The sequence below is a fragment of the Photobacterium makurazakiensis genome (assembly GCF_050336715.1).
Lineage (GTDB): Bacteria > Pseudomonadota > Gammaproteobacteria > Enterobacterales > Vibrionaceae > Photobacterium > Photobacterium makurazakiensis.
In genome coordinates this window covers 1-57,671 of sequence record NZ_JAKJSJ010000010.1, presented here as the reverse complement: position 1 = coordinate 57,671, position 57,671 = coordinate 1, and the positions used below count along the sequence as shown (strand labels likewise).

Here is a 57,671-nt window from a genome sequence, read left to right as displayed (position 1 = left end):
GATACGATTTTGGCATTTTTGACAATGTCTGCAGCACCAGCAGCTAAGGCATATGATTTGTCATCTACCTCACAGGCTGGGTCAACCAATACCAAATTGGTCAGCCCCATTACTTTCATTGCTCGAGCAGCCGAGCCAATATTGCCCGGATGAGAAGTACCAATTAGCACGACACTGATTTTATCTAACATAGACACGCATATTTCCGACGGTTTCAATAAAGCCGAAAGATTTTAGCACAGAGATTTTAAAAAAGGTGAAAACATGTAAAAACATTATACCAATTCTGCTATGGCTGACCTGAATGCCTGAAATGCATACAATGCCACCCCAGATTAAGCAACGGGCAAAAAATAACCACTTCCTTTTTGTTCCAGCTCTGATATACTCGCCGCCGCTTTTTAGTTCTTTAACATCCGTTGGGAAGATCCTATGCATCCGATGCTTAATATCGCCATTCGTGCTGCACGAAAGGCTGGTGACCATGTCATTAAATCTTTAGAAAAACCTCAATCTATTGAAGTAGAAAACAAAGGTAATGATGTTGTTACCAATATCGATCATGAAGCAGAAGCTATCATCATCGAGACAATTCTTAAGTCTTACCCTGAGCACTGCATCATTGCAGCAGAAAGCGGTACTAAAGAAAACCGTGACAAAGAATGTCAGTGGATCATCGACCCAGTGGATGGCACCAAAAACTTCGTTCGTGGTTACCCTCACTTTGCAATTTCTATCGCTCTGCGCATGCGCGGTCGTACAGAAGTTGCAGTGGTTTACGACCCTGCACGTAACGAGCTATTTACTGCGACACGCGGTTCAGGCGCTCAGCTTAACAGCCAACGTCTACGTGTATCACAGCCTCGTGACCTAACAGGTACTACGCTTGCAACAAGCCTTCCTTTTGCTGCTAAACAGCACGCTGAAAGCTACATGAAAATCCAGAACGCACTATTCCTTAGCTGTGAAGATATGCGTCAGTCTGGTTGTTCTGCTCTTGACCTATGTTACCTTGCTGCTGGCCGTGTTGATGGTCTATTCAAGCTTGGTCTTAAGCCATGGGAAATTGCAGCAGGCGAACTAATCGCACGCGAAGCTGGTGCTATCTGTACTGACTTTACAGGCAACACTAATCACCTGACTACAGGCAACATCGTTGCTGGTAACGCACGTGTTGTGAAGCCTATGCTAGCTAAAATCCGTGAACACGGTAGCGAAGCACTTGCTAAGTAATCTCTGATTACCCCGCTAAATTCAAAAACACCCCAGTGATTAATCACTGGGGTGTTTTTTTATGCCTATTATTTTAAAATGATAGGCATAAAAAAACGGAGCCTATCGGCTCCGCTTTCGATGACATCATTCAATACACCTGCCGTTAAGGCATTGCATCAAACTCTTCACCGTCTTTCTCAACCTGCGGTGGCATCAAGTGTTCACGTGCAATACCCAGCTTCATCGCCAATGCCGATGCGACATAGATAGAAGAGTATGTACCAACAGTGATACCAATCAGCAATGCTGCAGCAAAACCGTGAATCATCGTTCCGCCTTTAACAAACAGTGCGATAACTACAAACAGGGTTGTTGCCGATGTGATCAAGGTACGACTCAGTGTTTGTGTCACTGAGCTATTCATCACTTCAACCGCTTCACCTTTGCGCATCTTACGGAAGTTTTCACGGATCCGGTCAAACACAACAATGGTATCATTGAGCGAGTAACCAACAACCGTTAGCAGGGCTGCGACAATCGTCAGATCAATTTCAATCTGAGTGAATGAGAAAATACCAATGGTAATAATCACATCATGCGCCAATGCTAATACCGCACCTGCCGCTAAACGCCATTCGAATCGGATCGAGACATAAAGCAAGATACAAATCAGAGCAACAATAATGGCTAAGCCACCCGCTTCTGCCAGTTCATCACCCACGTTCGGGCCAACAAACTCAATACGGCGCATCTCAACAGTTTGGCCAGTACCATCTCTTAGCGCATCAATGATTTGGTTGCCTAATTTTTCACCCTTCGCATCTTCGCGAGGCTGAAGGCGAACCATCACATCACGTGCCGTACCAAAGTTCTGAACAATGGCGTCACCAAAACCTGACTCTTCTAGCGATTCACGGATCAAAGCGAGATCAGCTGGCTGCTCAAAGCCCACTTCAATCAGCGTTCCGCCTGTAAAGTCCAAACCCCAATTTAGCTTCTGGGTCGTTACAGTTGTGATCGCCGCAACAATCATTGCAATCGAAAGAACAAATGCGAACTTCGACCAACGCATAAAGTCGATCACTTTATCCGCTTTCATTATTTGAAACATGTCAGCGTCTCCTTAGATCGACAGTTTATCGACGCGCTTACCGCCATAAACTAGGTTAACCAACGCACGTGTACCCACAATCGCGGTAAACATTGAAGTCAAAATACCGATAGATAGTGTCACAGCAAAGCCTTTAATCGCGCCCGTACCCACAGCAAATAGAATAATCGCGGTGATCAATGTCGTGATGTTGGCATCGGCAATGGTACTAAAAGCGTTCGCATAACCCTGCTGAATAGCTTGCTGAGGACTGCGTCCTTCACGTAGCTCTTCACGGATACGTTCGAAAATAAGTACGTTTGCATCGACCGCCATACCGACAGTCAGAACAATACCGGCTATACCTGGTAGCGTCATGGTTGCCCCTGGGATCATCGACATAACACCGATAATCATCACAAGGTTCATCAACAACGCCATGTTGGCAAAAAGACCAAAGCGACGGTAGTAAATCAGCGTGAACAGCATGACCGCGACCATACCCCAAATCATTGCTTGAACACCCATATCGATGTTCTGCTGACCCATAGATGGGCCAATGGTACGCTCTTCAACGATTGAAATCGGTGCAATCAAAGCACCAGCACGAAGAAGTAGGGCAAGGTTATGTGCTTCAGCTTGTGAGTCAATTCCAGTGATACGGAAGTTACGGCCAAGCGCAGTTTGAATCGTTGCTTGGTTAATCACTTCTTCGTGTTTCTCAAGGATCACTTTACCGTCTTCGTCACGCTCGCCACTGTCTTTATATTCAGTGAAAACCGTTGCCATTAGCTTGCCCACGTTATTACGTGAGAATGCTGTCATCTTGCTACCACCTTCACTGTCTAGTGAGATGTTAACTTGAGGACGACCGTATTCATCAGCACTTGAGCTTGCATCGGTAATATGAGAGCCCGCAAGGATCACACGTTTTTTCACGACAGCTGGACGACCATCACGCGTCATTTTAACTTCGCTATCCGGTGGTACACGGCCTGATGCCGCAGCCGCCAAATCAGCAGAGCTATCAACTTCACGGAATTCTAGTGTTGCTGTTGCACCTAGAATCTCTTTTGCACGTGCCGTATCTTGAACACCTGGCAGCTCAACCACAATACGACTCGCGCCTTGACGCTGTACTAATGGCTCAGCAACACCGAGTTCATTTACACGGTTACGAAGAATAGTGATGTTCTGCTCAACCGCGTAGTTACGAATTTCTTGTAAACGCACATCAGTAAACTGAGCGCTTAATAGGAAATTCGTCGTGTTATCGCTAAACACCATGTCAGGGTGAAGTGCCGCTAGCTCACTCTTAGCCTGCGCTAATTGCTCAGCATTACGTAAACGAACCTGTACAGCTTCTTCCGTTTTACTGATAGCACGGTAACGAATTTTCGCTTCACGCAGTTCAGTACGGAATGTTTCTTCCTGCTGACCCAGCAATTTCTCCATTGCAGCGTCCATGTCGACTTCCATTAAGAAGTGGACACCACCGCGCAAATCAAGACCCAACTTCATTGGGGATGCGCCGATAGATTCAAGCCAGCTAGGAGTAGAAGCAGCAAGGTTTAGAGCAACAACAAAGTCATCGCCAAGCTGTTCATTAAGAATATCGCGAGCACTGATTTGGGTATCAGTGTCGTTAAAGCGGACCAATACAGTACCGTTTTCGAAAGCGACAGATTTATATGAGAGTTGATTTTGTTTTAAATCTTCGGTGACAGCATCCAGCGTAGACATATCTGCCGAGGCGCCACGCGCCCCGGAGATTTGAATTGCTGGATCTTCACCGTAAACATTGGGAAGTGCGTAAAGCAAACCGACAAGCAGTGTAAACACCACCATCAGATTCTTCCACAAGGGATAACGGTTTAACACTGCTGTGATCCTTTAGAGCAAATGTTTACAGAGATTTCATTGTGCCCTTAGGCAAAACAGCAGAAACGAAATCTTTCTTAATAGTCACTTCAGTTGTGTCGTTTAGTGCGATAACGATGTAGTCGTTTTCTTCAGACACTTTAGTGATTTTACCAAGCAGGCCGCCGTTAGTTAGCACTTCGTCCCCTTTGCCCATAGAAGACATTAGGTTCTTATGCTCTTTAACACGTTTCGCCTGTGGACGATAAATCATGAAGTAGAAAATTACAGCGAATAGGCCTAGCATGATGAAAAGTTGCATGCCGCCGCCTTGTGGCGCGCCTTCTGCTGCTGCGTGTGCTTGAGAAATCAGACTCATTTACTAACGTCCTCGATTATTGATTGTCATTTAATGGTGGAACTTCACGGTCACGACGCGCGTAGAATTCTTCTACAAATGCATCGAAACGATCTTCGTCAATCGCACTACGGATACTTTCCATCAAACGCTGGTAGTAACGCAAGTTGTGGATTGTGTTAAGGCGCGCACCTAGAATCTCATTACATTTGTCGAGATGGTACAGATACGCCTTTGAATAGTTGCGACAAGTGTAACAGTCACAATGCGGATCTAGCGCAGTTGTGTCTATTTTATGTTTCGCATTACGGATCTTGATCACACCGCCAGTCACAAATAGGTGACCATTACGGGCATTTCGGGTCGGCATTACGCAATCGAACATGTCGATACCGCGACGAACACCCTCAACCAAGTCTTCCGGTTTACCCACACCCATTAGGTAGCGAGGCTTATCTTCAGGCAATTTTGGACAAGTATGCTCAAGAATACGGTGCATGTCTTCTTTCGGCTCACCAACGGCAAGACCACCAACAGCATAACCGTCGTAGCCAATTTTAGTTAGGCCTTCAACAGAAACATCACGCAAGTCTTCATATACACCACCTTGAACAATACCAAAGAGTGCATTTGGGTTTTCTTGGCGATCAAATTCGTTACGGCTACGCTGTGCCCAACGTAACGACATTTCCATCGATTTTTTCGCTTCATCATGCGTTGCAGGATAAGGCGTACATTCATCAAAAATCATGACAACGTCAGAACCAAGATCATATTGGATTTGCATCGATTTCTCTGCATCCATAAAGATCTTGTCACCGTTTACAGGGTTACGGAAATGTACCCCTTCTTCAGTGATTTTACGCATTGCACCTAGGCTAAATACTTGGAAGCCACCTGAATCAGTCAGGATTGGACCCTGCCAGTTCATGAAGTCATGCAGATCACCGTGCATTTTCATCACTTCTTGACCTGGGCGTAGCCAAAGGTGGAAGGTATTACCTAGAAGGATTTGAGCACCGGTCTCTTTCACTTCTTCTGGTGTCATACCTTTAACTGTACCGTAAGTACCTACAGGCATGAATGCCGGAGTTTCTACCGTACCACGTTCAAACTGCAGGCGACCACGACGAGCACGTCCCTGAGTTTTATCTAATTCAAATTTCACAAAGCCTCCAAAAGCCAGAGAAACAATCTGACATCGCACCTCAGCTGCCAAACAGCTGGGTATACCCACACAAAAGGCCAGCTGCCTAATGTGCATATTGCCAAACGTACCAACACACGCAGCCGTTTGGTTTAGCCACTACGCATAAAGCCTAGTGGAATAATCTATTCGCGAGAAAAAAATCGCATTTGGCCTAAAAGGCCATAAATAAACCATATTGTCAGAAATGACAAAGGCTGCATTTTATCAAATGCAGCCTTAAGTGACACTGACTTAGTCAATCAAGTTCCGTTTATTTGTCTTTCTTTGTAATAAACATCGAATCACCATAACTAAAGAAGCGATATTTGTTCGCAACCGCTTGATGATAAGCATTGATTGTATGTTCGTAACCCGCAAACGCGCTAACCAGCATAATTAGCGTCGATTCTGGCAAATGGAAGTTAGTGATGAGCACATCCACCAGCTGAAATTCATAACCTGGGAAGATGAAAATATCAGTATCACCAAAGAAAGGCTTGAGCTCCGTACCTTGTTTAACCGCATCTTGTGCTGCACTTTCAAGGGAGCGAACCGACGTTGTACCGACAGCAATCACACGACCGCCATTAGCCTTCGTCTCATTGATGGCATTTACTACATCCTCTGGCACTTCTACGTATTCAGCGTGCATATGGTGATCATCAATGTTATCAACACGTACAGGTTGGAAAGTGCCGGCACCGACATGCAAAGTCACAAAGGCAAAACTTGCACCTTTAGCTTTAATCGCCTCTAACAATGCATCATCGAAATGAAGGCCAGCTGTTGGCGCTGCAACCGCACCGGGTTTAGCGTTGTAAACAGTCTGGTAACGCTCTTTATCAGAATCTTCATCAGGACGGTCAATATAAGGAGGAAGCGGCATGTGACCAACTTCTTCTAAAATTTCTAAAACCGTTTTGTCACTGTTAAAGCGGATTTCGAATAATGCATCATGACGGGCGATCATTTCAGCCTCATAATCATCATTCTCACCCAGTAATAATACATTGCCCGGCTTCGGAGACTTAGATGCACGAACATGAGCCAAAATAGTTTTATCGTCAAGCATACGCTCAACTAATATCTCTAACTTACCACCAGAGGCTTTACGACCAAATAAACGAGCAGGGATCACTCGGGTATTGTTAAACACCAGCAAGTCACCTGGCTCAACCAGATCCAGTACATCCTTAAAACCTTTATGCGCCAATTCACCTGTATTACCAGTAAGTTGCAGCAAACGGCTCGCAGTACGCTCAGGTTGTGGGTAACGAGCAATTAGCTCATCAGGTAGCTCAAAGTCAAAATCAGAAACTTGCATTATTAGGGCCCTAAATTACAGCAGGCAGCTAGTATAGGCCGCCAAACTGCAATATCAAGCAAAGATCACTCTTCACTTAGTGCCTTTTAAACCCATCAATACTGTTTTGCGGGCATCGCGGTTATTACGCCTTGCCCTAAGCAATGCTAGTAAGCCGAGCCCTAACAAATAGCTAAAAGCGATATTTCCGCCCCCACCACCACCAGAGCTCGATGAGGTATTGTTGACCACAATTCCCTCTCCAGCATTGCCATAATCAGACAAAAACGGGTTAATCGTAAATGTTGATGTAGCCTGACTGAATATGCCATTACCCAGCTCACTAGCGATCCAACTTCGGTAATTAGAAGCTTGTGTATACACACCGGGCAAGCGACCTGCACAACCTTCGCCAAAACTGACCAAACCGACTAACCGTAAACCAAAATCACTATCTGCTGCTGTTTGAGGGTTCTGCCATACCAAGGGGCCACCAGAGTCTCCAAAGCAGCTGTCACGGGCTAAATCAGGCGACGTCGAACCAGCACAAAGGTAAATGGAATAATCGCCAGTATTAATATTCGCCCCCCACATACCGTCACATGTTCTATCTGGCACACCAGATAACAGTGTTTGGCGAAGCTTTGTCGAACCAGAGCCTGAACTATTAGGGTCGGTACTTCCCCAGCCGGATACTAATAAATTAGCAACTCGATCCCCATTCGAGACCCAGCCGTTATCAAATTCATTATCGACACTTTGCTGCTCGCTATCAGAGGCAATTTTGATCGGCACAGCACTATCCGGTAGCGGGCTTGATAACACCAAAATGGCAATATCATTGGCAAAACGCGAGGAGCTGTATGACGGGTGAATAATAATTTCATTAACTGAAACCGCATTAAAACGATTGGCACTGAAAATACTGGTGATACCAGCCCACACATCGACATTTTCTGCCGCTGCAGTCGTTGAGCCATTGCGCATGCAATGAGCCGCCGTTAATACTGCTGTTGGGCTAATGACGACGCCACCACAAATAAACGTTTTCGTTCCATCGCCATCAGGGAAGCTCATATTCAAATATGCCTGCCAAGGCAATTCGTTATTTTCAGATTCGATTCCACCAATGATCTTCGGTGTAATGACAGGCGATTCACTGCTTGCCTCTATGGGGAAAATTGCAAACCAAGACAGCAAAATAAACAACAGCTTAGGCATTAATGTATTCCCCTATGACATGTCATTTATTGAGTATATTACACATTCTTATTTTTAACTCATGAGAAACATATGAGACACAACAACAAAACAATCAAACAACTTCTCATTTATTTGACGAACATCATAGGGAGGTTAAAAAGGATTCGCTACAGTCAAAAGGGAAGCAAAGAAAAATAACGAACCGTAAATTTGGAGGCTTTTATGTTTACTGTTGCTGATATGATGACTCCTCATCCCCACTCACTATCTGCTGAGCATACGCTTGCGGATGCGAAACGCTTAATGGAAAAGTTTCATATCCACCATGTTCCTGTTGTGGATAAAGACAATCACCTTGTCGGCTTGGTCAGCCAGCGAGATATACTGGCGGCGCAAGAATCCAGCTTTGAGTTACAAGCCAAAATTCCTTTCATTTCTGCCCTGGATATCCCTTTAGAACAAGCCATGCATCGCAACTTAATGAGTGTTAACCCTCAAGCGGGTCTCAAAGAGGCAGCAACATACATGCAAAAGCAACGTATTGGCTGTTTACCGATTCTCGACCACAATAAATTAGTTGGCATCATTACCGACACTGACTTTGTCGCGATTGCCATTAATCTATTAGAATTACAGGAAGAGGTTGAACCGCTTGAAAATGAAACGGAAAAGCTCTATTAGCAAGCAAGTCGTCATACTAAATTACGCCAGAAAACTGCCTGAACTACAATGAATTTTCTGGCGCATCTTCATATTGCAGAACAATGTAATAGCCATCTTGCCGGTAATTTACTGGCCGACTTTGTTAAAGGCGACCCTTATTTACAATACCCACGCAACGTTGCTGACGGGATAAAGCTTCACCGGTTTGTCGACAGCTTTATTGATGCGTTACCGGAAGTTCGGCAGTGTCGACAACTATTCTCTCCTGCGACTCGGCGAGTGAGCGGCATTGCGCTCGACATCACTTGGGATCATTTTCTTGCAAGGCATTGGGCACAATACCATGCAGAGTCACTTCCTAAGTTTATTCACTTCGCGCAGCATGAAGTTAGCCTATTCACCGACAATTTACCTGATGCTTATCAATTAACGATGGCTCGAATGTGGCAGCAAAACTGGTTATCACAATATCAATATCCCGAGACGATAAAGCAGGCACTAACCAGAATGGCGCAAAGACGTCCTAAATTACACCAGTTGGCTCACTGCCCTGACGATATCAACCTGCATTACAACGAACTCGAAGATCAATTTCACTGTATTTACCCACAAGTTGAGTTCGCCGCGCGCGAGTTCAGCTGCAAACTACACCGTTCATAAACAAAACACGAAAAACAAAAAAGGAGCGCACTAGGCGCTCCGAATATGATTAACGATTTACGTCGTTATTATTAGTATTCATTTACCGACTCACAATCAGAACTGATCTTCTTCTGTCGAGCCCGTCAATGCTGTAACAGATGAGTTACCGCCTTGAATCGTATTGGTCATCTTATCAAAGTAGCCCGTCCCCACTTCCTGCTGGTGCGCAACGAAGGTATATCCTTTATCTGCCGCTTCAAACTCAGGACGTTGCACTTTTTCGACATAATGGCGCATGCCTTCACCTTGTGCGTAAGCATGAGATAATTCAAACATGTTAAACCACATGTTATGGATACCGGCCAATGTAATAAACTGGTATTTATACCCCATGTCTGAAAGTTCTTGCTGGAACTTGGCAATGGTTTCTGCATCCAAGTTTTTCTCCCAGTTAAACGATGGCGAACAGTTATAAGCCAACAGCTGATCTGGGTATTGCGCATGAATCGCTTCTGCAAATTTACGCGCTTCTTCTAAGCATGGTTTAGCCGTTTCACACCAAATTAAATCAGCATATGGCGCATACGCCAACCCGCGAGAAATCGCTTGGTCAATACCGGCACGCACACGGTAGAAGCCTTCAGCCGTACGGTCACCGACGATAAAGTCATTATCGTAGCTGTCACAATCAGACGTTAATAAATCAGCCGCATTGGCATCGGTTCGAGCGATAACCAATGTTGTCGTGCCTGCTACATCAGCGGCAAGACGTGCCGCGACTAGCTTCTGGACTGCCTCTTGAGTTGGAACTAATACTTTCCCCCCCATGTGGCCACACTTTTTCACTGACGCCAGTTGATCTTCAAAGTGAACCCCTGCTGCCCCCGCATCAATCATATTACGCATCAACTCATAAGCATTCAGTACACCACCGAAACCCGCTTCTGCATCCGCAACAATAGGTAAGAAGTAATCAATACCTTCCTCTGGGTTGCTTCCACTCGACCATTGAATTTGATCCGCACGTCGGAATGCATTATTAATGCGGCTAACAACGGATGGCACAGAGTCAACCGGGTATAGAGACTGGTCGGGATACATTGTCGAAGCCGTATTATTATCAGCGGCAACCTGCCAACCTGAGAGATAAATAGCTTCAATACCTGCTTTTGCTTGCTGCACTGCTTGACCGCCCGTCAGTGCGCCAAGGCAGTTAACATAACCTTTCTTCGCATCACCGTTGACCAAATCCCATAACTTATCAGCACCACGCTGTGCGATAGTATTGGCTGGTGCAAATGAACCTCGTAGATTAATAACTTCTTCTGCAGTGTAGGTACGCTTTACATGTTTCCAACGTGGGTTTTCTGCCCAGTCTTTTTCCAAAGCTTCGATTTGTTGCTGGCGAGTCAGTGTCATAATGATGTCCCTCGTTTCATTTGGCGATAATCCGCGTCACATAGTCGTTATTGGTCAAGCTTTCAGTAAGGAAGCATCTACTTCCCACTTTTCTCTATTGATTAATTATTGTTATTGCAAGTATTCGTACCCTGACAAGGTCAGAAAATTCACCAACTCATCACTGGTGGTAAGTTGTGACATCATGACTGCGGCCTCATCGAAACGTCCGCGGTCAAAATGCTCATTCCCTAATTCTTGTCTAAGTACTGCCATTTCTTCTTGTAGCATTTTCTCAAATAAGGCTTTGGTGACGATCTGCCCATTGCTTAGCGCTTTACCGTGCTTTATCCACTGCCAAATAGAAGCGCGTGAAATCTCAGCAGTCGCGGCATCTTCCATTAAGCCGTAGATAGGCACGCACCCGTTACCAGAAATCCAAGACTCGATATACTGAACAGCAACTCGAATGTTGTGACGCATACCGTCTTCGGTTCGCTCACCGTCACAAGGAGCTAGCAGGTGTTCAGCCGTTATCGATGCATCTTCGCTTCGACTAACATCAAGCTGATTACTACGCTCTCCCAATACACCGTCAAACACCGCCCGAGCGGTACTTGCCAAGCCCGGATGAGCAACCCATGTCCCATCGTGCCCATTGTTTGCTTCTAAAGATTTATCTGTTTGGATTTTATTCAATACCCAAGCATTACGCTCAGGCTCTTTTGATGGAATAAATGCAGCCATTCCTCCCATTGCAAACGCTTCACGGCGGTGGCACGTTTTAACTAATAGTCGTGAATAGGCATTAAGAAACGGCTTTTCCATTGTTACAACTTGGCGATCTGGCAATATGCGGTCAGGGTGATTTCGTAAGGTTTTTATATAACTGAAAATGTAATCCCAACGACCACAGTTAAGGCCAACAATGTGTTCTTTCAAGCTGTATAAAATCTCATCCATCTCAAACACAGCTGGTAGCGTTTCAATTAACACCGTTGCCTTAATTGTCCCTCTTGGAAGTCCAAACTCATCTTCGGTAAAACTGAAGACGTCACTCCACCACGCAGCTTCTTGATACGCCTGTAATTTAGGTAAATAAAAATAGGGGCCGCTACCTTTTTCCAACAGCTGCTTGTAGTTATGGTAAAAGTACAGCGCAAAATCAAATAAACATCCTGGAATTGGTTCACCATCCCAAAGCAGGTGTTTTTCAGGTAGGTGTAAGCCTCGCACGCGACAGATAAGTACCGCCGGATCATCCCCTAGGTGATATTGTTTCCCCGACTCAGGGTGGGTATAGGAGATAGTGCCATTGACTGCATCACGTAGGTTACGCTGCCCATCTAATACTTCATCCCATGCGGGTGCAAAGGAGTCCTCGAAGTCGGCCATAAAAACTTTTGCATCGGCATTAAGCGCATTAATTACCATTTTACGCTCAACAGGGCCTGTAATTTCTACTCGGCGATCTTGCAGATCAGAAGGGATATTTTGAATGGACCAGTTACTTTCACGAATAGAAGCGGTTTCTGGTAAAAAATCAGGTAACGCGCCAGCATCAATCATATTCTGACGCTGCTCTCGTGTGGCAAGCAACTCTGGTACTCTAGAGGCAAACCGTTGAACTAAGTGCTCTACAAATTGAAGCGAGTCGCTATTTAATATCTCTGCTTGCTCATCGGTCAACACCGTTTGTAGTGATAACTTTACTTCATGATTAGGTGGAGTATGTCTATCCATTTTAACGCTCCCTTACACCTGTAACTTAATCACCATATTTATCAGTAGTGATTGATCCACAATTTTAATTAGACTTCGTCGCAACACCTTATTTACGGTGCCGTAACATATCAGCAATTGCAAGCCCCCTTATTTAAATGAACAAATACACAAACGAGTAAACCACATTAAATTCAATAAGTTAAATAAATTAGAGTTATAACTCAAAACACTAAATTGAAACAAATTGCAGGTAATTACTCGGTTTTTATTAGGATGAGTTCCTTAGTACGGTTTTGTAATTACTTACGTAATAAAATTACAAAAAAGCCACGTTCAAACAATTGTTCGAATTGACGTTTTAAACACTAGTAATTAAAGGGGGTAGTTATAAGCGATTAAAAAACATGCAATTAATAACTATTTATACGATTATTTAATACAACGAAGGGATAAAAACCCCATTAAGAGCAACTATTTATTTGCAGAGCGAAACATAATAAACCTACAAAATGGGCACAATTAGCCAAACTATGCACATAATGTAAATAATGCTTTGGCTTCATTTCTTAGAATAATGTGCTGAAAAATACGACTTTCTTCCAACACATCAATTATCAGGAGGGAGTTCGAGCTATAAAAGGTCTTTTACAATATCGGCAAGACAATGGAAGGTGCGCGTTCGGCTTGATGTCGGTCGCCATACTAAACCAATTTCTCTGTACGCCTCTTGCCCTGGCGGGTCAATAACGACAAGGTTTTGATTATGAAGCAAACCATGATCAATCGCCATTTGAGGAATAAAGGTTGTGCCTAATCCATTTGCCACCATCTGTACCAAAGTGTGGAGGCTTGTGGCGGTGAATGGGTTAATTTTCTCTTTGCTAGTGAGCTTACAAGCAGAAACTGCATGATCGGTTAAGCAATGCTCTTTCTCCAACAAAAAAACTGACTCATTCGGTAAGTCAGCATAGCGCAGTGGGACATTCACTTGACCTACTTGATCTTGGCTTATGACCATCTTAAAAGCATCTTTACCGACAACTTGGCTGTGCATACCGTTAATCTCAACCGGTAATGCCAAGATCAGCACGTCCATTTCACCATTACGTAACGCCGCTAATAAATTAGTGGTGGTATCTTCTCGCAGCAGTAAATTCAGACTAGGGTGAACCCGGTTAACTTCTTGCACTAAATCACATAATAAGAAAGGGGCTATAGTTGGAATGCAGCCAACACGCAACTGACCATCCATACCATCACCTTTGCAGTTTGATAACTCCATCAGATCTTGGCTACGGGCTAGCAGCTCACGACTCCTAATCACAACATCTTCACCGGTAGAGGTGAATACTAATGATTTATTGTCTCTTTCTATTAACTGACAACCAATCAGTTCTTCAAGGTTTTGCACCCCAGAACTTAACGTTGACTGGCTAACAAAACATTTCTTGGCGGCCTCACCAAAATGCCTCGTTTCAAAGAGAGTCACGAGGTAATGAAGCTGTTTTAAGGATGGAAATTTATTCATCGTATTTTTCGATTACATCAATCTATTTATTCCGCTTTTTTCAATCTAACAGTTTCGTTATAGTTTGTCTCGTCCAAACAAGGAGCCAACCGAAAGGTCGGCGACAAACCGAATATTTTAGGAGCACCAAAATGGTACTAGTAGGTCGTCAAGCACCAGATTTTACTGCTGCAGCTGTTCTAGGTAACGGCGAAATTGTTGATAGCTTCAACTTCGCAGAGTTCACTAAAGGTAAAAAAGCAGTAGTTTTCTTTTACCCACTAGACTTCACTTTTGTTTGCCCATCAGAGCTAATTGCTTTTGACAAGCGTTTTGAAGATTTCCAAGCGAAAGGCGTTGAAGTAATCGGTGTTTCAATCGATTCTCAATTCTCTCACAACGCATGGCGTAACACTGCTATTGAAGACGGCGGTATCGGTCAAGTTAAGTACCCACTAATCGCTGACGTTAAGCACGAAATCTGTAAAGCTTACGACGTTGAGCACCCAGAAGCAGGCGTTGCTTTCCGTGGTTCTTTCCTAATCGACGAAGATGGCCTAGTACGTCACCAAGTAGTTAACGACCTTCCTCTAGGCCGTAACATCGACGAAATGCTACGTATGGTTGATGCTCTAAACTTCCACCAGAAAAACGGTGAAGTTTGCCCAGCACAGTGGGAAGAAGGCAAAGCAGGTATGGACGCATCGCCAAAAGGTGTTGCTGACTACCTATCTGAGCACACTGCAGACCTAGCTAAGTAATTAGCAAATAGCACCACGCTCACGGTGCTATGGCAACAAACGCAATAGCGTAAAGCCAAAGTCAGCCAATAGGCAAAAATAGAATGAGGCCCGGACACACCGGGCCCTTTTTCGATCTGGCCTTTCTAAAAGGTAATCTCTCGCCTAATCGCTCTGTAATATTTTTTGATCTTATTCACCGTTCCATCCTACAATTTCCACTACACTGCACCTACCCTCGCTCACTCTGATTATAAAAATGCCTATTAACCATATCGAAGTTTGTATCGATAACATTGAATCACTGCACTATGCACAGCAAGGCGGTGCAACCCGTATAGAGCTTTGCTCTTCTCTTGCCCTTGGTGGATTAACACCAAACTTTGGCTTAATGAAACTTGCCGAAAAGCATGCCACCATTCCAGTTTATGCCATGATAAGACCTCGCCAAGGCGACTTCTTATTTGATGATCAAGATATTGAGATCATGCTAGCTGATATTCATGCAGCCAAGCAGGCCCAACTCCAAGGCGTCGTTGTTGGGGTATTAACCCAAGATGGCCATGTCGATAAAGACGTACTCAAAGCCCTTTGCCTTGAAGCTAAAGGACTTGGCATTACGTTTCACCGTGCAATCGACCAATGTGTAGATCCAATAGCGGCACTTGATACAGTGATGGAATTAGGCTGTGAGCGTGTGCTCACTTCAGGTCTAAAGGCCAATGCCTTCGATGGTATATCCATGCTAAAAAACATGGTGGCGCATAGCGGTAACCGTATTGCTATCATGGCGGGAGCTGGCGTTAATGCTTCCAATGTCGCAGAAATTGTACGACATACAGGTGTGCGTGAAGTTCACTTATCAGGAAAAAGCACACGAGCAAGTAAAATGACAGCCTTTACCACTGATGCGCATATGGGCAGTGCTGATCTTGATGACTTTGCAATACCTGTCACTGCCAGCGATAAAATAGCGGCGGTTATTAAGGCGCTTCAATAACCAAAGAAAACCTCCAAGTTTTGCAGAGAAGGTGACTTCTCTGCAAAACTGTAAGCGACGTCATTCTATTCACTCTTCGATTCGTCAAATCACCTATTACCGATTACTCTTTTGTTACTCAATATAAAGTAGGCGCTGTTATGGGTTACCAGTCATCAAAGAAAAAGCTCAACAAAAAAGACTACGAAACAGAGCTCATTAAACTTCAGATCGAATTAGTGAAACTGCAAGAGTGGATAAAACAAGAAGGGCTCAAGGTCGTCGTTCTCTTCGAAGGCCGAGATGCCGCAGGTAAAGGGGGAGTCATAAAACGGATCACCGAAAAGCTCAACCCCAGAATCAGCCGCATTGTCGCCCTGCCCCAGCCGACGGAAAAAGAAAAAACCCAGTGGTACTTTCAGCGCTATGTTGCCCACCTTCCTGCGGCGGGTGAAATGGTACTGTTTGACCGAAGCTGGTACAACCGTGCTGGCGTCGAGAAGGTGATGGGTTTTTGCACTGACGATGAATATGAAGAATTTTTACGTTCATGCCCAGAGTTCGAACGTATGCTTCTACGTTCAGGGATCATGCTTGTAAAGTACTGGTTTTCGGTCTCAGATGAAGAGCAAGAAAAACGCTTTCTTGAACGTATAAACACCCCTATCAAGCGCTGGAAGTTCAGCCCAATGGATCTTGAGTCTCGCAATCGCTGGGCGGCCTATTCTGCGGCGAAAGACCGGATGTTTGCCTATACCGACACCAAACAATGCCCGTGGTGGGTGGTCGATGCCGACAACAAAAAACGAGCACGGATCAATTGCATTTCACATCTACTATCACAAATTCCGTATGAAGATATCCACTACCCAGAGATAGAGCTACCGGAAGTGAATAAAGATGGCTATATGCGCTCCCCGCTAGAGAGTCAAAGCTTTGTTGCTGATCGGTTTAGCGATGATTAAGGTCATGGTGTTACATTATGACGCCATTTAATAACCAATAATTAACGAGTAATATATGGCTAAAGACTTATACGCCAGTCTCGATCTCAACTTACTACGTACCTTCGTGATCCTTTCGCAAGAACTTAATATGCGAAAAGCCTCTGAGCGACTTTTCGTTAGCCAGCCTGCAGTCAGCCAGGCATTACAAAAGTTGCGTAATCATTTTAGCGATGATCTCTTTGTTAAAACCCGACACGGGCTTAAACCAACCTGTTTTGGGGAAGAGTTAGCAGCCAATATCAGCCCGTTAATGGATGAACTCTCTGGTACTTTAAATGCTAGCCATGCTTTCAACCCTGCAAAACTTGAAGGCACACTTAAGCTGGCCATGTCACCTCACATTCTGACCTATATCTCAAGCTCACTGTTTCATAAAGTGCGCCAAGCTGCCCCGAATGTAAACCTACACCTATTAAATTGGTCACCAACGTCGCTCGATGAACTCAATAAAGGTGATGTCACGCTTGGGATCAATTTCGAAATTCATCATGCGCCAAAAGAACTGATACAACAAAAACTAACAGACGATACTTTTACGGTTTACGTCAGAAAAGATCATCCAATTCAAAAAGAAACCGTCAGCCCTAATGACTTAGATGGGTATGAAGCGGCTAGCATTATCATATCTGACTGGAATTCAAATATTCCACATGTAGAGCGAATAATGAAGAGCTACAACCTGAATGTTAGGGTTGGGTTTCGCTCTGAGCTACCAATGGCAATACTGGATATCATCAAACATACCGATATGTATTACCCAGCATCGTCTTACATTCGCAAAGAAGATCTAGATCATATTAGAGGGATTAAAGTTAACGTAAACAACAGCCACATTGTTAGCCCAATCATCGCTTATTATCACCAAAAGAACCGCCGAAACCCAATGACGCAATGGCTCTTTAATCTCATTCAAGACTTATTGAACCAATAACCGTTAGATACCGATACTTTGAGTCATAAGCATGAGTTATTAATGGATTAAGCACTCGTTATTTATTGTTTAATAAATAAACTGCTACTCTCTCTGTCCATAAATCAGGGGGGAATATCGTGATTAAATCCGTAACAAAAAGAGCGCACATAAGAATAAAAACAAAAGATATTTTAAAAAGGAATAAAAATAGTTTTCTCACACGCCACAAATTAGATAAGAACAAAAATACATCTATAAACAGCTAGTTGAAACAAAATATACAATTTAACATTTCCACTTTAAGCCATATCAATTTTATGTGTTAAATATAAATGTATATCTCGACTATTTCCCTTTTAATGGTAAGTGAATTCATAGTCGGTACACCTTTCATCACTAATAATAGTTAGAGGTGAAAGTAGTTATTAGTTATTAGTTATTAGTTATTAGTTATTAGTTATTAGTTATTAGTACTCAAATATAAATCCGTAACCAAGTGCACATGCTGCAAATGTAAACCTTACCAGTTTGGTACTCGCGCCCCTGCTTTTCCTCTTCTTTCAGGGGCTTTTTTTAATCATTTACAACTGAATGGTAAAACACTTCATCACTCTCTACCTTACTATGATATGTTTATAGCGATCGTCTGATATTAAAGGTACTTATGATGGCGAAGGACTTATCTGCCAATCTCGATTTGAATCTGCTTAAAACGTTCTTGGTTATCGCTCAAGAGCAAAACCTACGTAAAGCGTCTGAGCGGTTATTTGTTACGCAACCAGCAGTCAGTCACGCCCTTCAACGCCTACGCCAGCACTTTGATGATGAACTGTTCACCAAAACGCGAGCTGGATTAAAACCAACCCCCTATGCCGAACAACTTTACCGTGAATTATCCCCTGCACTAAATCAGCTCTACAAAGCGGTAAATAGCAGTCAAGAGTTTGCTCCCGAACAAATCACAGGGAAAATACGTATCGCCCTTGCACCACAATTTCTTTATGCATTTGGCAGCCGTCTCTACCTCCTGATTCAACAGCAAGCGCCAAACTGCCAAGTAGAAATTATTGAGTGGACCTCAACCACCTTCTCCGGCCTGCTTAACGGCAATATTCAAATTGCACTCAATTATGATGTATCAACCACCAGCAAAGAGTTTTGTCGTCGGGTGATCCCTGGCGATAAAGGCGTGGTAATTGTGCGACGGGAGCATCCTTACCAAAAGCCAACAATCGGTGTTCTGGATGCAAAAGATGCCTGTTGGGCCTGTTTAATCGTGCCTGAACGTAACGAGCTAATAACGGACGTTGAGCGTTACTATGAACGCTTTAACCTAAAACCCAACATCAGTTTTCGCTCTACCTCACCAGAGACCATATTACAAGTTATCAAACAAACCGACATGTTATTCCCTTGTCTTGATATTATGATCCCTGATGATCACCCCCTCTTTCGTAAAATTGAAGGAGATGTTGAAAATCACTACATAGACTTTCGCACTGTCTGTTTCTATCACCAAGCCAATAATCAAGACCCACTCACTCTGTGGCTTTTTGAACTGATAAAGTCATTATACCCACCTGATAATTCCGACTAATTACATAAATCAATCAAACTAATTAGATTGTCAGCAAAGCAATATTTAGTATGTGACTCGCTGGCAGGGATAGCACGGCATTACCCAATGACACTATCTTTGCAGCGAGCCTAATAATGAAAAAATCAACCTTTGTTTTATCCCTCATTACTTTATTTTCATCTTCCGCCTTTGCTAACAAACAAGGCTTTTATGTCGGCGCTGATATTGGCTCTAACTTTGTGGGGAGTATGTACCTCGATACAAATGTTGGATTAACTGCGGGCTATGACTACCAAGTATCCCCCAAAGTTGTGGTCGGTATTGAAGGTGAATACCGAAACTTGGGCCAAGATAATGCGGCCGCCAGTGCAGGCAACACTCATCTGAGTGCAGATATCAAGGCTTCATCTTTTGGACTGAATATCAAACCTAAATATTACTTTAGCGATCAATTTTATGGCGCTCTTATCATCGGGTTACACCGCTATACCTATGAAGAGTATTGGAAAATTGGTAATACAGAATTCGGAGGGAAAGATAAAGATAACGCTTTCTTGTTCGGGACCGAAGCCGGCTATGAAATAAAGAACAACGTTATTCTCCGCACAGGCATCAAAGCCGCAACCGCCGATCTCCTCGGTTATAAGACCGACTTAGGTACCGTCTATTTCGGTGTGGACTATAAATTCAACTAACCACCCACAATAATACACCGTGCAATAAATACCACTAATCAGTGAAATCAACCAAAGTAATTAGATAATGCACAGTGTTCATTTTAATATTCACCGCATAAAGTTGCCGCGACATCTGTGGCTGACAGTGAAAATTAACCAAATTCATCGGGTAAATTATGAAAAAGACAATCTTTGCTCTAACAATTGCTTCTCTACTATCAGCTCCAGCTCTTGCCTCAAAAGAAGGCTTTTACATCGGTGCCGATCTGGGTTCAAACCGCATAGAAGGTGAATCTTTTGATACTGGTTTCGGCCTTGTCGCGGGGTATGATTTCCACGTTGCACCACAAGTTGTTATCGGTGTCGAAGGTGAATACCGCCACTTAGGCAAAGAAAAAGGAATAGTTTTAGATGAGGGGTTGAAACCTCACAATGCAGAACTAAAAGCTCACTCTTTTGGTATCAATGTGAAACCAAAATACTATTTCAACGAGAACTTTTATGCAGGTGTTCAGTTAGGACTTCACAGCATCACAGAGAAAGTTGATGTCGAGGATTTTGGATCAGATAAAGATAGCGGCACTGGGGTGTCATATGGTTTAGAAGCGGGTTATGACTTCAACCGTAATGTAGCAATCAAAGGTGGCTACAAGGCAATGACAGCCAAGGTACATGGCTGGGATACTGATTACAGCACTTTATACATAGGTGCAAACTACAAGTTCTAAGTAAAAAGTACAATGGGCTGGCTACTGAGATTGAATCCTTCTCTTTAGCCGGCTCAACTCTCTTCCTATTGTATTTATGGCGACCCCTATGAAAAAGCCCTTACTAGCCTTGCTCATTACAGCGATGCTGCCTTTTGGTGCATCGGCGACACTCAATAAAGATACATTCTATTTGGGTGCAGATTTCGGTGCTACAGAATATCGTGACAAATCAACCTATCCAATAACCTATGCACTAATTGCAGGGTATAACTTTACATTAAATAGCGATTTTAGCTTAGCGGTTGAATTAGAGGGTCGTGAATTAGGTGATGGTCGATCATGGAAGGCCAAAGATAAAACAGAGTTTTATACCACAGCCTACAGCGCTAGCCTAAAGCCAAAATACCATTTTTATGTGCATGATCGCCCCGTTTATTTCGCAGCAAGCTTAGGTGTACAGCACATAAAAGAAACGATAAAGACTGCAGCACCATTTGATGGAAAGATCAGACAAAAAGACGAAGATACAATTATGGTCTCAGGGCTAGAGATCGGTTCAATGATGAATAAGAACTTAACCATGACTACTGGGATCAAATACAGTAAAGCCAATTTGTTCAATGAAGATAGACGATATATTACCTACACCTACGGCATTCACCTAAACTTCTAATATCAATATTCAAGCCGCCTGAATACGCATGACTCAGGCGGTTTACCCACTACTTTAAAATATTCACCAACTCTTCTTGGCTGGTATGACGAATATCTTTACCTTTCACAAAATAAATAATGTATTCGCAAATATTCTGACAGCGATCACCCACTCGCTCAATCGAACGTGCCGACCACATCACTTGCAAAACATTCGGAATAGAACGTGGATCTTCCATCATATAAGTCATCAACTGGCGGATGATCGCTTCATATTCACGGTCAATCCGATCGTCTTCCTTATACACTTCGATAGCCGCTTTAACATCCATTCGCGCAAAGGCATCAAGCACTTCATGTAACATTCGTACAGCATGTTGACCAAGCGCCTCAAGTGAGACTAATAGGTTATATTGCTTATTGGTAAAATTCTCGAGTGCTACTTTAGCAATGCTCTCGGCAACATCACCAATACGCTCAAGATCAGTGATGGTTTTAATAATCGCAATCACCAAACGCAAATCACTGGCAGTTGGCTGGCGTTTAGCAATAATCCGCGTACATGCTTCATCAATCGCAACTTCCATTGCGTTCACTTTGTGATCATCTTTAATCACTCTACGCGCCAATTCGGCATCTTGCTGATGCATGGCTTTAAGCGAATCAGCCAGCTGTTGCTCAACTAAGCCACCCATGGCTAAAACATGGGTGCGAATGCTTTCCAACTCTGCATTAAACTGGCCGGAAATATGTCGACCCAAACTAAGATTATCCAACATAATTTCTCTCCTTAACCGTATCGGCCAGTAATGTAATCTTCAGTGCGTTTTTCTTTCGGTGTGGTGAAAATATCATTGGTACTGGTGTACTCTACCAGCTCTCCCATATGCATAAAGGCGGTATTATCTGACACGCGAGCTGCCTGCTGCATATTATGAGTAACAATGATCACCGTGTATTTGTTTTTAAGATCGTTGATCAACTCTTCGATGGTCAAGGTTGAAATCGGATCCAGTGCCGAGGTCGGTTCATCAAGCAATAACACTTCCGGCTCTATCGCAATGGCACGAGCGATCACCAAACGTTGTTGCTGACCACCAGACAAACCAAATGCATTTTCATGGAGTCGATCTTTCACTTCATCCCACAATGCGGCACCGCGCAATGAGCTTTCAACCGCGTCATCCAGCACACGCCTGTCTTTTATACCTTGCAACCGTAAACCGTAAATCACGTTTTCATAAATGGATTTAGGAAAAGGATTTGGCCGCTGAAACACCATACCAACACGCCGGCGTAATGACGCTACATCGACTTTACTGCCATAGATGTTTTGCCCATGGAGTATGATTTTACCGTCGACACGGCACCCTTCAACCAACTCATTCATCCGGTTAATACAGCGAAGTAGTGTTGACTTACCACAGCCAGAAGGACCAATAAAAGAGGTAACCTGTCCTTTCTCAACACGCATATTGATATTAAACAGCGCTTGATGCGGTCCATAGTGCAGGTCTAGCCCTTCAATCGTAAGCGCAGTTTTATCCTCGGGCAAAACAGATAAATCAATCGGCTCAAACAAGCCAATGGGGGAATTGATTGAAAACATAATCTTGTTATTGCTCCAAAGAACGGAATTTCTCACGCAAGTGGTTACGGATCCCGATAGCGGTTAAATTTAATCCCACAATCACCGTCACCAACAAAAACGACGTGGCGTATACAAGTGGACGTGCTGCTTCTACGTTGGGGCTTTGAAAACCAACATCATATATATGATAACCAAGATGCATGAATTTACGGTCTAAATGCAAGTAAGGAAAATGGCTATCAATGGGTAATGAAGGGGCCATTTTAACGACCCCGACGAGCATTAACGGCGCAACCTCACCAGCAGCACGGGCAACAGCAAGAATTAACCCCGTCATAATAGCAGGGCTTGCCATCGGTAACACGATACGCCATAACGTTTCTGCTTGAGTCGCCCCTAGCGCCAATGAGCCATGGCGTACAGAACTAGGAATGCGCGCTAACCCTTCTTCTGTCGATACAATCACAACTGGCAGAGTAAGAATGGCTAAGGTCAATGCCGACCACAATATCCCTGGGGTACCAAATGTTGGTGCCGGCAGTTGATCAGAGAAAAAGATATCATCAATCGTTCCCCCCACCATATAAACAAAGAAACCTAAGCCAAATACACCGTAGACAATTGAAGGAACGCCTGCAAGGTTAATAACAGCAACTCGGATCAATTTAGTGAAGATATTTTTCCCCGCGTACTCGTGGAGGTAGATGGCTGCCATAACACCTAATGGCGTCACAATCACACTCATCAACAACACCATAAAGACCGTACCGAATATCGCAGGAAATACGCCGCCTTCAGTGTTTGCCTCTCGAGGATCCTCACTGACAAACTTACCCAGCTGTTTTAACCAATGAACAAATTTACCGCCAAAAGTCAGCTCATTTGGATGCCAGAGATCAAGTACTTGTCCCATCGAAATTTCAACTTCAACACCCGACATTTCACGAACAGTCAAAATGTCATTATCAAGCTGCTGGTGAAGTGCTTGTAACTGCTCTGCAACCTGCTCAAATTGTGCTTCCAGCGCCGCTGTTTTTGCATTAATAACCGTATCGTCAGACGCATGAAGGCGCTCACGACGCAGCTGCTCGATTTGGCGGTTAATACTTGCCAGCTCAGTATTTTCTAGTATTCGTATCTGCTCTCGGATGGCTGCAGCTGTAGATAAGCTATCAGGCAATGCCTCTAGCGGAAGCGCTTTCCCGTTATCAGTGAGGTGGACAGGAAACCCATAAAACCGCCCATTTTTAAGCCGCTCAATCACCATAACACCCTGTGCAAGCGACTGATTTTCAATGTACGGCTCTAGAAATGTAACAAAATCGCTACCAGGCATTTCACGGTTACCGGTCTTCACCATGTAGCGCAGTACGTTCTGTTCACCAAACCCAGATGTATCAATGCCAGCATCAGCAAGCTGCTCGACAGGGACGACTTTACGGCCATAAATTTCGCCGATGATCACAGAGGTATTGGTGCCCTGCTTAATATCAAACTGGTACACGGGTGCTGGCCAGAAATAGCTTAGCCCCTTCCAGCCAATTAATAGCAATAACCCTAAAACCGCCACAAGGCTTAAGCTAACGGCTCCGCCGGTTAACCAGATCCAAGGAGAGCCGGATCTAAACCAATTACCCATGGTATAAATTATTCATGCAATTTAGCTCTTATCGGTTCATACATCTCAGTTATAGCGAGCTGTATTTATCTCGCAAACGCTGACGAACAAGCTCTGCGATCGTGTTAAAGAAGAAAGTGAAAACAAACAAAACGAAGGCGGCAAGGAACATGACACGATAGTGTGAACTATTCACCTCACTTTCAGGCATCTCGATGGCGATAGTCGCTGAAAGCGTACGCATCCCTTCAAGAATATTCCAATCCATAATGGGGGTATTACCTGTCGCCATCAATACAATCATGGTTTCGCCAACCGCACGGCCTAAGCCCATCATGATGGCAGAGAAAATACCAGGGCTTGCCGTCAACAGCACAACCTTGGTTAAAGTTTGCCAATGAGTTGCTCCCAGTGCTAACGAACCACTGGTTAAGTGTCCCGGCACCGAAAAAATAGCATCTTCAGCAATGGAGAATATCGTGGGAATAACTGCAAATCCCATCGCGATGCCTACCACCAGCGTATTGCGCTGATCGTAACCGATACCCCATTCATTAGTCAGGTAAACCCGCACATCGCCGGCAAATAGCCAGCTTTCCATAAACGAACTGACTGCGAAACAAGCATACCCAATAAAGACAATCACGGGCATTAATAATAAAATGTGGAAACCATTAGGAATGCGATGTCGCCAACGCCCAGGGAGTAACGACCACCCAACCCCAGCCAGCACAATGCTCACAGGTAAAGCGACAATCAGCAGCATGATCCCTGCTAAGTTATTTTCTACGATCGGAGCAAGCCAAATACCAGCGAGAAAGCCCAAAATAACCGTTGGTAGCGCTTCCATTAATTCAACTGTTGGCTTAACAACGTTACGCATTTTCGACGACATAAAATAAGCGGTGTATATCGCACCAGCCAATGCCATTGGCACGGCAAACAACATCGCATAAAACGCCGCTTTAAAGGTACCGAATACTATCGGCACTAAACTGAGTTTTGGCTCAAATTCATCGCTGGCAGATGTTGATTGCCATACATAATCAGGCTCTGGATAACCTTCGTACCAAATTTTTTGCCATAGCGAGGCGAACCCTATTTCTGGGTGTTTATTTTCAACACCGTAAATTTGCCAACGATTGCCAGATACCGTAAGCAATTGATTTGCACGAGGAGAGATAACTAACCGCTCAGGCAAATCACTACCAAAGGGAGTTTCGTTATAAATCGCGCCATTTACGGTGGTGTAGAAAGCGGATAATTGACCATCTTGCTGAAGGGCAAAAAAGCCCTTACGCGTATATTCGGGGACAACGGAATGAATCGCAGAATCAGATACATTGAAGTCACGAGTACGAGTCAGTACTCGCTTTCCCTCATTCAACACTTCAAACCATTGAGATAGACTGTTATCGCTATTACTGATCAGTAACGAATGGGCGCCAGACAATAACACCAGTTGCTCAGGTACACTATTGCCATTGCTAACATCAACGACATCTCGGATATGCCCTGAGTCGTGTTCAAGTGCAATAACATAGATAAACTGGCCAGACAGTGCATAGGCTGTACGTGTGTCAGGGGTAATTGCTAATGCATTGATTGAATCGGGGAGCCCAGCCACTTCAAATGACGTTGATTGCCAGCCGTTATCTGGTTCAAAGGCCGTATTTTTCTGATTAAAAAGGCGAACCCTGACACGGTTATCAACCGTCGCGCCGATTATCGCAGCCTGGCTACTACTCACCGAGACCGCAAGTTTTACAATGGGTTGGCCATTAGGATCAAGTTGGACAGGTTCTCGGCCAAGAGGGTAATTAAAGGTCACATGATTATCACGCCCATTGATAAAACGCGGCGCTTCAGGCTTAACGACCTGAACGTTTCCTTTTTCTCCGCCAACAGCAAATATTGCCTGGGTTGGAAGTGTTGCCGCAACAACTGTCGTGTTACCAAGCAGGGTTAACTGTTCGGCGATTTTAGGTGCTGGCAGTGATGTTTTATTCAATGATTCAGCACCGAGCTGAATAACACTCAATACACCATTATCAGAAAGGCGATAAATAGCATCGTTGTGATCACTAATAGCAACAGCCTGCGTTTTATCACTAAACGATGTTTCGAAAAATTGTTGCTCAGTGACTTTTACACTCGAGAAGATAGGAAAAATGACATAAAGCAAATAGAAAAAGATGAGAACAAGGGTAATAAGCACGAAGATACCACCCGCTGTTACGCCATAGCGGACAAACTTATCTTTTACCTTACGGCCAGGATTTTCACCCATTAAAAATGCACCGGCCTTCGCCATTATTACCTCAATAAATTTACACGTTTATCAATGATATCGCCCTTCTATTACAATTATATGACAGCCCTCCACGAACAACCATTCGCTTATTCATTAGTCGTTGAAATAATTATGTAATAAATCAATTCAACTAAATATAACTGTCATAAATCTCCTGTACTTTCTCGTTCGTGACATCACATCGTACCCATATCTCGGAATATTCGCTTGTGACTAGACAGGAAATGCACATCATCACATAATAATAATGCTGAAAATTTAAGCATAAGGATATGATTATGAAGCACCTCATTTTGACAGTTATTGGTAAAGATTGCGTTGGCCTTGTTGAAACCCTTTCTGATACGGTTTACCAAAACCATGGTAACTGGCTATCAAGTAGCTTAAGCAAGCTCGCGGGTCAGTTTGCAGGAATAATCCAACTCGAAGTCGCCGACCAATATATTACGGTGCTTAGCCAAGCACTAAACAATATTGACGGCTTACAAGTACAGATTGTGGAAGATGAAAGCAAAACGCTGGCTTCTTCCGTTCTGCACCACTTACTTGTTACGGGCAATGACCGAGTCGGTATCGTGAAAGATGTCACCACGACACTTAATCGTCTGGGAATTAATATCAACAAGCTCAAAACCGAAACTCACAGCGCGCCAAACTGGGGGTACCCTATTTTCACCGCTGAGTTTGAATTAGAGCTACCTACAGAAATAAGTATTGATACCGTCCAAGAGACCCTTGAACGTATTGCCGATGATCTCACTGTTGATATAGATAATAACGAATAACGTTATTTTTCTCAGGCCACTGCTTCTTACAGGATAACAATGAGCAACGAACCTCTCTATATCGATAAAGAACTAAGCTGGCTTTCATTTAATGAACGCGTTTTACAAGAGGCTGCAGATAAATCTGTGCCTCTGATTGAACGCGTCCGTTTTTTAGGCATTTACTCAAGTAATACTGATGAATTCTATAAAGTACGTTTTGCCGATATAAAACGCCGGATCATCATTGATGAGGAGCAAGGCCGAAATGAAGAAGCCAAGCACCTACTGAGCAAAATACAGAGCCGGGTACTAAAGCTCAATCAAGACTTTGATACGCTATATAATGAAATACTGCTAGAAATGGCACGCCGCCATATTTTTCTGGTTAACGAACAACAGCTGGATGACTACCAGCAACAATGGTTACGCAAACACTTCCGCAATACCATTTTGCCGCATATTAATCCTATTTTACTTAACGACGACATCGATCTATTACAGTTTCTAAAAGATGAATACTCCTACCTTGCAATAGAAATGCAGCAAGGTGACAGTAAGCGTTATGCTCTGATTGAAATCCCAACCGATCAATTACCACGCTTTATTCAGCTGCCAGAAGCAAAAGGAAAGCGACGTAAAACATTAATTTTACTCGATAACATTATCCGATTTTGCCTCGATGATATATTCAGTGGTTTCTTTGAATACGATAGCCTTGCGGCCTATTCGATGAAGATGACCCGAGATGCCGAGTACGATCTTAGCCTAGAGGTTGAACACAGCTTACTGGAACAAATGTCTGAAGGCCTTAACCAACGTCTTACGGCAATGCCTGTACGTTTTGTCTACCAGCGTGATATGCCAAGCGATATGATCGATGTCTTATGCTCCCTGCTAAAGGTCTCGAACTATGACAGTATTATTCCGGGTGGGCGCTATCATAATTTTGTCGATTTCATTGGTTTCCCCAATGTTGGTCGTAACTACTTAGAAAATAAGCCACTGCCGCCTATCGATAGCTACCACTTCACCAGTGCCCGCAATGCATTTGAAGCAATAAAAGCCCAAGATATTTTATTGTATTACCCTTACCATACCTTTAATCATATGACAGAGCTTGTTCGCCAAGCCGCTTATGATCCCAAGGTACGCAGCATCAAAATCAATATCTATCGTGTTGCCAAAAACTCACGGATTATAGAGTCGATGATCGATGCAGCCAATAACGGTAAAAGTGTTACTGTGGTCGTCGAACTACAAGCTCGATTCGATGAAGAAGCGAATATCGAATGGGCACGGCGTTTAACTGAAGCGGGTGTGTATGTTGTCTTTGGTGTCCCAGGGCTGAAAATTCACTCAAAGCTATGCTTAATCACCCGTAAAGAAGGCAATGAGCTGGTTAGATACGCTCATCTAGGTACGGGGAATTTCCATGAGAAAACCGCCCGTATATACACCGACTTCTCTTTAATGACCTGTAGTAAAGCGATCACTGACGAAGTAAGGATGGTCTTTAACTACATTCAAAACCCATATCGCCCGGTTAAATTTAAAGAGCTTATTGTCTCGCCACGCAATTCGCGTTCACGCCTCTACGATCTCATTGACCGTGAAATTGCCCATGCCAAGCAAAAACTGCCAGCAGGTATTACACTAAAGGTTAACAACCTCGTTGATAAAGGCTTGATTAACCTGCTTTATCAAGCCAGTAGCGCAGGGGTGGCTATCAAACTTATTGTTCGTGGGATGTGTACCCTCATTCCCGGCATTAAAGGGATCAGCGAAAACATTACCGCAATCAGCATCGTTGATCGTTTCCTTGAACACCCTCGGGTAGTTGTATTTAAAAATAACGGCGACCCTGATGTCTATATTTCATCCGCTGACTGGATGACACGTAATATTGATAACCGTATCGAAGTAGGCTGCCCAATCCACGACCCTACGCTCAAGAAAAAGATCATTGATATTATCAATATCCAGTTATCGGATACGGTAAAAGCGCGGGTCATCGACAAAAAGATGACGAACGAGTATGTGCCGCGAGGCAATAAACGTAAAATTCGCTCACAAATTGCGATTTACGATTACCTTAAGCACTCTGAAAAGCAGCTAAAGAAGCAAGCCGAAAAGAGCGAAAAGAGCGAATGACAGAACAACCTCGACCTCGTGAGATAGCCGCCATTGATATGGGATCCAACAGCTTCCATATGGTAGTGGCGCGTATTGTTGGTCAAAGCTTACAAATTATAAGCCGCCATAAACAACGGGTTCATCTTGCTTCAGGGCTTGATGAGCATCACAACCTTGACCAAGCAGCCATTCAACGTGGCTTAAACTGCTTAGCAATGTTTGCTGAACGGCTTCAAGGTTTTGAGCCTGAGAATATCCGCATAGCCGCCACTTACACCTTGCGCCAATCACAAAATGCCGCGGTATTTTTAAAGCGGGCGGAAAGTGTTCTCCCCTACCCCATAGAGATCATCCCTGGCACAGAAGAAGCTCGACTGATCTACTTAGGCGTTGCGCATACCCAACCAGAAACAGGTAAAAAGCTGGTTGTTGATATTGGAGGAGGAAGTACCGAGCTTGTCATCGGCGAAGGCTTCTCGACTAAACTCGCCTACAGCAAACACATGGGGTGTGTTAGCTATAATAAATACTTTTTCCCTAAGGGGAAAATTTCAAGTAAAAACATGGCATCAGCACAACTGGCGGCTGAACAGAAACTTGAAAGTATTGCGACAAAGTACCGCAATAAAGGCTGGCAAACCGCAATCGGCTCTTCCGGTACCATCAAGGCCATTAAGGAAGTTTTGATTGGTAAAGGGCATGTCGATGGCGTGATCACCCTTAAAAGATTAGAGCAGCTAAGTGACGATATCCTCAACGTAAAACACGCCGATGATCTCGACCTTGTTGGCCTGAGTGATGATCGCAAACCCGTCTTCGCCGCTGGTGTCGCAATTTTGATTGCGGTGTTTAAGTCACTCAACATCGACGAAATGATTTTCTCCGATGGTGCTCTACGTGAAGGCCTGCTTTATGAAATGGAAGAGCGTTTTCGCCACAGTGACATTCGGTCTCGCACTGCGACCGCCATGGCAAGCCAATACAATGTCGATATAGACCAAGCGAACCGAGTAAAAGAAACGGCAGAGCAGCTGTATAATCAAATAGAACCACAGCCGGGTATGACAAAGGCTGAACTTGCGACATTACTCTGTTGGGGGGCACTGTTGCATGAAGCAGGACTCAGTATCAGCTACCCGGGCTTCCATCGCCACTCCGCTTATTTGCTCAGGCACAGCACCATGCCGGGCTTTAACCTCGAGCAGCAAACTGTTCTGGCGACACTTGTGCGGTTTCAACGCAAAAGCCTAAAGCTTGAAGAAATGCCAGAGTTGAGCATCTACAAGCGCAAGCACTTGTACCCATTGATCCGTACGTTACGGCTAGCCGTCGCCTTAAATGGCCAGCGTAGTGAAGAGCCTTTACCAAACATCACGGTTAAAGCCGATAAGGAAGAATGGCAACTATCATTACCAAGCGGTTGGGAAGAAAATAACCGACTACTTGCTGCAGACTTACGGCAAGAACAAGAGTATTGGCGAAAAACGGGCTGGAAGCTCAGCCTCAACGAAGATTGAACTCAAATCAATCCAAGCTATAAATAATAAAAAGCGGGCTAACCATTCAGTTAAGCCCGCTTTTTATGACCGATTCATTACGCGTTTCAACTATAGTCCGAGCTGAGTCAAAATAGCCTTCGCGGTTTCAGCTGGCAATGGCACATACCCGTCTTTTTCAACGATATCTTGACCGTCATGTGACAAAATAAAGCGGATAAATTCCGCTTCAAGTGGCGGTAAGGGCTTACCCGGTTGCTTATTAATATAAACGTATAAATACCTTGCTAATGGGTAACGACCATTGACTGCATTCTCAAGGGTGGCCTCAACGTAGTCATCCCCTTCTCTCGCAATAGGTAACGCGCGTATCCCCGTTGTTTTATAACCCACACCTGAATAGCCGATTGAGTTTAACGAGCTTGCGACCGACTGCACAACAGACGCCGAGCCAGGCTGTTCATTCACATTATTACGAAAATCACCCAAACACAGAGCTTGCTGCTTAAAGTACCCATAAGTGCCTGATACAGAGTTGCGACCAAAAAGCTGAATATCCCGTGCCGCCCAGTTACTGGTTAATCCTAGCTGCCCCCAACGGGTTATTGGCTGTGTTCCACCACAGCGTAGAGTACGTGAATAAATCGCATCGATCTGTTCGAAGTTCAGTCCCTCTAATGGATTATCTTCATGAACAAACACCGCTAACGCATCAATAGCAACACGTATTTCAGTTGGCATATAGCCATACTCACGCTCAAACGCTTCAATCTCTTTCGACTTCATTCTTCGGCTCATCGGGCCAAATTGAGCCGTTGCCTCCACTAGCGCGGTCGGTGCAGTGGATGAACCCGCGGCCTGAACCTGAATATTTACACTGGGGTAGTAACGCTTAAATTCTTCCGACCAATAAGTCATTAAGTTAGCAAAGGTATCTGAGCCGACCGAAGATAAATTACCTGATACGCCACTGATTTTTTGATATTCGGGTAAGGTGTTGGTTGGACTCGCAGTGGCGTAAGAGCTCACCATCAAAAGCACCAATGTACTCAAGACAGAAGATGCTTTTAAATACTTGTGAGTTATTGCGGACAAATACCGTCCCAATGATTGATTTTTCAGGGTGCTCATTAGTCCAATATTACTCCCGATAAAAACAACAAAAGCGGCCATAAAGACCGCTGGGTATGTTCATCATTCAAATTTTACATGGGTTAAGCACAATATGCATACCCGCTATGGATTAAGCTGCTGCTTCCGCAATAAGGCGCTGAGGCAGAGTAAAGGCAAATGTACTGCCCTCACCAACTTCACTTTCAATCTCAAGCTGAGAGTCATGGTGACTTAATGCATGTTTCACAATAGCCAAACCAAGGCCACTACCTCCCGTCTCTCGCGAACGGGCTTTATCAACCCGATAAAAGCGCTCAGTCAGACGGTGAATATGCTGAGGCTCAATCCCTTCACCACTATCCGTAACTTCTAAACGGGGTCCGGTAGGAGACAAGAACCAATGTACTTTTACCTCGGCATGGCTCGGCGTATGCTTCACCGCATTATAAACCAAATTTGAGATCGCGCTGCGTAGTTGATCTTCATCACCAAGCACTTTTAACGAGCTATCAACCGCAAAGGTAAACACGTGTTCATTGTCGCCACTTAGCGACACAGCTTCTTTTTCTAAGACATCGAGCATCGAAGGCACATCGATGATCTCTTCTAATTCAATATTTGGTGCAGCTTCGATTTTGGACAGCGTTAGCAATTGTTCAACCAGCGAGTTCATTCGCACTAATTGCTCGGTCATCACCCCATGTGCTTTATCCCACATAGGACCAATTAGCATTTCAGGGTCTCTCGACATTTCGAGGTAACCTTGCAGCACTGTCATCGGGGTACGCAGTTCATGGGACACATTCGCGAAAAAGTTACGGCGCATCCCTTCAAGCTGTTTAACCTGAGACACATCACGCACCACCATCAGGTATTCCCCTTCGGTGTAATGCATAATACGCAACTCTAACGTACGATCGTAATTGAGCGGTGACGTAATTTCCAGCGGTATATCGAATGCTTGCTTCGCTAAATAACGCACAAAATCGGGGCTACGCAGTAAATTACTGATTGGCTGGCCGGCATCATCAGGCCAACGGAAACCAAGTAGATGCTGAGCTAGCTTGTTACACCAAACAATATTCCCTTCGCTACGAAAGACAACGACCGCATCAGGAAGGGATTCTGCACCGTTACGGAAACGGCGGATCAAGGTGGCTAGCTCTTTACGGCGGCGTCGATTGCGCTGCTGTAAACGGTAGATACCGTTGAATAAGGGTTCCCAGCTGCCTGAGCCGGAAGGCGGAGTTAAGCTGCGCTCTTTCCATAGCCAATCCGACATTTTCAATTGATTATGAAAATGCCAAATTAACTGGATCCAAGTCGCCACTAGCAAAAACCAAGGCATATAGCCAAAAATTAAGCCAAGTGCGACCCATGGCAAGTAGAAAAACATCAGTTCCCAGACTAATTTTTTCCACGATAGCCGTTCTACCATGCTTTACTCCGTTACAGCGACGTTTTACGTTCTGCTGTATTTACTGCCTTAATCAACGTTCTCTTTGCATTACATACGGGTAGAGAATCGATAACCCGCGCCACGAACGGTTTGAACCAATTTATCGTGACCGTCTGTTTCCAATGCCTTACGCAAGCGACGAATGTGAACATCAACCGTACGATCTTCCACGTACACATTGGTGCCCCAAACATTATTTAGTAGCTGCTCACGACTGTATACACGCTCTTGGTGCGTCATGAAAAAGTGCAGCATTTTGAACTCTGTCGGTCCCATATCAAGTGGTGAATCATTTGATGTCACACGATGAGAAACAGGATCAAGCTTTAAACCTTGTACATCAATCACATCATCAAGTGATGTTGGAGATACACGACGCATAACCGCTTTCAAACGCGCCATTAGCTCTTTCGGTGAAAATGGCTTGGTGATGTAGTCATCTGCGCCCACTTCTAAACCACGTACCTTGTCTTCTTCCTCACCGCGGGCGGTAAGCATAACAACAGGGATCTGGCGGGTCATTTCATCACGCTTAAGGTGCTTGATCAGGTTAATGCCTGAACCACCTGGCAACATCCAGTCGAGCAAGATAAGTTCTGGATATGGTTCGCAAAGCTTCTCGAGTGCCGCATCATAATCCTCGGCTTCAACTGCTTGATATCCTTTTTGTTCAAGTACAAAACAAAGCATCTCGCGGATCGGAGCTTCATCTTCCACAACAAGAATCCGTCTTACCATAATCTTTTCTACCTATTAATTGCTGTCTTTCGAGCGCCATTATGTGTGTTAAGTATGACACTTTTGTGACTTAACCAGAGAAAAACGTAACCTTATGTATATCATTTTGTAATGCGACTAGTCTCACATGCTATCCATATATACATTTTACTCTGGTCAAACAGTTATATATCTAAAACAAACACCTAGCCTTTCACAGTGATATGGCTGCGGCCGCCACCTTGCGCTTCTACAGCAACTTGCACGCCGATCCGTTCAACCAATGTACCGACATGGGATATCACCCCAATTTGACGGCCATCGGCTTGCAATGCATCCAAACAAGCCAATGCCATTTCTAAGCTATCGGGATCGAGCGTGCCAAAGCCTTCATCAATAAATAGTGACCCCAGCTGGCGAGTATCAGCAGCCAATGACGCTAGCGCTAAGGCCAAAGCCAATGATACCAAGAAACTTTCGCCCCCAGACAAAGATTCAACACTACGGACTTCATCCCCCATATCATGATCGATAACCTGCAATGCAAGTGGGCTGTTTGGTACCGGTTGAAGGGCATAGCGAGGTGCTAAATCTTGCAAATGCTGATTAGCTAAAACCACCAGCTGTTGTAGCGTTAGGCCTTGAGCAAGGGTGCGAAATTTATTACCTGTTGCAGAGCCTATCAACTCACTCATTTGCAGCCACAGCTCTGTCGTTGCTTGTTGCTCTTTTAATTGCTCAGTCAATGCCCCTGATTGTAACTCTGCTTGCTCTGCAAGCGCCAAGCGTTGGCGCCCTTGGAATATTTGTTCATCCAACTCGGCTTTACTGGCCAGCCAAGATGAAACAATTGGCGTGTCTTCCATTTGTTCAACTGAAATCTCGTGCTCAGAGAGCCATTGCTTCGCAAGCAGAATGATAGGTTGGTGATCAACAACAGCTTGCTGGCGTTCGTCCAACACGGTATTCGCCGCAGACACCGCTTGTTCAAGCAGTTTCAGCGCTTCACGTTCTTGCGCCAGCCAATCATCGCCTTTACTCAATAATGCCACTAACTCTTCATTCGCTAAGCTGAATTTTTCTAACCATTTATTCCAGTTGTTTTGCAGTACATCAAGCGACTGTTGAACGTCACTTTGCTGCCGCTGAACACTGCCCGCAGATGCTTCAGCAGCGGCCATTGCCTCACCTGACTGGCGCTGACGCACTTGTGCTTGCTCTAATACGGCTTGATGAGCGTTCAACGCTTGCTTATGTTGCAATTCCAGCTCGGATAATTGCTGCTCACCGACCAATGCAACACGTTGCTGCCATAGCTGCTCTATCTCTTGTTTTAAAGAGATAATGATATTGTCGATCTCTGTCCCGCGCTGCTCAGTATTACGTAATGCCGTTTGCACTTCAGCAAGCTCTGGGGCCACGATTGCTAACTGCTTTTCTATATCGGTTAACAACGTCTGGTTAGTAAGGTATCGCTGTACATCGATATGCAGCTGGGTAAAAAACGCTTCTTCACCTTGTTGTTTTAACTGTACTAACCATTGGTCATTACCATATTGTTCATTCAACGCCTGCTCGCGTTCAGCCAAGATCACTGATTGCGTATCCTGCTGTTGCTCGATGGATTGCTGACGCGATTGCCATTGTGTGAACTGCTGGGCTAAAGCATGCTGCTGCTCAATCTGCTTATTAATTGCTTGTTGAACCTGCTGCCACTCAACCTCAAGTTGACGACCTTGCTTAATTTGTTGTTGGCGATGCTCACCAGAGTGCTGTAACTGTTTTAATAGCGCGTCAGTTTGCATGACGTGCTGCTGCCATATCGACATCAACGATGCTAATGTTTCAGAATTAGCCTCTGCAGATAACACGCTTTCATCTTGGACATGCAATCCATCAAATACTGCTGAGTATTGCTCAAACAGCTGGGTGATTTGTACTTTCAGCGATTGTTTATCGGTTTCGAGAGCAGCAATACGTTGTTGCTCAGCTATGCACTGCTGACCCAGAAGGCTCACTTCGTTTTCTGCCGCTTGCCACTGTTTCGTGAGCTCCGTTAAACGAGTTTGCTGAGTCTGGATCAATCCTTCGGCAATAGGGTTGTCTGTCGCATAAGGGTGATCATAAGAGCCACACAACGGGCACGCTTCGTCTGTTTTTAGCTCTGCGCGGTAATCATCTAACTGCATGACAGCGCGGCTTTGCTGCAACAACGATTCCACTTCTTTATGTTGCACCGATAAAGTCGCAATCTGTGGCTTTAATACATCGATGCGTTGATCTGCCGCTTTAAGTTGTGTCGTTGAGTGCTGCCATTCTGTCTCGGTTTTATCGTATTGGCGCAGTAACGACTGCCACTCCTTTACCCCTGACAAACCCTGAAGCAGCTGTTCACGCCACTGTTGTTTTTCTGCATATTGCGCTCGTTCTTGCTGTTGAAGTGCTTCTAGTTCATCAAAATCAAATGCCTGCTTCTGGTTTTCATACCCATGTTTTGTGGCATTCAAATCTTGTATCTGCAGTTCAAGCGCGTTTTGTCGTTTCGCATGATCATTGAGATCATTGGCGATCTGTTGGAACTCTTTACGCAAACCGCTATTAGTACGATGAGCGGCTAAATACTGCTTCACATTGTCTTCTACTGACGATGCTTGCTCGGCAATTCTTTTGAAGCCCTGTTTCTCTACAAAGTACTGCTCCAACTCATTATGCTGTTGCACCAAGCTTTGCTGTTTCTGTTTCAAGCTCGTGGCTTGCTGCATCTGCGTTTGCTGCATTTGGCTATGTTGTTGGCGTTGGGCCTCTTGCGGCTGCAACTGCTCACGTAGACCAGCAATTTTTAAATCCCATTTCGCAGCTTCTTTTAATGTCGGCTCAACCTGTTGCCACTGAAGTTCCACCTTCTTAAGCGCTGCCGTTGCGGCATCCACTTGTTGATCACTAACTTGATGAAGCTCAGTTTCACGTTTTAAGCTTGTCTGAGCGGCTGCCAAGGCGTCTGCTACTTTAGTAACTTGTGCCTGAGCTTGCTGTAATAGCGAAAAGTCACGCTGTGCCGGTTGAACTTGTTCAAGTAACGTGAGCTGGGCATAACGTGGAGCCGCTGCTTCCTTATCGTCTTCAGCCTGTTTTAACTGCTTTTGCACCTGACCAACACGTTCAGCCAATTGCGCATCAATTTTCAACGCCTGCTGATGTTGCTTGAAAGCTTGTAGCTGCGTATCTAATTGCTCAACTTGCTGCTTGAGTGAGTCGACCTGTGCGACTAATTGTTGCTTGTCTTCCTCTGACAGCAATGCAATATCACCGAGCTTATCTTGCAGCTGCTCAAGTTGCTGTTTTTCGGCTCGTGCACGTTCGTAGGCTGCAATCGATAAGCGGCCGTAAATCTCCCCGCCAGTCATTCGCTCAAGCAAAGCAGCTCGCTCATCGGCTCCCGCTTTTAGAAACGCGGCAAATTCCCCTTGCGGTAACATCACAGCACGACGAAATTGGTCAAAAGACAAACCAATCAAGCGTTCCATTTCCACTTGTAGTTCTTGTTTTTTACCGGCAAAGCGTTGATTGGTTTCAAGGTTCTCTAGCCATTGCTCAGACGCCTGAATCCGCCCTTCTGCTTTCCCCCTTGCGCGTCGTACATGCCAATGTGCACGCCAGTGGCTGCCGTCATTGGCTACAAAATCGACTTCGGCATAACCTTCGGCCTTGCCACGCGATAAAATACTACGTACATCATTGGCTTTAATACGGCTACTATCATCATCACGCCCAATCTCTGCATCGTTTTTTTTATTCGACTGCAACCGAGGGATTCGATCATATAAGGCGAGACATATCGCATCGAGTAGGGTTGATTTACCCGCCCCGGTTTTACCTGTGATAGCAAACAAACCAGCATCACCTAAACGCCCACCAGCAAAATCAATCTCAAACGGTTGCTGTAAGCTGGCCAAGTTCTGGCCTCTTAGCGCGATAATTTTCATCGTTATTATTCTCTTTATATATGGACGCGGTAATTACTGGTTATTGCTGTCTTCTTCAAGTTGCACAAGCAAACTTTCAAATGCATCGGCCATTCCTGCTTCAGGCTCGCCACTGTATTTTTGCGCCCAGCTAAGCTGAAAGACCTGCTGCGGTGACACATCAGACAATCGCTTCTCACCTAAAGACTGTTGCTGGACCTGCGGTGGATAATGCGGGGTAATTTTAGCTAAACGCACCGCTTTGCCTTCTAGCGCTTCAAGTACCTTTTCTCTTAACAGTGCCTGCGGCTTATCAAGCAGCACATGTACTTCCAAAAAAGGCTGTGACTCACGGGGTAAGTCCTCGACAGCCAGAGCAGTCAATTCTTCAAGTACTTGCTCAAGTGGTGCAGGAGAGGCGGGTACTTTGAGCATATCGACTACTCTCGGTACCGCAATAGGCGCTAGAGCAGAAACGGCTTGCCCCTCGAGCTGTATAACCACAACCTGGTGGTTATAACCTCGCTCAGACATGGACAGTGGCAGCGGCGAACCGCTATAGCGAACATGCTCTTTTTTTGCAACCCGTTGAGCTAGGTGCAAATGCCCCAACGCCACGTAACTCATATCATCAGCAAAAATCGTTGCAGGCAAAGCGTGTTGATTACCACCAAGTACGCGGCGCTCCGACATTTCTGACAACTTGCCAGAAGCCATATACGCATGCCCCATACCGATGAGTGCTTGATCTTCTTGCTGGCGTTCACGCGCGGCTGCGGTCATTTCACCGTACAGGGTTTCTACCCCTTTGATCAGACGGTCGTCATCGTCACTCAAATCATCGGTACGTAAGTCAGCACTACGCAAGAAAGGGACAGCCAGTACCCAAGCAGTTTGCTTTCCCGAGCTATCACTTAACGGTACCAACATGCGGTCAGTATCTAAGCTGCCATCTTGATGACGGTGGATACCGCCGACCATATGTAGATCAAATGCTTTAAGCAGCTCGTGTGGCGCATCAAGCTTACTCGGAGAGTCATGGTTTCCGCCAATCATAACCACATCAAGTTGTGGCATCGTTTTCGCCAAGCGCGCCATAAAGCGGTACAGCATCCGCCATGCACTCGCTGGGGGATTGGCAGTATCAAAAATATCCCCTGCCACCAACAAAGCATCGATCTGCTGTTGTTCTAGCGTATTAGCAAGCCAGTCCAAAAAACACTGGTGCTCATAATCACGGTTATAGCCATGGAGTTGATGACCAAGATGCCAATCGGAGGTGTGGAGAATTTTCATGACGAATATATCGACCTAATAAGGAAAACTAAGCTGATTGTACCGTAATTTTTCATCCCTCGAAGCCACGCCAAACAGAAAACTTAAGACAAACCCTAGCCAATGCAATAAGATTGACAGCCAAATGCACAACCAAGGATCTGTAACAGCCATGATGTGGTTTAAAAACGTACTTACCTATCGCTTCAGCCGCGAGATCGACCTCAATCCTGACCAACTGGAAAAGCAGCTAGAAGAGTTTCGCTTTACTCCGTGTGGCAGTCAGGATCAGCAGAAATTTGGTTGGGTACATGCGCTAGGTAAACACGGCGATATGTTCACCCATGTTATTGGTGACAATATCTTGATCTGTGCGCGCAAAGAAGAAAAAATGCTGCCAGCCTCAGTGATCAAAGAGTCACTAAATGAGAAGGTTGAAGCACAAGAGCTGGAGCATGGCCGCAAGCTGAAAAAGAGCGAGAAAGACACCATCAAAGATGAAATCGTGATGGATCTTCTTCCGCGTGCATTCAGCCGTAAGAGCCAAACTTACGCGCTAATCATGCCAAAAGAAGGCTATGTCCTTGTCGATGCGGGTAGTTTCAAAAAAGCAGAAGATATGCTCGCACTGCTACGTAAATCTATCGGTAGCCTACCTGTTATTCCGGTTACACCAGAAAAACCAGCTGAATTGACCATGACAGAGTGGGTTCGCTCGAACACTTCACCAAGCGGTTTCACTATTGGCGAAGAAGCTGAACTGAAAGCGATTCTTGAAGATGGCGGCGTGATCCGCTGTAAGCAACAAGATCTATCTTGTGATGAAATTCTTGCTCATATCGAAGCAGATAAACTCGTTACCAAGCTGGCAATCAACTGGCAAGATCGCATTGATTTCGTCTTGGCCGATGACTTATCAATCAAGCGCCTGAAGTTTTCAGATGAGCTGAGAGATCAAAACGAAGACATCGACCGTGAAGAAATGGCAGCACGCATTGATGCCGATTTATCTTTAATGGCGGGTGAATTCTCGGCTTTCTTACCGAACTTATTCGAAGTACTTGGCGGCCTAGAAGCTAAAGCTTAAACCAAGCTTATTCCTTCAGCCCATTAAATAGCGAGAAACAGAAGCTCTACGCATTCTGTTTCTCGCTTTTTTATTCCGTTTTCATTGCCATTGTATTGTGCAGCCGATCACAGTAAAATCCCGCCTCACATCCGTATCCCACTGCGATACGGCCTGATTTGGAATCAGACACTGGAATCTAAGAGCTATGTTTAAACCTGAATTGTTATCGCCTGCGGGCAGCCTTAAAAACATGCGTTACGCATTCGCCTATGGCGCAGATGCTGTTTACGCAGGTCAACCTCGTTACAGCCTTCGAGTTCGCAACAACGAATTCAACCACGAGAACCTACAAATCGGTATCAATGAAGCACATGCCCAAGGCAAGAAGCTTTACGTGGTATGTAACATTCAGCCGCATAACTCGAAACTAAAAACCTTTATTCGCGATCTTAAACCTATCGTAGAAATGGGCCCAGACGCCTTAATCATGTCTGATCCAGGCCTTATCATGATGGTACGTGAAAACTTCCCTGACATGCCTATTCACCTGTCGGTACAAGCGAATGCGGTTAACTGGGCTACAGTGAAATTCTGGTCAACACAAGGTGTTGAGCGTGTCATTCTATCGCGTGAGCTTTCTTTAGAGGAAATCGAAGAGATCCGCGAACACTGCCCAGAGACCGAACTCGAAATTTTCGTTCACGGTGCATTATGCATGGCTTACTCAGGCCGCTGCCTACTTTCAGGCTACATGAACAAACGCGATCCTAACCAAGGTACGTGCACTAACGCTTGTCGTTGGGAATACAAAACAGAAGCAGCAAAAGAAGACGAAAACGGTCAGATTGTTGAAGCGAACCCAGCTAATACTGGTGTTAACGTACAGGAAGTTGAAGTGCAAGAAGCACGCCCTGACAATACACTCGGTCTTGGTAAACCAACAGACGAAGTTGTTTTACTTTCTGAGTCTCACCGCCCTGAAGAAAAAATGGCCGCTTTTGAAGATGAGCACGGCACTTACATTATGAACTCGAAAGACCTACGTGCTATTCAACACGTAGAACGTCTAACGAAGATGGGTGTGCACTCACTTAAAATTGAAGGCCGTACTAAATCTTTCTATTACTGTGCGCGTACTGCTCAGGTATACCGTAAAGCCATTGATGATGCAGTCGCTGGCAAACCATTTGATGAAAGCCTAATGGGGACGCTAGAAAGCCTGGCTCACCGTGGCTACACCGAAGGTTTCTTACGTCGTCATACACATGATGCGTACCAAAACTACGAATACGGTTACTCTATTTCTGATACTCAGCAATTTGTGGGTGAGTTCACTGGTAAGCGTCGTGGCGATCTTGCTGAAGTCGATGTTAAGAATAAGTTCATGGTTGGCGACAGCCTTGAAGTAATGACACCGCAAGGTAACGTTGTTTTCACGCTTGAAGTCATGGAAAACCGCAAATCAGAATCTGTTGATGATGCAAAAGGTAATGGCCACTTCATGTTCATTCCTGTGCCTGCAGATATGGACTTAGAGTACGGCCTACTAATGCGCAACCTAAGCGACGGCCAAGATACTCGAAGCCCGCACGGTTCAGTAGACGGTAAATAATTCGATGGCATTGCTCATTAATGACAAATGCATCAACTGCGACATGTGTGATCCTGAATGTCCGAACGAAGCGATCACCATGGGCGAAGAGTTCTATGAAATAGATCCTGCTCGTTGTACTGAATGTAAAGGGCACTACGACAAACCAACCTGTCAGTCTGTTTGTCCGATTACAAAATGTATCATCGTCGATCCCGATAATGTCGAAACCGACGACGAGCTACTTGAAAAATTCGTAACCCTTCAAGGGCTCACCTGATCTGTTTGACGAAAAAAAGCGCCGATAGGCGCTTTTTTTATACCCTTTATTCGGCTATCAATGGCAGCATTTAACTAGAAGCCATAAGCAACATTAAAACGGATATCACGACCAGGTTCGAGCGTCCCCTGAGCGACCTCACCGTTATTGCCGTAACTTGCATGTGAACGATAGGCTTTATCCAGCAAGTTCTTAATGGTCAGCGTTAAGGTAAGATCTTGATTTGCGACTGGCAGCCACTGCGCATAAATATCATGCACAGCATAACCTGCTTTTTCATCATACCCTTCAGCGACATCGGTTAACCGCGCGACATAGCGACCGTTATAGCCAATATCAAGGCCATCAAAAACTTGGTAGCCGATATCCGCAACCCACGTATCCCCTATCGCTGTACCAATGCCTTTGGTGTCGTCATTCAATGGCTCACCATTTAATTCCGGACGCGACTGGTTATAACTCAAGCTGGTTGAGACAGCTTGCCAATGGTAACCCACACGTGCAGTAAACCCTTTAGTTTCAAGCTCACCTAAATTATCCAGCTCACGTTGCTCTGTCTCGCCAACAACATCCTCAACCTTAGTAACATAGGCCGTTGCCGAGACACTCAGCCCATCACGGATCCAGTTAACGCCTAATTCCGTATTTTTAGCCCGCTCTTCTTTTCGATCTTCACTACTGTTTGAGCCATCAAGCTTAAAAATTTCACGCACTTGTGCACCACGCACGGCTTCAGCATAGCCGCCATAAACAGATAGCCCCGGAAGCACTTCATAGGTCAGGCTTGCATTCGGGCTGAAGCCACTGTGGTCAAAGCTTGGTCCGTTTGACTCTTGCAGCTCATACTCGTCATAACGTCCGCCCAAGCTCAGCAGCAGCGTATCAATCAAGTAAATATCACCTTGGGCATATACCCCTTTCACTTTACCGCTGTCTTTATCAGAGCCATAAATAGGGCTGCCTAGCGTACCTTCATCATCACGGTATTCGACGCCGTAGGTTACGTTATGCTTACCAGCAAATGTGCTGGTATTACGAATATCAGCGCCATAGCTTTTTGCCTCACCCAAATAATCACCCCATGGGCCATCAATATGCTCTAGCGAGGTTTCTGTTCCATAAACCGTAACATCCAGTGCCAGCCATGAGTTATTGGCGGGATCAAACAGGTAATTACCAGTATAGGTTTCACGGATCATTTCTTGGTTAATCGGCACATTTTTGAAGCTTTCGACCCACTGTGGACGATGATAGCGAAAAGCCTCATCTTCACGTCTGTCATAACTTAATGTCAGCTTTTGTGACTCGGTAAACTCACCGACTAATTTTACGAATCCGACTTTATTTTCGGCTCCGGTATGAGCTTGCTCATCACCATTGCCATCGGTAAAGTTATCCAGATCGCTATAAGATAATGTCGCAAGTGCACTGATAGTATCGGTTAAGTAACCATAACCACTCAGGCTGGTCTTATAGCCTTCTGTATTATCGTAATATCCAGCCTTCACCAAGGCACCGTAACGCTGATCGCCCCATAGTAAATCTGACGGATCTTTGGTTTTGAAGCGAATTGCTCCCCCTAGCGCCCCTGCACCATCCGTTGCTCGACCAGCACCGGCAGAAACTTCCACTTGCTGTAACAACTCGGGTTCGATCGATAATTGCCCTTGGTGATGGTAGATATAGCCAGACTGAGTTGCCCCATCAATGGAAACGTTCAACATGGTATCTTCAAGCCCTCGCACATAAATCTTCTGCGATACACTTGAACCACCACCGATGCTAACCTCTGGATCAGTGCGGAAAATATCGCTCAGATCATTGGCTTGACGTTTTTGTAGCTGATCGGCATCGATCACAATATCCGGCAACGAGGATACTCTCCCAGTCACCACCATTGTCTCATCAATCAATTCATTCTCTGATTGAGCTTGGGCTGGGTTCATAACCAGTGCAGCAGAAACAGCAACACTAAGAAAAGTCAGGGGAAATGTACGGCCTTGTATCATTTGCTTTATCCAATATTAATGAGAAGCATTATCAATGCATCTCATTGTCTAGACTGAGCGATTCAAGTAAACAAACTTTACAACTGTTACATTCAAATCCGTTTAAAGTCAGTCACCTATATTCCACACAGTAATACTTAGCCTCTATCTGGAAGTAAGCCCGCAAAAAAATACCAACAGGAAATAGCTCTACCCGACACAAGTAATAGAGCTATCAGGCAGAACGATTAATCATGGTGTTAAGAAAGATCGGAGTGATAAAAATTAAATCAGGAAAGTTACGACACAAAGCTATAGCCTTTACCATGCAAGGTCAGTAATTGGTCCGCAGGCATGCCAACAGCAATCAGCTTCTTTCTTATTCGGCTCAAGTGCATATCTAAACTGCGATCGTAAAGTGCATATTCCCGCTCAAGCACTTGCCGATAAAGGTAGGGTTTCGGTAATACTTCATTCCGCTGCGAGGCCAGAGTCCAAAGCAATTTAAACTGAATGGGGGTCATTGCTATCATATTACCAGCAAAAGACACATCCATTGATTGGCGATCCATAACGAGCTTATCGAGAACGAGTTCCTTTCCTCTAATCTCAAACTGCTTTGCTGAATAACTCCGCCGCAATATCGCATCAATGCGATAGCATAGCTCCTGAACAGAGCGCTTCACTGGCATATAATCATCTGCACCGTACCGAAAACCTATCACTCCCTCAGTATGTTGACCTTCCATCGTCAGTACAATAATGGGGATTGGGGTCAACTCACGACACTGTTTAAGCAAAGCCCACTCATGCATACCTGAAAGCCGCATAGACAAAATAATGAAACTGACCGCTTTTCGTTTTACCTCATCAAGTACTTCACTCCCATTACGGCAACGCTTTACCATGTAGCCATCTTGCCACAATCTCTCACAGATGAGTTGGTTGTACTTTTCATCGGGCTCTGCGACCAAAATCGTTACTTCCTGAGAAAAATTCCGTTTCGTTAGACTCATTTTCAATTAGCTGTCGGTTATCGTTAAAAATAAAAAAGGGCTTAATGATATTAATTATCAATATCATTAAGCCCTTAATTGCTTCCAGCCTCAATAATTAAATTCGTTTCATACAAATTATTAGAGGCACATCAAACTCCCATTCACAAAACTTATCACTATAGTGCGAATGCTAATTCTTTCATCTTCACCTCTTGCTGCAGTTTGGCAAAGGCTACTTTATCTTTGAGCAAAACAGGTTTTACGTCATCACCAAACCATTCTAAGGACGCCGATTTATTGCTATCTGTAATGATATCGGCCAAAAATGCCTTGTAATCCAGTGCCCCCTCAAACAAAGAGACCATTCCCTCCCGGGTTCCTGCTGGTGAATAAACATTATCAGGGGCGAAAACGGATAGCTGGTGACGCGATGCAATATTCTTTAGATGATAGTGAGCAACGTTTTCCTCTATCTTTTGGTGAAACTCACAGGGATCAGCCCCAGACTCCCACACGTGTAACGTGTCAAAATTGATCTTCAAGGCAGGATGGTCAACTTGATCTAATAGCTGAAAAATAGAAGACGGAGTATCTGCCAGCGTATTGGGGTGAGTTTCGACCAATACCTCTAACCCAAGCCCAGCAGCATAATCACAAACATGCCTTAAGCGAGTAATCATCTCGGCTCTCTCACCTCTGCTCACACTCTCGCTAGCAATATGGCCAGCAAATGTACGGATCTTGGGCGTCTTCCAAAAATTGGCCAACTGGCAAACAGATTGGCATTTTTCTTGTGCTATTCGACGCTCACCAACAAGGGGGATGTAGTCACTAACCATTGAGACCGATAACCCCATATCTGCTAACCACTTGGCATCATATTGTGGTTGTAATGCAAGGCTGCGGCCATGTACTCCCCATAGCTCAATACCATCAAAGCAGTTTGAGCGCGCCCACTCAGCTAAATATTCCAATGACACCAGCTGATGACGAAACGAAATGGTGCAGATCGATAATTGCATTTTTTTCTCCTCTGCTACTATCAGCACACAGTGCTAAACGTAAATTCACACCAATCCATGTACGCTTCATATAAGCGTGCTCTGATCTTGTTTTCAGTCTTCTCTTGTTTCTCCAGCAGGGTGTAAATCCCTTTAACTAACTCGGTATTCTCTGTCTGTGCCAGTTTCATCACTTGGTATTGCACATTTGAATAGGTTTGCACCAGCTCCTCGACCACATCACACCAATGTTCGAATTCATCATCAGGTAACCCTAAAGCACGCCAGAAAAACGCAAAGCCATGTTCATAAGCATATTTACGAACGGCGATGACCTTTATCTCTCTCAGTGCTTGGCTTAGTTCGCCGAGTGAAGACACACCTTCCCCCTGCACGTAATAGATCAGGATGCTTTTAATTGCGTCATTCAAAGGGCGGTTTTTAGATGTAAAGCACAGCTCAAAATATGCTTTTATATCTTCATCATTTGCAGAGTGAAGCACCTTTGCATCAAAGTAGTACCCCCCCGCAACAGTTGGCTGAGCAATCGCATTGATCACGCGATCACTATCAATCTCGCCCTCCCAGCGGAAGTCCGGATCTGACATCATAAAAGTGTTTGGTCTCGAGCCTTGCTGAAGTAACACGTAATGGGGAAAAGGATTCTGACTGAATTTATTTTCTCGTTCGGGCAACTGGTACATATCTAACATCACCATCAGCGGCATAGAGTTAGGCTTCCCTGCCAGCAGAGTCATCATTGTTTCAATGTTGTCATTCTTGCTCTTACTTCCCTCATACCAAGCAATCAAATCGCCACCATATAAACGCTTATACCAGTCGCGAAAGACACGGTGATCAACATCATCCGAGTGATAGCGTAAATGGTAATTATCTGTCACCGTAAATTCGGCATCCCACACCCCAAAATAAAAAGGCCGATGGTCAATACCCGCGCGCTTCAACGATTCACAGACACAGCTAACAAAACAATGGACTTTGACATCCTCAAACTCTTCCGACTCCATGCTTGTTTCATCAACGCTAACCTCACTCTCATTGGCCAAACCCACAATAAACGACGCTAAACTCGCAACCGTCTCATAATCTTTCTTACTTAGATTCTCGTCAGGAACTTTGACCCCTAGATCAAGTTCAAGATGTAGCATCAGCTGTAAAACCAAAACGGAATCTAAATAAAGATCTTCATTAAGCCGTGCATGTTCATGAAAAGCGTCCAAACAAGGGCTCTTCATCGACTCTTCTAGCACCTGTTTAATTGCCAACGTAACCTGCTCATAAGTCATCAATCTATCCTCCTTAACCGATTGCCGAAATGGCAGGTTCAGTCTTTGCTAACGCAAGTCGATCTACTTTTCCGTTAGGCAACTTATCTATCTGTTCCACCTGCTGAATATCAACAGGGAGTTGAAAAGCGGCTAACCGGGTACTGCACCAACGTCTGATTAGGCTAGGAGAAAGACTTTCATCAGCAACAAATTGAAGGCACACCCTGTCACCCGCGAGTGCATCTTGGCGCTTAAATACAACGGCATCGGTGATCTCCGGCAATTCGCTCACCGCATCTTCAACATCTTTCGGATACACATTCAAACCAGCAACATTGATAAGGTCATCGGCACGAGCAACAAAATGCAGCCGTTGCTGCTCATCGAAATAGCCTAAGTCTCGGGTATGAATAACCTCGCCATTAACTGTAACGGTGATCTCTTCTGGCTGCTGATGGCAACGTCCAGCTTGAACGTGTAGATGGGGCAATACATACCCCACGCTATTATTGGTTTCTGTATTCGGGTTAATGGCTATACAGCCGACTTCCGAGCAGCCATATTGCTGAAAAATATGCTCTGCACGATACTGCAAAGCTTCAAAACAGGCTTTCGGCAACAAAGTGCCTGAAGTCATCACCGCATGTAATTGCTTAGATTGTGGGTATAGCGTTGCAATAGACTGAAGCAAGGCTGGCGATGAATAAAGAAGATGATTTGGCGTTTGTTGCAATACCTTAATCAAGTATTTCGGATTGAGCTGATTGATGATCAGTGGGATCTGCCGACGCTTCAATGCAACCATCACTCCGGCAATTAGCCCATAAGAATGCGTAATAGGGCAAGCAATGATAGGCGTCATGCTATTCGGCGCAGTGAATGTCGAAATATAGCTATCTAATTCCTGATCAATAGAACGCCAAGAGCGACAAATAACCTTTGGCTCACCCGTCGTACCTGAACTGGTTTGTACCAATACGGCTTCAGTTTCAGGAATATCGTTCCCCAAAGGTAAGCAATGCGCTACTGTATTAATGAGTAGATAGTGACACTTAGCCTTTACTGCCATACGTTTAGCTGCCAAGCGAGGCATATCTGCATGGATGGGATAAAGAGACCCGCCTGTTTTTTTTAGATATAAACACAGTGCTAACAAGTACGCAGGATCTGAGCTGCATAATGCAATTCGCTTCCCTTTACAGCGTGAAAGCACATCATGACGAGCAAACTCTTGATAGCGAGCTAAAAAGTAATCATCGCCGTAATAATCATCGTTGATGTAAATCATAAGATCCTTCTGTTCTATCCTTTTCAAAACTCAGCGGGTTGGGAATGAGGTGGTGGCACTCATCTTTTGCCGCGATTAACTTTCGTGTTAATAAAGACTCTGTTAGTACATACGGCTGACCATGCCCCAGCATTGCTAGCCGCTCAGACAATTCAGGGTGTTCAATCTGATAACCATGGAGGCAATCCATCACTTCTTGCCAAAAGTCGGCATCGCAAAATTCATAGTGAGTCATCAATAGGTGGGCGATTTCTGTTAAGTTATAAACAAACAACGTATCCATCACTAGTTCACGTAACAGCTCGATAGATTCCGCTCGGTAATAATTGTCGCGACCGTCAGCAAGAAAAGTAGGGAGATGTTCCTTATCCGCAAGAAAACTATCTGTGAATTCAACGCTTTCATGGAAGTCCCTGACAATCAGCCTAGTCGGCCACCCATCAGCTACTACCAACACCATATTTTGTCCATGCGCTTCTAGCGCAATGCCATGCTTAACTAATAGGTGCCAAACCGGAATCACGACCACCTGTAGCAGCCGAGTAAGCCAACGCTTAAGGCCAAACTGTTCCACCCATCCAGAAATAAACGGCATACCGTCATGCTCAACCATCATCAAGGCATTAAAAGGGATCGCCTGCTCACCTGCAGCCAATACACTTTCGACACTCTGTCGCATGATCAGCGCAAGCTGTCCATCAGCTGGCTCGGTGTGCAATGGGCACTCTGGAGGCTTAAATATGGCTGCCGCAAACTCTTCTAATACCGAGAGTCCTGACAAAGAGGGATCATTTGAAGTGACGGCTGATAGCCAAGTCGATATCTCTGGTGCTCGGCAAACCGAATACGGTTCCAATGTCCGTTTGGAAGATGTATTCACCATGTTTATAGGCAACTTGACGTGAGCTTTCGCGGCTTGTGACATATTAATCAGCGTTCGGACCGATTGGGTCGCTGAGTAATGATCGCCAGCGACGCCCAGAGGGATCACCACCAATAGTGATTCTTGCCTTTCGAGCCATGTTGCTTTCAACTGCTGGTACTGCCAAGGGTGGACTGGCAACAGAGCATATTCATCCCATGACACCCCGTAGTGGCTTAATTGAGTTGTTAGTTGGCGCCAACTTTCAAGGCCTAACTCATGCAACCAAAACACATCATGTACACTCGGCAAGGCCGTTTGAAGGTGAGTTAACTTCACGGCTAACCATTCAAGCTGGAACCGAGCGCCTGATTCTGGGCCATAAGATTGATGATCAGTAAGACTAAAAGCCGTACGTGCTTTAAATGAAGGATGATAAGGGTGCCCCTCATCGAGTAGCCCTTCCAATTCAGCGTATTGACAGATCCGGCGCGACAGCTTGCGAGTCAAATTCAACGAATTCCAATCGCATAAACGCACTGTCTGGGAAAGCTCTTCTAATAAGCTGTGCTTTATCTCATTTGGCGATGGTAATTCATTGATGAGTTCAATCAACGCGGTGGAAAAATCACGGCACATATACCGATTTATCGTCAAGGTTGTAATATCAACCCTCACTCGGCCAAAACCAGTCACCCGCCCCTGCACTGAGTAATGGGTACGAGCAAGTGTCCAGCCAAAAGTGCCACTATGTTCGGGTAAAGCGGAATAGGTTGCATCGACAAAACGTTCAAATATCAATGCTTCAACTAACTGCCTCAGTACCCGCTGAGTCACAGACAGAGGGGAAATTTCAGGCAATGGCATGAGTCGGCAACTCTCGGTTATATGGCTGCTCTACCAGCAATGGATTATCAATAAAGGTATAAACCGACTGTTCATTTTCAGTTTGTAACTCATCAATATCATGGACCCTTGTCAGCAAATTGGCTTTCATTGGCAACTTCTCTTCATGCAACAGCCTTTGCACAAACTTTTTGCCAGCCCCGACTAAACGACGTTCCAGACCAGATAACCGCTGCTGGGCAAACGCCAGTAAACTCGGCTCGTCCACAATACCATCAGCCCCTAAGCGACCTATGATTGCAAAAAGATTATTCACCATAAGGTAGTAACAAAATCGGTCGCAAATCATCTCATCATCAAAGTAAAGATCAGCGACAATGGCTAAGTCAGGGTCCAAACTAGCCTGATAGGCTTGGTAGGATTTAGATAAGTAGTAACCTTGGTTATCTCTAAAATAATAGGTCTTAGGCAGCCCTTGCTGATCCAAGGCCAACACACTATTTTGCTGATGCGCTTCTAATGCAATACCGTGCTCATCATAAAGGTGGATCATTGGTTCAATAGCACATTCCCAGTAAGCCGCGAACCACTTCATCGCAGCCAGAAATAGGGTGCAATTATTCACTATCGATAACCGTTTAACCTGATGGTGAAGTAATGATGCGTTACCGGGCAACGGGTCTTGGGCTAATGCCGCAAGCGACGTCGTGTCTTGATCATTTCCCTGCTTAAAACTGTTTTCTCTGATGATAATTTCAAAACCACTCTCTGCTAATTCAGGTACATCCACCGTGATATAAGCAGGATCGGCGACTATCTGAAAGCTGGGATATAAAGATGAAAAACCAGTCTTACGATATAGCCGAGTCATCACGACACCAGCCTCGAGCTCGTGTCGCTTATTAACCCTTAAAGAGTTGGTAATTTTTACGGGAAGGGAAAACTTAAACATCCAATCAAGTGCCGGACTGTATAAAGATCGGACTGAGGATGTTGCAGTAAACTGTGGCCCATGAGCGCCACAGTCGACAATAAGACCAGCATCAATTAAACGAATAACATAAGGTTGATGCAACAACCATTGCGCCTGAAGTGGGTGCATCGGCAATACAACGTAATCCTCACGCACTAACGCTTCGGTATCTAAACTACTCGCAATAATTTCTTCAGTATCACAGAGTAAAGCTGACCGTTGGCGAACAAGAGAATGGTGAACCTGAAAGTAGTTCAGTTTGAAATAACCCTTCATCTCGGGGGCATAGAATTCATGGTGATATTCCAGCATCCCCTGCCTGCTTTTAGGCGTCGGATGTTGCCAGTGACCAAACACTAACATCTGCTCAGTATCAATGAACCGAATAGCAGTAGGCGCCGGTGTGCACATATGATGAGTAATATAACGAGCCATCAATTGCTCGCTATCAACAATACGCCTGAGTAGCTCTTGCTCCTCATTATGGGAAGCTTTATTGTCGCAGTAGGAACTGTAAATTTCTCTCACCAGCATGGATATGACGTTAGCTAAAGGTATTACCTGCACGCCTGAGTCGTCGGTGAATAGTACGACCTGATGGAACCGATGCCGACCAACTACGGTGCGATAAGCAACTTCGAGCATCAAGAACCCTCCCCTATGAGTCAAAGGAAGCTTTACCCACCAAGCATGCTTACGCGCCATTAATTGATTAAAAGTACCCAGCTCACTCTCAGGAAGTGAACCTAAAAGGCAACTTTTCTTCCCCCACTCGCCGCCATCAACTTCTCGTAAATATCCATTAATAAAGGCATGAAACGAAGCTTGAGTCGCTATGTTTTTAGCCCTTTGTTCCATTATTTTTTCATCAAACATTGCGTCACTGACATCCATATCGAGAAGGCATAGTTAGCGATAATTATTGATAATGGTTATCATTACAACTCAAGTTACAATTGTTACGATGAAGGTTGATGGGGATTCCGAGCTTTAAATACCAAGCTAGCAACTATGGTGTGAGTTAGAGGAATATGTGTTTCATCTCTAATCAAACAAATAGAATAAGATGTCAAACAACAAAGAGTTACCGCTAGTTGGCCCTCCCATTCGCACTTTTTTTTATTATGCTATTCCTTCACTGATCGGGTTACTCGCTATATCAACAACCAGTGTGATTGATGGACTTTTTATCGGCCATATTCTAGGAGCTAACGCGCTAGCAGCTGTTAATTTCCTTATCCCTTACCTCACCTTGATGTTTGCCTTCGCATTAATGATAGCTATTGGGGGATCGGTAATAGCAGGCAAATGCCTAGGAGAAAAAGATAGCGCAGGAGCAAGCGCTACCTTTACTCAGTCGATGTTGGCAATCATCGTAATAGCCATATTGATGGCATCTCTTTCTTATTTTTTTGAATCCCAGCTATTTCGATTACTTGGCGCGCCAGAAGTACTGCACATAACCATGAGCCGTTATTACCAAGTGATCTCATTTTGCTTAATCATCCAGCTATCTAACCTTGTTCTTTATTACTTTATAAGGCTCGATGGCAATCCTGTACTCGGAACACAAGGCTTAATCATAGGGGCTATGACTAATATCTCCCTTGATGGATTATTTATTGGGTATTTAGGTTGGGGAATAGAATCGGCAGCTTGGGCAACAACAATAGCGCAAGCTATACAGTGCCTATATTTATCGCGTTTTTTTAAACAGCCTAATCGTCGACTTCGGGTAACACTTTACGGCTTATCGCTGCAAGCATTAGCACGCTCACTCTACAATGGCTGCTCTGAGTTTATTAATGAACTATCTGTCGGCATTGTAATATTTACCATCCATTGGCTGATAGTAAGACAGTCTGGAGAACAAGGTATTGCAGGTTTTGCCATTGCCAATTACCTCTTGTTCGTCGGCATGATGATCTATTATGGTTTTATTGACTCGCTCCACATCCTGATCAGCCAAAATGTTGGGGCTGGAAAAATTCATCGTGTCCACAGCTTTATGGCGGTCGCCACGATAACCATTGGACTCGTTTGTATTGGACTAGCCAGTATCGCACTGTACGCCAGCAATATCATCACGGGTATCTTTCTCGACAATCCATCATCACAAGCAGGCTTGCAGGCTAAGCAGTACCTCAACTACCTATGGCCATGCTTTTTATTCAGTGGTTTCAATGTATTGCTTTCAGCTTATTTTACCGCTATGCAACAGCCAATCCCGTCTGCATGTATTTCTCTGTTACGAGGATTAATATTACCCATCACATTATTACTTCTATTTTCGGCATTGAACAATGACTTACATTTTTTATATGCACTACCGCTTGCTGAGGCAACGACACTTTTCGTTGCCGTTGCACTATATATCAAGCATCTAAAACAGCTCCGAAGCAAGCCTATCGATGCCCCTTGTCTTTATTGATGTAATACGGCTAAACACTGGGGTGGAGGAGTTGGAGGAAGGCGTTTACGCGTCTTTACAACCTTTTTTGGGGCTGTTTTTGACTTGGGTTGAGGTTTCCAAGACGCTAGTTCGGCGCCGCAACCATCGCCGGCTGGTGGTGCCTTTTGAGGCTTACAGCTGGTATCTCCATCTGGGCAATGTAGGCGAACATGGAAATGATAATAATGCCCCCACCATGGACGTACTTTTCGTAACCAATCACGATTCGTCCACTCGCGTTGGCACAATTGTTCCTTAATCACAGGGTGAACAAAAATGCGTGCAACTCGCTCATCTGCAGCAGCTAACTGAACCAATAAGGCTTGCTTCTCTCCCCAGTTTTCCTTATTAATCTTGTAGTCCTTAATATGGACCATTGGCAGCGGCTGTACATCAACAAGCTCTTTTTCAGAAAGGGGGCTATTGGTCAATTTGAGCCAAATGTCTGCATCTAACCCCGTTTGATGACTAGCATGGCCTGAAGAAAAACGGCCACCTCGAGGCATCGCAATATCGCCCACCAATAATTGTCCAAGTTTAAGCTGTTGGACATCGGTCGAAAGCCCGTGTAAAAACGCAATCATCTCTTTATGGCCATAGTAGCGGCCACGATGGGAACGCATCACCTGAAAGCCATCACCTGCAAGAGGTAGATTCTCACCGCCAGCAAGGCAGCCATTATTATACGTTCCTATCGACTCTGACTGCCCTTCACTTGGAGTCTCTACTTTTTCCCATGGACTTGCTGCACTCGCAAAACTAACCAACAGCGCAAAAATACAAATTAAGAATTGCTTCACTATACTCTCCATCAACCTTATAACAGCATAGCAAGCACGAAAAAGGCTGCCAGATGGCAGCCTTTTTTTGTAGAAGCAAATAACGAAGTAACGATTACTTCATTTGTTGATCAAGGTTTAGGATAGTTAATGCATTACTAACGCTAGTTGCCAATACATCCACGACCCCTGAACGTAATGCACCAAGCAAAGCAAGTGCCTTACTGTTTTCAGCTGCAGTAACAACAACCGTTGGAATATGGCGTAGCTCTTCCATACTCAAACCAATAACACGATCACTCATCATGGTATCGGCATGCTGCCCCTGGCTATCAAAAAAGTCATAACCCGCAATATCACCGACGACACCTTTTCGAATCCGTGCCTCTACAATTTCTTGTGGTGTAAACCAGCCTAATTTCACCATGTGGCTATTTTCATTCATATCACCCACCCCAACAAGCGCTACATCAGCGCGACGTGCACGGTCGAGTGTTTCTTTCACCGTGCCGTTCTTCATGAAGGCTTCTTTTACTTTAATATCTTCAACGTAGGCTGGTGCATATAAGGTTTCACTGATCCCACCATATTTCTTCGCTAATAACCGGCAGATATGATCAGCATTTATCGCATTACCTGAGCGATGTGTACCGCCAATACCACTGACAAAGCGACACTTACGATGGGGAACGACACCAACATGGCTAGCAATAGAAGCTATGTTGCGCCCCTGTCCCACAGTCACGACCATATCATCGGTTAGCGCAGAGGAAAGGTAGCTAGAAACTAAACTGGCAACTTGTTGACGCTGACTTTCATCATCAGGCTGATCAAGTGCAATTAGCGCACGTTTAAGGTTGAAACGCTCTATCAGCTGCTGCTCTAACTTCTCGCTAAATACCGGGTGATATTTAACGGTAATTTCAACCACACCCTCATCCCTTGCTCGACGCAATAGTCTCCCTACTTTTGCGCGAGACATACCAAATTTTTTAGAAATTTCTTCCTGTGTCGCGCCATCTTGATAGTAGGCGATTGCAATTTCAGTCAATAAATCGCTATCAACATGGGTATTATCACTGGGGGTGGCTGTCATAACCATTCCTTGTATTACACGGAAAATAAGCGCTTATATTTTAACGTTATTATGAAGGTTCAGCGAGCACTCACGGCTCTACTCTTATTCTAAGCCGCATAAAAATAACCAATAGAACGAAAGACTAGAAAATATACAGGCGTAAAAAAGCCCAAGTCTTTCGACGGGGCGCCTAGTCTTGGGCTATTTGGCTAAACATTGTTTACTGATACAAAAAAGCCTCAGCATTTCTGCTGAGGCTTTCGAAGAAGTGGCGGAGCGGCTGGGCTGGTATTCCAGCGGGACTCATTCGGCCAGAGGGCGAACAATCACATTACCCAGACGTAAAAAAGCCCAAGTCGTTAGACTCGGGCTTAATATAGTGGCGGAGTGGACGGGACTCGAACCCGCGACCCCCGGCGTGACAGGCCGGTATTCTAACCAACTGAACTACCACTCCGCAGTGTCTATTCAGCATAAAGCTATTACTTACAATAAAACGGTTAACCGCTTTATTTTTGCCTTCATCTTTTTCTAAAAAAGATGAAAACGAATAGGGAACTTGGCGATGACCTACTCTCACATGGGGAAACCCCACACTACCATCGGCGCAACTATATTTCACTTCTGAGTTCGGCATGGGATCAGGTGGTTCTATAGTGCTATGGTCGCCAAGTAAATTCTTTTACACAGTTCAGGTTATTACTAACACAAACTTAAAATTGGGAGCCTGGCGATGTCCTACTCTCACATGGGGAAACCCCACACTACCATCGGCGCTATTACGTTTCACTACTGAGTTCGGCATGGGATCAGGTGGGTCCATAATGCTATGGTCGCCAAGCAAATTCTTTTGAAAACATCCCGCTGGCTATAAAGCCCGCTAGCTGTGTTAAGTTGCTCTCTCGCTTGGTCATTTAGCAGGCTAAACTCCCTCACTCGAATCACAACTTGTCTTGCTATCGAACTTTATCCCGGCGCTACCTCTGGTAGGCGGAATATCTTCATAATCTGGGAAAATCTGACTAGTTTCTCAAACACCATTCAAGTGTTTCGTGGAGTCCGTAAAAACCCCTTGGGTGTTGTATGGTTAAGCCTCACGGGCAATTAGTATCAGTTAGCTCAATGCCTCGCAGCACTTACACACCTGACCTATCTACGTCGTAGTCTCCAACAACCCTTTAGGATACTTAAAGTATCAGGGATGACTCATCTCAGGGCTCGCTTCGCGCTTAGATGCTTTCAGCGCTTATCGATTCCGAACTTAGCTACCGGGCAATGCCACTGGCGTGACAACCCGAACACCAGAGGTTCGTCCACTCC

Annotated in this window: 46 protein-coding genes, 1 tRNA gene and 3 rRNA genes (1 of these 50 running past the window's edge); 18 read left to right on the top strand and 32 right to left on the bottom strand. The window is 44.7% G+C overall.

What is annotated here, in order from left to right; genetic code table 11:
• Positions 1-191, bottom strand: the 5' portion of a protein-coding gene (gene trmJ, locus L4D09_RS02710) for a tRNA (cytosine(32)/uridine(32)-2'-O)-methyltransferase TrmJ (protein WP_428456135.1). The gene continues 541 nt to the left of window position 1, outside the view; 191 of the gene's 732 nt are visible here — the first part of the coding sequence; its start codon is at positions 189-191; its stop codon lies beyond the left edge, outside the window.
• A gap of 241 nt (positions 192-432) precedes the next feature.
• On the opposite strand from trmJ, the gene suhB reads away from it, so the two are divergent.
• A complete protein-coding gene (gene suhB, locus L4D09_RS02705; RefSeq protein WP_428455952.1) occupies positions 433-1,233 on the top strand; it encodes an inositol-1-monophosphatase in 801 nt (266 codons plus the stop codon).
• A gap of 145 nt (positions 1,234-1,378) precedes the next feature.
• Here the strand turns inward: suhB and secF are convergent, their stop codons facing one another.
• The 6 genes from secF to L4D09_RS02675 form a co-directional block, all read right to left on the bottom strand.
• Positions 1,379-2,326 carry a protein translocase subunit SecF gene (gene secF / locus L4D09_RS02700; RefSeq protein ID WP_428455951.1) on the bottom strand — a complete coding sequence of 316 codons (948 nt, stop codon included), beginning with the start codon at positions 2,324-2,326 and terminating at the stop codon, positions 1,379-1,381.
• A gap of 12 nt (positions 2,327-2,338) precedes the next feature.
• The gene (gene secD, locus L4D09_RS02695) at positions 2,339-4,186 is read right to left on the bottom strand and encodes a protein translocase subunit SecD (RefSeq protein ID WP_428455950.1); all 1,848 of its coding nucleotides are present in this window, start codon (positions 4,184-4,186) and stop codon (positions 2,339-2,341) included.
• Positions 4,187-4,211: 25 nt separating this feature from the next.
• A complete protein-coding gene (gene yajC / locus L4D09_RS02690) occupies positions 4,212-4,544 on the bottom strand; it encodes a preprotein translocase subunit YajC (protein WP_428455949.1) in 333 nt (110 codons plus the stop codon).
• Positions 4,545-4,560: 16 nt separating this feature from the next.
• Positions 4,561-5,691 carry a tRNA guanosine(34) transglycosylase Tgt gene (gene tgt / locus L4D09_RS02685; RefSeq protein ID WP_428455948.1) on the bottom strand — a complete coding sequence of 377 codons (1,131 nt, stop codon included), beginning with the start codon at positions 5,689-5,691 and terminating at the stop codon, positions 4,561-4,563.
• Between the two features lie 292 nt (positions 5,692-5,983).
• Positions 5,984-7,036, bottom strand: a complete 1,053-nt coding sequence (gene queA / locus L4D09_RS02680; protein ID WP_428455947.1) for a tRNA preQ1(34) S-adenosylmethionine ribosyltransferase-isomerase QueA — start codon at positions 7,034-7,036, stop codon at positions 5,984-5,986.
• A gap of 72 nt (positions 7,037-7,108) precedes the next feature.
• Complete coding sequence (locus L4D09_RS02675) at positions 7,109-8,236, bottom strand: S1 family peptidase (RefSeq protein ID WP_428455946.1); 1,128 nt, start codon at positions 8,234-8,236, stop codon at positions 7,109-7,111.
• Between the two features lie 204 nt (positions 8,237-8,440).
• Between L4D09_RS02675 and L4D09_RS02670 the strand changes: the two genes are divergently transcribed.
• Positions 8,441-8,899: a CBS domain-containing protein gene (locus L4D09_RS02670; RefSeq protein ID WP_428455945.1), complete on the top strand. Its 459-nt coding sequence runs from the start codon at positions 8,441-8,443 to the stop codon at positions 8,897-8,899.
• A 48-nt stretch (positions 8,900-8,947) separates the two neighbouring features.
• Positions 8,948-9,541, top strand: coding sequence for an acyl carrier protein phosphodiesterase (locus L4D09_RS02665; RefSeq protein ID WP_428455944.1), 594 nt, complete (start codon positions 8,948-8,950; stop codon positions 9,539-9,541).
• Positions 9,542-9,637: 96 nt separating this feature from the next.
• Here L4D09_RS02665 and aceA read toward each other — a convergent pair whose 3' ends face one another.
• From aceA to L4D09_RS02650, 3 genes are all read right to left on the bottom strand, one after another.
• Positions 9,638-10,942 carry an isocitrate lyase gene (aceA, locus tag L4D09_RS02660; RefSeq protein WP_428455943.1) on the bottom strand — a complete coding sequence of 435 codons (1,305 nt, stop codon included), beginning with the start codon at positions 10,940-10,942 and terminating at the stop codon, positions 9,638-9,640.
• A 111-nt stretch (positions 10,943-11,053) separates the two neighbouring features.
• Positions 11,054-12,664 (bottom strand): malate synthase A, encoded by a 1,611-nt coding sequence (aceB, locus tag L4D09_RS02655; protein WP_428455942.1) that lies wholly within the window; start codon positions 12,662-12,664, stop codon positions 11,054-11,056.
• 613 nt (positions 12,665-13,277) lie between these two features.
• On the bottom strand, positions 13,278-14,174 hold the full coding sequence (locus L4D09_RS02650) for a hydrogen peroxide-inducible genes activator (RefSeq protein ID WP_428455941.1): 897 nt from the start codon (positions 14,172-14,174) through the stop codon (positions 13,278-13,280).
• A 131-nt stretch (positions 14,175-14,305) separates the two neighbouring features.
• On the opposite strand from L4D09_RS02650, the gene L4D09_RS02645 reads away from it, so the two are divergent.
• The 8 genes from L4D09_RS02645 to L4D09_RS02610 all read left to right on the top strand — a co-directional run bounded on the left by L4D09_RS02645 (position 14,306) and on the right by L4D09_RS02610 (position 21,431).
• Positions 14,306-14,914: a peroxiredoxin C gene (locus L4D09_RS02645; RefSeq protein WP_428455940.1), complete on the top strand. Its 609-nt coding sequence runs from the start codon at positions 14,306-14,308 to the stop codon at positions 14,912-14,914.
• A 238-nt stretch (positions 14,915-15,152) separates the two neighbouring features.
• A complete protein-coding gene (locus L4D09_RS02640; protein WP_428455939.1) occupies positions 15,153-15,893 on the top strand; it encodes a copper homeostasis protein CutC in 741 nt (246 codons plus the stop codon).
• A 140-nt stretch (positions 15,894-16,033) separates the two neighbouring features.
• Positions 16,034-16,837 (top strand): polyphosphate kinase 2, encoded by an 804-nt coding sequence (gene ppk2 / locus L4D09_RS02635; RefSeq protein WP_428455938.1) that lies wholly within the window; start codon positions 16,034-16,036, stop codon positions 16,835-16,837.
• Between the two features lie 55 nt (positions 16,838-16,892).
• Positions 16,893-17,810 carry a LysR family transcriptional regulator gene (locus tag L4D09_RS02630; RefSeq protein WP_428455937.1) on the top strand — a complete coding sequence of 306 codons (918 nt, stop codon included), beginning with the start codon at positions 16,893-16,895 and terminating at the stop codon, positions 17,808-17,810.
• A 649-nt stretch (positions 17,811-18,459) separates the two neighbouring features.
• Positions 18,460-19,389, top strand: a complete 930-nt coding sequence (locus L4D09_RS02625) for a LysR family transcriptional regulator (protein WP_428455936.1) — start codon at positions 18,460-18,462, stop codon at positions 19,387-19,389.
• Between the two features lie 116 nt (positions 19,390-19,505).
• The gene (locus L4D09_RS02620) at positions 19,506-20,066 is read left to right on the top strand and encodes an outer membrane beta-barrel protein (RefSeq protein ID WP_428455935.1); all 561 of its coding nucleotides are present in this window, start codon (positions 19,506-19,508) and stop codon (positions 20,064-20,066) included.
• A gap of 158 nt (positions 20,067-20,224) precedes the next feature.
• The gene (locus L4D09_RS02615; protein WP_428455934.1) at positions 20,225-20,776 is read left to right on the top strand and encodes a porin family protein; all 552 of its coding nucleotides are present in this window, start codon (positions 20,225-20,227) and stop codon (positions 20,774-20,776) included.
• Between the two features lie 88 nt (positions 20,777-20,864).
• Complete coding sequence (locus tag L4D09_RS02610; RefSeq protein ID WP_428455933.1) at positions 20,865-21,431, top strand: outer membrane beta-barrel protein; 567 nt, start codon at positions 20,865-20,867, stop codon at positions 21,429-21,431.
• A gap of 49 nt (positions 21,432-21,480) precedes the next feature.
• On the opposite strand, the gene phoU is transcribed toward L4D09_RS02610, so the two are convergent.
• From phoU to L4D09_RS02590, 4 genes are read right to left on the bottom strand one after another with little or no spacing between them, the layout of a single operon-like run.
• Positions 21,481-22,191, bottom strand: coding sequence for a phosphate signaling complex protein PhoU (gene phoU, locus L4D09_RS02605; protein ID WP_428455932.1), 711 nt, complete (start codon positions 22,189-22,191; stop codon positions 21,481-21,483).
• Positions 22,192-22,202: 11 nt separating this feature from the next.
• Positions 22,203-23,021 carry a phosphate ABC transporter ATP-binding protein PstB gene (pstB, locus tag L4D09_RS02600; protein ID WP_428455931.1) on the bottom strand — a complete coding sequence of 273 codons (819 nt, stop codon included), beginning with the start codon at positions 23,019-23,021 and terminating at the stop codon, positions 22,203-22,205.
• Positions 23,022-23,028: 7 nt separating this feature from the next.
• A complete protein-coding gene (gene pstA, locus L4D09_RS02595) occupies positions 23,029-24,642 on the bottom strand; it encodes a phosphate ABC transporter permease PstA (RefSeq protein ID WP_428455930.1) in 1,614 nt (537 codons plus the stop codon).
• A gap of 49 nt (positions 24,643-24,691) precedes the next feature.
• Positions 24,692-26,935 (bottom strand): ABC transporter permease subunit, encoded by a 2,244-nt coding sequence (locus L4D09_RS02590; RefSeq protein WP_428455929.1) that lies wholly within the window; start codon positions 26,933-26,935, stop codon positions 24,692-24,694.
• A gap of 278 nt (positions 26,936-27,213) precedes the next feature.
• On the opposite strand from L4D09_RS02590, the gene L4D09_RS02585 reads away from it, so the two are divergent.
• Genes L4D09_RS02585 through ppx form a run of 3 tightly spaced genes read left to right on the top strand, consistent with a single transcriptional unit; the run spans position 27,214 to position 31,352 of the window.
• Positions 27,214-27,720 carry a glycine cleavage system transcriptional repressor gene (locus tag L4D09_RS02585; protein WP_428455928.1) on the top strand — a complete coding sequence of 169 codons (507 nt, stop codon included), beginning with the start codon at positions 27,214-27,216 and terminating at the stop codon, positions 27,718-27,720.
• A 39-nt stretch (positions 27,721-27,759) separates the two neighbouring features.
• Positions 27,760-29,853: a polyphosphate kinase 1 gene (gene ppk1, locus L4D09_RS02580; protein WP_428455927.1), complete on the top strand. Its 2,094-nt coding sequence runs from the start codon at positions 27,760-27,762 to the stop codon at positions 29,851-29,853.
• On the top strand, positions 29,850-31,352 hold the full coding sequence (gene ppx, locus L4D09_RS02575) for an exopolyphosphatase (protein ID WP_428455926.1): 1,503 nt from the start codon (positions 29,850-29,852) through the stop codon (positions 31,350-31,352). Before ppk1 ends, ppx begins: the two co-directional genes overlap by 4 nt.
• A gap of 90 nt (positions 31,353-31,442) precedes the next feature.
• On the opposite strand, the gene L4D09_RS02570 is transcribed toward ppx, so the two are convergent.
• From L4D09_RS02570 to L4D09_RS02550, 5 genes are all read right to left on the bottom strand, one after another.
• Positions 31,443-32,462, bottom strand: coding sequence for a PstS family phosphate ABC transporter substrate-binding protein (locus tag L4D09_RS02570; protein ID WP_428455925.1), 1,020 nt, complete (start codon positions 32,460-32,462; stop codon positions 31,443-31,445).
• 112 nt (positions 32,463-32,574) lie between these two features.
• Positions 32,575-33,882 (bottom strand): phosphate regulon sensor histidine kinase PhoR, encoded by a 1,308-nt coding sequence (gene phoR, locus L4D09_RS02565; protein ID WP_428455924.1) that lies wholly within the window; start codon positions 33,880-33,882, stop codon positions 32,575-32,577.
• Between the two features lie 69 nt (positions 33,883-33,951).
• Complete coding sequence (phoB, locus tag L4D09_RS02560) at positions 33,952-34,641, bottom strand: phosphate regulon transcriptional regulator PhoB (protein ID WP_428455923.1); 690 nt, start codon at positions 34,639-34,641, stop codon at positions 33,952-33,954.
• A gap of 185 nt (positions 34,642-34,826) precedes the next feature.
• Positions 34,827-38,603 (bottom strand): AAA family ATPase, encoded by a 3,777-nt coding sequence (locus L4D09_RS02555; RefSeq protein WP_428455922.1) that lies wholly within the window; start codon positions 38,601-38,603, stop codon positions 34,827-34,829.
• Between the two features lie 33 nt (positions 38,604-38,636).
• A complete protein-coding gene (locus L4D09_RS02550; protein WP_428455921.1) occupies positions 38,637-39,878 on the bottom strand; it encodes an exonuclease SbcCD subunit D in 1,242 nt (413 codons plus the stop codon).
• Positions 39,879-40,032: 154 nt separating this feature from the next.
• Here L4D09_RS02550 and rdgC point away from each other — a divergent pair, with 154 nt between their 5' ends.
• The 3 genes from rdgC to L4D09_RS02535 all read left to right on the top strand — a co-directional run bounded on the left by rdgC (position 40,033) and on the right by L4D09_RS02535 (position 42,797).
• Entirely contained in the window at positions 40,033-40,944 is a 912-nt protein-coding gene (gene rdgC / locus L4D09_RS02545) for a recombination-associated protein RdgC (RefSeq protein ID WP_428456134.1), read from the top strand.
• Between the two features lie 187 nt (positions 40,945-41,131).
• On the top strand, positions 41,132-42,538 hold the full coding sequence (gene trhP / locus L4D09_RS02540; RefSeq protein WP_428455920.1) for a prephenate-dependent tRNA uridine(34) hydroxylase TrhP: 1,407 nt from the start codon (positions 41,132-41,134) through the stop codon (positions 42,536-42,538).
• Between the two features lie 4 nt (positions 42,539-42,542).
• Entirely contained in the window at positions 42,543-42,797 is a 255-nt protein-coding gene (locus L4D09_RS02535; protein WP_428455919.1) for a YfhL family 4Fe-4S dicluster ferredoxin, read from the top strand.
• A gap of 74 nt (positions 42,798-42,871) precedes the next feature.
• On the opposite strand, the gene L4D09_RS02530 is transcribed toward L4D09_RS02535, so the two are convergent.
• The 7 genes from L4D09_RS02530 to L4D09_RS02500 form a co-directional block, all read right to left on the bottom strand.
• Positions 42,872-44,806: a TonB-dependent receptor domain-containing protein gene (locus L4D09_RS02530; RefSeq protein WP_428455918.1), complete on the bottom strand. Its 1,935-nt coding sequence runs from the start codon at positions 44,804-44,806 to the stop codon at positions 42,872-42,874.
• A 278-nt stretch (positions 44,807-45,084) separates the two neighbouring features.
• On the bottom strand, positions 45,085-45,801 hold the full coding sequence (locus tag L4D09_RS02525; protein WP_428455917.1) for a response regulator transcription factor: 717 nt from the start codon (positions 45,799-45,801) through the stop codon (positions 45,085-45,087).
• 158 nt (positions 45,802-45,959) lie between these two features.
• The gene (locus L4D09_RS02520) at positions 45,960-46,805 is read right to left on the bottom strand and encodes a sugar phosphate isomerase/epimerase family protein (RefSeq protein ID WP_428455916.1); all 846 of its coding nucleotides are present in this window, start codon (positions 46,803-46,805) and stop codon (positions 45,960-45,962) included.
• 20 nt (positions 46,806-46,825) lie between these two features.
• The gene (locus L4D09_RS02515) at positions 46,826-48,091 is read right to left on the bottom strand and encodes a DUF6005 family protein (protein WP_428455915.1); all 1,266 of its coding nucleotides are present in this window, start codon (positions 48,089-48,091) and stop codon (positions 46,826-46,828) included.
• Between the two features lie 13 nt (positions 48,092-48,104).
• A complete protein-coding gene (locus tag L4D09_RS02510; RefSeq protein ID WP_428455914.1) occupies positions 48,105-49,361 on the bottom strand; it encodes an AMP-binding protein in 1,257 nt (418 codons plus the stop codon).
• On the bottom strand, positions 49,342-51,090 hold the full coding sequence (locus L4D09_RS02505; protein ID WP_428455913.1) for an IucA/IucC family protein: 1,749 nt from the start codon (positions 51,088-51,090) through the stop codon (positions 49,342-49,344). The genes L4D09_RS02510 and L4D09_RS02505 overlap by 20 nt, the downstream gene beginning before the upstream one ends.
• Entirely contained in the window at positions 51,077-52,900 is a 1,824-nt protein-coding gene (locus tag L4D09_RS02500; protein WP_428455912.1) for an IucA/IucC family protein, read from the bottom strand. Before L4D09_RS02500 ends, L4D09_RS02505 begins: the two co-directional genes overlap by 14 nt.
• Before the next feature lie 208 nt (positions 52,901-53,108).
• Here L4D09_RS02500 and L4D09_RS02495 point away from each other — a divergent pair, with 208 nt between their 5' ends.
• The gene (locus L4D09_RS02495) at positions 53,109-54,473 is read left to right on the top strand and encodes an MATE family efflux transporter (protein WP_428455911.1); all 1,365 of its coding nucleotides are present in this window, start codon (positions 53,109-53,111) and stop codon (positions 54,471-54,473) included.
• Here the strand turns inward: L4D09_RS02495 and mepA are convergent.
• The 6 genes from mepA to L4D09_RS02465 all read right to left on the bottom strand — a co-directional run.
• Positions 54,467-55,297, bottom strand: a complete 831-nt coding sequence (mepA, locus tag L4D09_RS02490; protein WP_428456133.1) for a penicillin-insensitive murein endopeptidase — start codon at positions 55,295-55,297, stop codon at positions 54,467-54,469. The genes L4D09_RS02495 and mepA overlap by 7 nt on opposite strands.
• 91 nt (positions 55,298-55,388) lie before the next feature.
• Positions 55,389-56,369 (bottom strand): sugar-binding transcriptional regulator, encoded by a 981-nt coding sequence (locus tag L4D09_RS02485; RefSeq protein ID WP_428455910.1) that lies wholly within the window; start codon positions 56,367-56,369, stop codon positions 55,389-55,391.
• 362 nt (positions 56,370-56,731) lie between these two features.
• Positions 56,732-56,808, bottom strand: a tRNA-Asp gene (locus L4D09_RS02480).
• A gap of 100 nt (positions 56,809-56,908) precedes the next feature.
• Positions 56,909-57,024, bottom strand: a 5S ribosomal RNA gene (gene rrf, locus L4D09_RS02475).
• A 52-nt stretch (positions 57,025-57,076) separates the two neighbouring features.
• Positions 57,077-57,192, bottom strand: a 5S ribosomal RNA gene (rrf, locus tag L4D09_RS02470).
• A gap of 242 nt (positions 57,193-57,434) precedes the next feature.
• Positions 57,435-57,671, bottom strand: a 23S ribosomal RNA gene (locus tag L4D09_RS02465); the annotation flags it as partial.

Bases quoted from the DNA above. Each gene is read 5' to 3' on its own strand.
- suhB (WP_428455952.1), top strand. From the start codon at position 433: ATGCATCCGATGCTTAATATCGCCATTCGTGCTGCACGAAAGGCTGGT.
- secF (WP_428455951.1), bottom strand. From the start codon at position 2,326: ATGTTTCAAATAATGAAAGCGGATAAAGTGATCGACTTTATGCGTTGG.
- yajC (WP_428455949.1), bottom strand. From the start codon at position 4,544: ATGAGTCTGATTTCTCAAGCACACGCAGCAGCAGAAGGCGCGCCACAA.
- queA (WP_428455947.1), bottom strand. From the start codon at position 7,036: ATGCAAGTTTCTGATTTTGACTTTGAGCTACCTGATGAGCTAATTGCT.
- L4D09_RS02675 (WP_428455946.1), bottom strand. From the start codon at position 8,236: ATGCCTAAGCTGTTGTTTATTTTGCTGTCTTGGTTTGCAATTTTCCCC.
- L4D09_RS02670 (WP_428455945.1), top strand. From the start codon at position 8,441: ATGTTTACTGTTGCTGATATGATGACTCCTCATCCCCACTCACTATCT.
- L4D09_RS02665 (WP_428455944.1), top strand. From the start codon at position 8,948: ATGAATTTTCTGGCGCATCTTCATATTGCAGAACAATGTAATAGCCAT.
- aceA (WP_428455943.1), bottom strand. From the start codon at position 10,942: ATGACACTGACTCGCCAGCAACAAATCGAAGCTTTGGAAAAAGACTGG.
- aceB (WP_428455942.1), bottom strand. From the start codon at position 12,664: ATGGATAGACATACTCCACCTAATCATGAAGTAAAGTTATCACTACAA.
- L4D09_RS02650 (WP_428455941.1), bottom strand. From the start codon at position 14,174: ATGAATAAATTTCCATCCTTAAAACAGCTTCATTACCTCGTGACTCTC.
- L4D09_RS02645 (WP_428455940.1), top strand. From the start codon at position 14,306: ATGGTACTAGTAGGTCGTCAAGCACCAGATTTTACTGCTGCAGCTGTT.
- L4D09_RS02640 (WP_428455939.1), top strand. From the start codon at position 15,153: ATGCCTATTAACCATATCGAAGTTTGTATCGATAACATTGAATCACTG.
- ppk2 (WP_428455938.1), top strand. From the start codon at position 16,034: ATGGGTTACCAGTCATCAAAGAAAAAGCTCAACAAAAAAGACTACGAA.
- L4D09_RS02630 (WP_428455937.1), top strand. From the start codon at position 16,893: ATGGCTAAAGACTTATACGCCAGTCTCGATCTCAACTTACTACGTACC.
- L4D09_RS02625 (WP_428455936.1), top strand. From the start codon at position 18,460: ATGGCGAAGGACTTATCTGCCAATCTCGATTTGAATCTGCTTAAAACG.
- L4D09_RS02620 (WP_428455935.1), top strand. From the start codon at position 19,506: ATGAAAAAATCAACCTTTGTTTTATCCCTCATTACTTTATTTTCATCT.
- L4D09_RS02615 (WP_428455934.1), top strand. From the start codon at position 20,225: ATGAAAAAGACAATCTTTGCTCTAACAATTGCTTCTCTACTATCAGCT.
- L4D09_RS02610 (WP_428455933.1), top strand. From the start codon at position 20,865: ATGAAAAAGCCCTTACTAGCCTTGCTCATTACAGCGATGCTGCCTTTT.
- phoU (WP_428455932.1), bottom strand. From the start codon at position 22,191: ATGTTGGATAATCTTAGTTTGGGTCGACATATTTCCGGCCAGTTTAAT.
- pstB (WP_428455931.1), bottom strand. From the start codon at position 23,021: ATGTTTTCAATCAATTCCCCCATTGGCTTGTTTGAGCCGATTGATTTA.
- pstA (WP_428455930.1), bottom strand. From the start codon at position 24,642: ATGGGTAATTGGTTTAGATCCGGCTCTCCTTGGATCTGGTTAACCGGC.
- L4D09_RS02590 (WP_428455929.1), bottom strand. From the start codon at position 26,935: ATGGCGAAGGCCGGTGCATTTTTAATGGGTGAAAATCCTGGCCGTAAG.
- L4D09_RS02585 (WP_428455928.1), top strand. From the start codon at position 27,214: ATGAAGCACCTCATTTTGACAGTTATTGGTAAAGATTGCGTTGGCCTT.
- ppk1 (WP_428455927.1), top strand. From the start codon at position 27,760: ATGAGCAACGAACCTCTCTATATCGATAAAGAACTAAGCTGGCTTTCA.
- ppx (WP_428455926.1), top strand. From the start codon at position 29,850: ATGACAGAACAACCTCGACCTCGTGAGATAGCCGCCATTGATATGGGA.
- L4D09_RS02570 (WP_428455925.1), bottom strand. From the start codon at position 32,462: ATGAGCACCCTGAAAAATCAATCATTGGGACGGTATTTGTCCGCAATA.
- phoR (WP_428455924.1), bottom strand. From the start codon at position 33,882: ATGGTAGAACGGCTATCGTGGAAAAAATTAGTCTGGGAACTGATGTTT.
- phoB (WP_428455923.1), bottom strand. From the start codon at position 34,641: ATGGTAAGACGGATTCTTGTTGTGGAAGATGAAGCTCCGATCCGCGAG.
- L4D09_RS02555 (WP_428455922.1), bottom strand. From the start codon at position 38,603: ATGAAAATTATCGCGCTAAGAGGCCAGAACTTGGCCAGCTTACAGCAA.
- L4D09_RS02550 (WP_428455921.1), bottom strand. From the start codon at position 39,878: ATGAAAATTCTCCACACCTCCGATTGGCATCTTGGTCATCAACTCCAT.
- rdgC (WP_428456134.1), top strand. From the start codon at position 40,033: ATGTGGTTTAAAAACGTACTTACCTATCGCTTCAGCCGCGAGATCGAC.
- trhP (WP_428455920.1), top strand. From the start codon at position 41,132: ATGTTTAAACCTGAATTGTTATCGCCTGCGGGCAGCCTTAAAAACATG.
- L4D09_RS02535 (WP_428455919.1), top strand. From the start codon at position 42,543: ATGGCATTGCTCATTAATGACAAATGCATCAACTGCGACATGTGTGAT.
- L4D09_RS02530 (WP_428455918.1), bottom strand. From the start codon at position 44,806: ATGATACAAGGCCGTACATTTCCCCTGACTTTTCTTAGTGTTGCTGTT.
- L4D09_RS02525 (WP_428455917.1), bottom strand. From the start codon at position 45,801: ATGAGTCTAACGAAACGGAATTTTTCTCAGGAAGTAACGATTTTGGTC.
- L4D09_RS02520 (WP_428455916.1), bottom strand. From the start codon at position 46,805: ATGCAATTATCGATCTGCACCATTTCGTTTCGTCATCAGCTGGTGTCA.
- L4D09_RS02515 (WP_428455915.1), bottom strand. From the start codon at position 48,091: ATGACTTATGAGCAGGTTACGTTGGCAATTAAACAGGTGCTAGAAGAG.
- L4D09_RS02510 (WP_428455914.1), bottom strand. From the start codon at position 49,361: ATGATTTACATCAACGATGATTATTACGGCGATGATTACTTTTTAGCT.
- L4D09_RS02505 (WP_428455913.1), bottom strand. From the start codon at position 51,090: ATGCCATTGCCTGAAATTTCCCCTCTGTCTGTGACTCAGCGGGTACTG.
- L4D09_RS02500 (WP_428455912.1), bottom strand. From the start codon at position 52,900: ATGGAACAAAGGGCTAAAAACATAGCGACTCAAGCTTCGTTTCATGCC.
- L4D09_RS02495 (WP_428455911.1), top strand. From the start codon at position 53,109: ATGTCAAACAACAAAGAGTTACCGCTAGTTGGCCCTCCCATTCGCACT.
- L4D09_RS02485 (WP_428455910.1), bottom strand. From the start codon at position 56,369: ATGACAGCCACCCCCAGTGATAATACCCATGTTGATAGCGATTTATTG.